Here is a 57,671-nt window from a genome sequence, read left to right as displayed (position 1 = left end):
CAGCGGCCTGCTGCACGCGGCTAAAGAAGAAAACATCGCACTGGTGGTGAACCACGTTGGCGGTATGTTCGGCCTGTTCTTTACCGATGCGCCATCAGTCACCAGCTATCAGGACGTGATGCAGTGCGATGTAGAGCGCTTTAAGCGTTTCTTCCATCTGATGCTGGAGGAAGGGGTTTATCTGGCACCTTCGGCCTTCGAGGCCGGCTTTATGTCCATTGCTCACAGCAAAGAAGACATTCAGCGCACTATCGATGCCGCACGTCGCTGCTTCGCCAAGCTGTAAGTTTTGACTATCCAATAAAAACGGGCGCTAAGCGCCCGTTTTTATTTTCAAACTTTGCCGTCAGAGCAAGGTGCCGTAAATCGTCAGCAGTGCCACCACCACCACGATAATCATTGTCACCTTACGTGCCAGAGTTACCGCCGCTCGCGGGGTCTGTACCGGATCCATATGGGGGTCACGCGCCAGTGAGAACTGTGCCAGCCGCGTCAGCACCTGATACTGCGAAGAATGGAGATCGCCCAGCGATGCAAACCATGCCGGCAGTGCTCTCTCACCATGTCCAAACAGGGCGTAAGCCACGCCGGCCAGGCGCACCGGGATCCAGTCCAGCCAGCTCAACAGATGATCGATGCCCGACTGCGAACGCTCCAGCGGGGTATTATGGCGCGCCAACCAGGTTTGGTAAGCACGCAGGAAGGAGTAGCCCGCCAGCGCAATCGGCCCGTAAGGCCCGCAAACCACGAACCAGAACAGCGGAGCCAGATAATAACGGAAGTTAATCCACAGCAGCGCATTTTGCAGTTCACGCAGGCGTAGCTCTTCGCTGCAATCCACCGGCAAACCGTGGATCAGTGCCAACTCCTCCGCCATCTGGTCGCTGGCATGAACATCCCCCTGCCGCGCCGCTTTCAAATATGCGCGATAGTGTTTACGCTTGATGCCTGCACCCACGCACAGCAAATCTATAACAATCCACAGCAACAGCGTCACTACGCCGAAAAACAGCCCTTGAGACAGCCACAGAATGCCCCCGACCACCACCATCCAGGCCAGGGTCATCAGCAACGTCTGCGCCAGCGAGAACCGGTGCAACCGATGAAACACCACCTCCAGGCGATGGTCCAACTGCCAATGCTCACCCAGCTTGAACAAACGTTCCCACGCCAGAACCAGTAACAGCGTAAACAGCGTCATTAGCGACTCCTCTCCCTTTCCATTGTTCCAAGCATAGCGTCATCGGGCTTGCCGGGTTGTTCCAGAGATGCCAGATTACCCCCCGATCAAATATCTACCCTGGATCGGATTAATGCCAGATTAGCGACGCAACCATCGCGCTGCGGTGGTACAGATTGTTAACAAACCTCATTTCGTTACAGAATGTGTAGAGAGCGAAAAAGAAACAACCAGAAAAATCAATTTATTGATTTTTGGCTGATCACCACAAAGACAAAGCAGGAAAAACCACGTTTTTTCCTGCTTTGTCAGCAATCGAAACCATCGCGCTGCGGTGGTACTTATCATGGCAACAGAGTAGCATGTTCCCCCTACGTTCTTACCGTCCATTTCGGAGTTTTCTATGCCGACACGCCGCTACAGTGCCGACAGTCGCCGCACCGAGCTTCTTGAACGAATTGAAAGCGATATCCCCTATGCCGTTGCCCAGGCGCTGCGTGAAGACCTGGGTGGTGAAGTCGATGCCGAACGCGATATTACCGCGCAATTATTACCGGCCGACACCCATGCCGAAGCCACTATTATTACCCGCGAGCCCGGCATCTTTTGTGGCCAACGCTGGCTGAATGAAGTCTTCATTCAACTGGGTAACCAGGTGAAAGTGGAATGGCAGGTAGCGGACGGCGATAGCCTGCTCCCAGACCAGCCGCTCTGCAAACTGACCGGCCCGGCGCGGGTCTTGTTGACCGGTGAGCGCACCGCACTGAATTTTGTCCAGACGCTTTCCGGCGTAGCGACCGAAGTCAGCCGCTATGTGGCGCTGTTGCAGGGCACGCAAACCCGCCTGCTGGACACCCGCAAGACCCTGCCAGGGCTGCGCACCGCGCTGAAATATGCCGTGCTGTGCGGCGGCGGCAGTAACCATCGTCTGGGGCTTTCCGATGCCTTCCTTATCAAGGAAAACCACATCATTGCCTCCGGTTCAATTAAAAAGGCGGTCGAGAAGGCATTCTGGCTGCATGCCGACGTGCCGGTCGAAGTGGAAGTCGAATCGCTGGACGAACTGCAGCAGGCGCTGGATGCCGGTGCCGACATCGTCATGCTGGATAATTTCAGCGTCGAGATGATGCGTGCTGCCGTGGCGCAAACTCAGGGGCGTGCCCAACTGGAAGTTTCAGGTAACGTGACCAGTAAAACCCTGCGTACCTTCGCCGAAACCGGCGTGGACTACATCTCTGTTGGCGCCCTGACCAAACACGTGACCGCGCTCGATCTGTCAATGCGTTTTAAATAAACTCCGTCATCCCTACCTCCCTGTCCATCGGGGAGGTATTTTCCCGTCAGAATTGCGAAGCTCGCCTCATCCTTTTTCCCTCTGGTGCAATGCTGATTAATTGCTGTGGAACTGCAACGCAAAACAGCCATAACCCGCTCGAAGCCCACGCCCTGTACGCTTACCTTTGCTTCCACATTCACACGGAGGCAACAACAAATGGAAACACAGCGCGGTTTTACCCTGATTGAACTGATGGTGGTGATCGCCATTATCGCCATTCTGAGCGCCATAGGCATTCCCGCCTACCAGCGCTATATCCAAAAAGCAGCGATGACCGACATGCTGCAAACCATGACGCCGTATAAGCTGGCCGTTGAGCTATGCGTGCTCGACAGCGGTGCGCCCACTGGCTGTAATGCCGGTAGCAAAGGTATCCCTGCCGGTGACGCCTCACGTTACGTCAGCGCGGTTCAGGTCAACCAGGGGGTAATCTCTCTGACCGGTACGCAAACGCTGCAAGGGCTAACGGTCACTCTGACCCCGACCCAAAACGCCAGCGGACTGACACGCTGGACACGTCAGTGCACCAGCAGCAACGCCAATCTGCAGGAAACCTGCCAGGAAGTTTTCCGTTTTGACACCACCGCCACGGCGCCAACGCCATGAGTGCGGCAATCAGCGACGAAATCCATGCATTGTGCCGGCGTTACCAGGCGCTGGCGCTCAGCGAAGATGAGTACTGCCTGAATGTGGCTCTGACAGCGGAGGCACCACAGGCGCTGCTGTCGGCGCTGCGTTTCGCCACCGGCAAGCGTATTCATCTGGAACAGTGGCCGGCTGCCCGACTGGAAATGGAACTGGACCAACGGCAAATACAAGGCGATCGACTCCCGCCAGCAGTGCCGGAGGCACAGCCTGACGCGGCCTCGTTAAACGACGACAGTGACGCCCCCGTTGTGCAGTTTATCAATCAGACGCTGCGCATCGCCATTCAACGGCGTGCCTCGGATATTCATTTCGAGCCTTACCAACAGACGCTGCGTATCCGGCTACGTATCGACGGGGTACTGCAGGCGATAGCCTCACCGCCGTTCACGCTCGCCGCTCGTCTCACCGCCCGACTGAAGATCATGGGGCAGTTGGACATTGCCGAACGTCGCCTGCCGCAGGATGGCCAGCTCAGCGTGCTATTGGATAACGCCAGTTACTCAATGCGCATCGCCACTCTGCCCACACTACACGGCGAAAAAGTAGTGCTGCGGATCCTGCAAACCGAACGCCAGGAGCTGCCGCTGGATCGGCTGGGAATGGATCCGGCGGCATTAGCGGAGTTTGCCGCGGCATTGTCTTGTCCACAGGGTATGATCCTTGTCACCGGCCCGACCGGTAGCGGTAAAACCGTCACCCTGTACAGCGGCCTGCGTCAGTTGAATGATGCGCAAAGTAATTTATGCAGCGTCGAGGATCCGATCGAGATCCCGTTGTTCGGCGTTAATCAGACGCAAATTAATGCCAAAACCGATCTGGATTTTTCCCGCGTTTTACGCGCCTTGCTGCGACAAGATCCAGACGTGATCATGATCGGTGAAATCCGCGACAGGGAAACGGCAGAGATAGCGGTTAAAGCCGCGCAAACCGGCCATCTGGTGTTGTCCACATTACACACCAACTCCACCAGCGAAACCCTGACGCGCCTGACCCATATGGGTATTCCCGGCTATCTGATTGCCGCTGGCCTGAAGCTGGTGATCGCCCAGCGGCTGGTGCGCAAACTTTGCAGCCACTGCCGCTATCAGCAAAGCCAGCCGGTTCGGTTCCCCGCCGCAATTTGGGCCATACCCTTGTTGCCCTGGCAAGCCGACGGCTGCGAGCACTGCTTTGGCGGCTACTACGGCCGCATTGGGGTGTATGAATTGCTCACTATCACCCCAGAGGTGCAGACCGGTCTGTTACAGGGCGCAGCTCCTGGCCAACTGGCCGACATTGCCCAACAGCAAGGGCAGACAACGTTGCTGCAAGCCGGGTTAACACTCGTTTCGCAAGGTATCACCTCGCTGGAAGAGGTGTATCGCATTGTCGGTATCATTGCCGGTGAGAAAGTTCCGTGAAGGCGCAGCGCCTTTTCCTCTGGCAGGCGGTTGACCCACAGGGCCAACTGTGCGAGGGCGAACTGATGAGCAGCGAAAAAAATTTGGTCAGCCACTGGCTGATTGAACAAGGGCTGCAGCCCTGCCAGATTAACCGCGGGAAACGTATTGCTCCCAGTCAGTGGCACGGAGAACCCTTAATCCAGTTCACCCGTCAACTTGCCACCTTGCTACAGGCGGGGTTGCCGCTGGTCAGCGGGTTGCAATTGCTGGCGACGGAACACCCGTCTGCCGCCTGGCGCTGCCTGCTGCGAGACATCAGCGAACAGGTGCGACAAGGCCAACCCTTTTCCGAGGTCATCGCCGGGCAACATGCCATCTTTCCTCTGATATACCGCCAGTTGATCGCCATTGGGGAACTGACCGGTCACCTGGATGAGTGCTGTCGACAACTGGCCCAACAACAGGAAGCACAGCAAAAATTGCAAAAGAAAGTGGTTAAGGCGCTGCGTTATCCCTTGTTTATCTGCGCAGTTGCGCTGTTGGTGAGCATTCTGATGTTGGTCATGGTGCTGCCGGAATTTGCCGGCGTCTACCAGTCTTTCGATGCCCCACTGCCGTGGTTTACCCAGGGACTGCTGAACTTTTCCACCCAGTTGAGCCACGGCGGCCCCTGGCTGGCGGCGATACTGGGCTGCACGCTATTTGCCTATTTTCGCCAATTGCACCCGCAACCACACTGGCGCAGACGCGAACAGGCCGTATTGCTGCGCCTGCCGTTGATAGCTCAACTGATCAAAGGCGGTTGCCTGAGCCAAATATTCCGCATTCTGGCCATGACCCAACAGGCCGGGCTCACGCTGGTGGAAGGATTGAACGCCGCAGCGCTGTCGGTGGACAATCTGTTTTACCGTCAGGCGATGGAAAAGGTGCAGCAACAGATAGCGCAGGGCCAGACTTTCCACAGCGCGTTGGGGGAGCAGGCGCTTTTCCCCGCGCTTTGTCAGCAGTTAGTCCGGGTGGGCGAAGAATCAGGTTCGTTAGATACGCTGTTGGGCAAACTGGCGCTGTGGCATGAACAGCAAACTTTTGAGTTGGCCGATACGCTGGCGCAAACGCTGGAACCGATCTTGATGCTGGTGGTAGGCGGGATTGTCGGCACGCTGGTGATCGCCATGTATTTGCCGATATTCCAGTTGGGGAATGTTTTGGGTTAACGCTGGAGAACCCTGGGCACAGCATCATTAAGCTGCACCCGAGGTTTGGTCAGGCTGAAGCGAACCGGATTAGTTACTGCCGAATACGCGGTTTTCCTGCTCTGCTACACGGATGAAGGTGGTGCGTTTGGTCAGTTCTTTCAAACGCTCTGCACCAACATAAGTACAGGCGGAGCGCAGGCCACCCAGGATGTCACGGACGGTAAACTCAACCTCACCACGCAATGGCAGTTTGACGGTTTTGCCTTCGGCCGCACGGTACTGAGCAACACCGCCGACGTGGCGTTTCATCGCTGACTCGGAACTCATGCCGTAAAACAGCATGAATTTCTCACCGTTCTCTTCCACTACGGTACCTTCGCACTCATCATGACCCGCCAGCATGCCGCCCAGCATGACGAAGTCCGCGCCGCCACCAAAAGCTTTCGCTACGTCGCCCGGTACCGAACAGCCACCGTCGCTGACAATCTGGCCGCCCAGGCCGTGTGCCGCATCGGCGCACTCGATCACCGCAGACAGCTGCGGGTAACCCACGCCGGTTTTCACTCGGGTGGTGCAGACTGACCCTGGGCCAATCCCCACTTTGACGATATCGGCACCGGACAGGATCAACTCTTCTACCATTTCACCAGTGACTACGTTACCGGCACAGATTACGTGGTTCGGACAGGCTTCACGCGCTTTCTGCAAGAAGGCGACAAAATGCTCTGAGTAACCGTTGGCGACGTCGATGCAGATAAACTTCAGCCCCGGCGACAAGGCCAGAATTTGCTGCATCTTCACAAAGTCAGCTTCTGAAGTGCCGGTTGAGACCATAACGTGGCGCAGCACCGATGCCGGTACGCGCTGCACAAATGCGGCCCATTGTTCAAGGGTATAGTGTTTGTGTACAGCGGTGAGTACGTCGAAGGAAGCCAGGGCCTCTGCCATGCTGAATGTACCGACCGAGTCCATGTTAGCGGCGATAATAGGGACGCCGGACCAGCTCAAGCCGGAATGTTTGAAGGTAAACTGACGCTCCAGTTCAACTTCTGAGCGGCTTTTCAGCGTGGAGCGCTTAGGGCGAATCAGCACATCTTTAAAGCCTAACTTCAAATCTTCTTCAATACGCATGACTAATGATTTCCTGGTTTATGGCGACGGATCGCAAGAACGCAATGGCTTGAAAAGCGACGGGGTATAACCCTAAATAATTCGAGTTGCAGGAAGGCGGCAAGAGTGAGAGTCCCGATGAGCTTACTCACGTAAGTGATTCGGGTGAACACTCGCAGTCAACACACCTGCAGCTTGAAGAATGACGGGTATAGATTAATGCCAGTTCCAGTGACGCTATCATACGCGCTAAAAATCGCCGGACAAGACTGCGAATTCTCCTTTATTTACGCTACAATCCGACAAATTTACCTGCGAATGTGCAGTGTGACCGCCCGCTCATTTTCTCTTTCCGACTGCGTTTTTTATCACCGGACAGCGCAAGCTGCCAGACAAGCGCTGCCTGCTGACTTGCACTTCTGCGCGATCGCTTTATGATTCGTCTATTATTTTTTTATGAACATCAGGTGCATTCCCTACCATGGCCTACATTGTTGCGTTAACAGGGGGTATCGGCAGTGGTAAGTCGACCGTAGCAGACGCCTTTGCCCACCATGGCGTGACTGTGGTCGATGCAGACGTTATCGCCCGGCAAGTTGTCGAGCCTGGCACCCCAGCGTTGGCGGCTATCGCCAAACGTTTTGGTAATGAAATGTTGCAGCCTGGTGGCACGTTAAACCGCGCCGCACTCCGTCAGCGTATCTTCAGTAACGCTGATGAAAAGAGCTGGCTGAACCAACTGCTGCACCCGCTGATTCATCAGGAAACCCAACGCCAACTGGCGCAAGTGACCAGTCCTTATGCACTTTGGGTGGTTCCCTTGTTGGTTGAAAACAATCTGCAGGCACGCGCCGATCGCGTCCTGGTGGTCGACGTTGACAGTGAAACCCAGTTGGCCAGAACCATCGCCCGCGACGGTATCAGCCGTCAGCAGGCACAGAACATACTGTCCGCGCAGGTCACGCGCGAGCAGCGCCTGGCCGCTGCAGATGACATAATTGATAATAGCGGCACCGCTCAGGGGATAGAGCCATTGGTTGCCGCACTGCATCGCCGTTACCTTGAGCTGGCGGCATCAGCGACCCGACAGGATTAAACTGAATGAGTGATGTTTCCCCAAGCGTTCTTTTTGAACACCCGTTGAATGAAAAAATGCGCACCTGGTTGCGTATGGAGTTTTTACTGCAACAACTGCACGGCCAGCGGGCATTGAGTGAAACAGCCATTGCCCTGACCTTCTTCCGTACCGTCGCCGATCTGCTCGACGTGCTGGAACGCGGCGAAGTGCGAACTGAGTTACTGAAAGAGCTGGAACGGCAACAGCAAAAGCTGTTGGCCTGGGCCGATGTGCCAGGTGTCGATATGTCGCTGGTGGATCAGTTGCGTAGCCAGTTGAAACAGTGCGGGGCAGCATTGATGTCTGCTCCGCGTCTTGGCCAGTCGCTGCGTGAAGATCGGCTGATCAGCCTGGTGCGTCAACGCCTGAGCATCCCCGGTGGGTGTTGCAGTTTTGACTTGCCGACGCTGCACATGTGGATGCATGCCCCCCAGCAAGAACGTGATGATGACGTAGCCAAATGGCAGCAAACGCTGGAGCCATTGAACCAGGCGCTGACCATGGTGCTGGATCTGATCCGTCAGTCTGGGCAGTTTCGCAATCAGATCAGTTTGAACGGTTTCTTCCAGGATAACGCGGAAGGCGCCGATCTATTGCGCTTGCGCATCAATCTGGCACACCAACTTTATCCGCAGATTTCCGGCCATAAGACGCGCTATGCGATCCGCTTCCTGCCGCTGGACAGTGAGTTTGGCGTGGTACCGGAACGATTAACCTTTGAGTTGGCCTGTTGCTAAGCCAATGACATAAAAACCTTTCACGTGTTGGAAGGAAGTAAGGAACAGATATGACGACCGTAGTGAAATGCCCAACCTGTGGCAAAGGTGTAGTTTGGGGTGAAGTGAGCCCGTTCCGTCCGTTTTGCAGTAAACGCTGCCAGTTAATCGATTTGGGCGAGTGGGCCGATGAAGAGAAGCGCATTCCCAGCAACAGCGATCTGTCGGAAAGCGAAGAATGGAGTGAAAGACAAATCGGTCCGGAACCGATTTGAACGCTGCTCGCAGCGGCCCCGTAAGGGTGAGAATCATGGACGAGTCGAATAAGACGATCACTGATCTCCTCTGTAGCCCGGCTTACGCCGGGCCTTTTGCCTGACTACTGTGCAGCGTTCGCCTGTGCCACCAACAATTTGATAATACTGACATTGGCCTCTGGGAATTCCTCCTCCCGCAAATCAACCTGTTTCACCCAGCGCATAGGCTGGCCTTCACGGCCAAAGGGTTCACCCGCCCACCCCTCCACCAGATAAAAATTTAGCGTCACGATACGATCGCTAAAACGGTGCTCAAGCACTTCCAGTAACTCTGCACGCTCGGTTTCAATACCTGTTTCTTCCTGCAACTCACGGTGAAGTGCCTGCTCCGGCGTCTCCCCCGGCTCAATCTTGCCGCCTGGAAACTCCCAGAAACCGGCCATATGCGAATCGGCGGCGCGTCGGGTAATAAAGATTTCCTGCTGGGCGTTTCGAATGATGCCAACGGCGATGTTCAGATGTTTCATCGCATCCTCCTGATTGATTCATCGGGGCACGGGCTTCACCCCAAAAAACAGGGGCTCAGCACGCTGAACCCCTGGGTTTTATTGATTAAACATTGCCAGTCTTAGTTCTGCAGACGGCCGTGGCACTGTTTGTATTTTTTACCGGAACCGCATGGGCAAGGATCATTACGCCCTACTTTACGTTCTGCCGTTGCCGGCGCATTCGGATCTTCGGTAACCAGCGCATTTTCTTCATAATGGCTCAGTTGTTGCTGCTTGGCCAGGCGCTCGGCCTCTTCACGACGCTGCAGCTCCAGCGCTTCAACCTCTTCCGGCATCCGCACCTGTACCTTGCTCAGTACGCTGATCACTTCATGTTTCAGCGATTCCAGCATGGTGGCAAACATGTTGAAGGACTCGCGCTTGTACTCCTGCTTAGGATCTTTCTGCGCATAACCACGCAGATGGATGCCCTGACGCAGGTAGTCCATCGCCGCCAGATGCTCTTTCCACAGGGAATCCAGTGTCTGCAGCATCACTCCCTTCTCGAAGTTGCGCATCATCTCGACGCCAACCACTTCTTCTTTACGCTGGTACTCTTCTTTAGCCTTTTCCAGAATACGCTCACGGAGAGTTTCTTCGTGCAGCTCAGGCTCTTTGTCCAACCATTCAGCGATTGGCATATCCAGATCGAAGTCGTTTTTCAGGCGCTCCGTCAGCCCCTGAACATCCCACTCTTCTTCCAGCGATTCTGGCTGAATGTAGCCGTCGATAGTGGTCTTGAACACGTCTTCACGGATGCTGGTGATGGTTTCGCTAACGTCAGACACGTCCAACAGTTCGTTACGCTGGCTGTAGATAGCGCGGCGCTGATCGTTGGCTACGTCATCGTATTCCAGCAATTGTTTACGAATGTCAAAGTTGCGACTTTCCACTTTACGCTGTGCGTTGGCAATCGCCTTGGTGACCCATGGGTGCTCAATGGCCTCACCTTCTTTCATACCCAGTTTACGCATCATGCTGGAAACGCGATCCGAGGCGAAAATACGCATCAGAGCATCTTCCATCGACAGGTAGAAGCGGGATGAACCGGCGTCCCCCTGACGACCAGAACGGCCACGCAACTGGTTATCGATACGGCGTGATTCATGGCGCTCGGTACCAATGATGTGCAGACCACCTGCAGCCAGTACCGCATCATGGCGGATTTTCCAGGCTGCTTTAATTTCAGCAATTTGCTCTTCAGTCGGATCCTCCAACTGTTCAATCTCGACCTGCCAACTGCCGCCCAGCACGATATCGGTACCACGACCCGCCATGTTGGTGGCGATAGTGACCGCACGGCTTTGGCCGGCCTGAGCTACGATGTCCGCTTCCATGGCGTGGAATTTGGCGTTCAGAACCTTGTGTTCGATACCGGCTTTGGTCAGCTCGCGAGAAACCACTTCGGATTTTTCAATCGAGATAGTCCCCACCAACACCGGTTGCCCGTTGACGGTACGTTCACGGATATCTTCAATGATGGCACCAATCTTCTCCAGCTCGGTCATGTAGACCAGATCCGGCATGTCCTTACGGATCATCGGACGGTTAGTCGGCACCACTATGGTATCGAGCTTGTAGATAGAGCTGAATTCAAAGGCTTCGGTGTCGGCGGTACCGGTCATCCCCGCCAGCTTCTCGTACAGACGGAAGTAGTTCTGGAAGGTGATGGAGGCCAGCGTCTGGTTCTCGTTCTGGATTTCCACGCCTTCTTTGGCTTCCACCGCCTGATGCAGACCATCAGACCAGCGACGGCCCTGCATGGTACGGCCGGTGTGTTCGTCAACGATAATGACTTCACCGTCTTTTACGATGTAGTCAACGTCACGGGTAAACAGCACGTGGGCACGCAGAGCAGCGGTCACATGGTGCATCAGCATGATGTTGGTCGGGGAGTACAGTGACTCACCGTCATCCATGATGCCAGCTTCCATCAGCATTTCTTCGATCAGGATCAGACCGCGTTCGGTCAGGTGCACCTGGCGCGCTTTCTCGTCAACCGAGAAGTGGCCTTCGCCCTGGAAGGAATCGGAATCTTCTTTTTCCTGACGGATCAGTTTAGGGATCAGCTTGTTGACCTTGATATACATCTCGGAGCTGTCTTCAGCCGGACCGGAGATAATCAACGGGGTACGCGCTTCATCGATCAGGATAGAGTCAACCTCATCCACCAACGCATAGTGCAGCTTGCGCTGAACTCGCTCTTCCGGACTGAACGCCATGTTGTCGCGCAGGTAGTCGAAGCCGTATTCGTTGTTGGTGCCGTAGGTAATGTCGGCGGCATAAGCTTCGCGCTTGGCCGGTGCCGGCATACCTGGCAGGTTGATACCGATGCTCAGGCCGAGGAACTCGAACAGTGGGCGGTTATTTTCGGCGTCACGCTGTGCCAGATAGTCGTTCACTGTCACCACGTGCACGCCACGGCCGCTCAGGGCGTTCAGATAGGCCGGCAGGGTTGCGGTCAGGGTTTTACCTTCACCGGTACGCATCTCTGCGATACAGCGATCGTTCAGTACCATACCACCCAACAGCTGCACGTCGAAGTGACGCATGCCAAACACGCGCTTGCTCGACTCGCGCACTACGGCGAAGGCTTCCGGCAGCAGGTTTTCCAGCACTTCACCCTTTTCCAGGCGCGCGCGGAACTCGTTGGTCTTGGCTTTCAGTTCGTCATCGGACAGTTTTTCCATGTCCGGTTCCATCTGATTGATCTGCTCAACCGCTTTACGCATGCGACGCAGTGTACGATCGTTACGGCTACCAAAAACTTTGGTCAATAATTTCACTAACATGATGTTTGATATCTCTGTCATGACAGCCAACACAGGCCGTCAATTTGCTGTTATTTTTAGGTTTTTTTGTCGCCCGACGGGCAAGAAATCAGCTTAAGGCTACGGGTCCGGCGCGAATGCCCTGCACCTGTGCCAGCCACAGCCCCGTCTGATGCTGCGCAAAGGCAGGCAGCACGGCATGGTGGGTATTACGAATGATGGTCGGCGGCTTCGACTCATGCGTCAGCAGCGCGTTGAGAGTAGAAAGCAGCGCCAGTTGCGCTACCTGTAATGGGGGTTCGGTCGCTTCCGCTTCTCTTTCCAGCGCTCGCGCGAAAACCGCCTGCGGTGCAAGAGCAAAAGAAAGGTGACGAATGACGGTGCGAAGCGCATGCTGGTGCCAATAATCGACATTGAAAGTCGGCCGGCGATGCGCTTCCTGCAGTAATGCCAGGCTATTAAAGGCACCGCTGACGGAATTTTGCCGGTTCAGGCTGGATGAAGTGCTCGGCAGAGCGGCTTGATCAGTGCTGCCGGACAGATTTGTAGGTACGCCAAGCGTGGCCGCGACCATCCCTAACAGGAGATGGGGCCAGAAATAACGTCTGCCAAATTGTCGCCAACGATTTAGAATACCGATCACGAGTTTATTATCCGCCGGAGCCCATTATGCGCGATAGCCGTCCACAATTATTAGATTCCCTGTTTGACGACGCTAACACAGAAGACAAAGGCCCGCTGCATAACGTCCAGCAACGCGCAGTGGCGCTGCTAAAGCTTAACCGTGCAGTGAAAGGCGTGTTACCGGCTCAACTGCATCCCTGGTGCCGCGTCGCAAATTTCCGACAGGGTATTTTAGTGCTAGAAACGGCAAATGCCAGCTGGATGATGCGTCTACGCTACGAACAACCGGCTTTATTATCTGCACTACGAGCGCAAATTCTACCATCATTGTCGTCGATCGACATCAGGATTAATCCGGCCTTGATGGCAAAAGGGAGCAACCTTGTGCAGAACGCCGCAAAAACCGCAGGAAACACGCAGGCGAAGGTACCTATGCGTCATCTGAGTCAGGAAAGTGCTGAGGAATTAAGGGGATTGGCAACGCGTTGCCCAGAAAAACTGCGCAAAATATTGGAACGACTGGCGTCGCTGGCCGGAGAAGGTGCCAACGCTACCAGTCGTGATAAGTAATCAGCAGTATCTACCCTTCATACTTCAAGCTGCATCTTTGTTGGCTGCGTTTTCTCACCCGAATCACTGACTTGAGTCAGCTCATCGGGTTTCGCTCACTTGCCGCCACGATGCAACTCCAATTACTGTGGGTATAGGCTTATGCCAATACGGTGGACGGGGCTTTGAATGCCAAAGGCATTTCGGCTTCGTCCTGGAAGGTGACAAATTCCCACGCTTCCTGTTTCGCCAGAACCGCTTGCAGCAGTTTGTTGTTCAGCGCATGGCCAGACTTGTACGCGGTGAACGCGCCAATGATGTTATGGCCGCACATGAACAGGTCGCCGATGGCGTCCAGCATTTTGTGGCGTACGAATTCGTCTTCAAAGCGCAGGCCGTCTTCGTTCAGAACGCGGTAATCATCCACCACGATAGCGCAGTCAAAGCTGCCACCCAGCGCCAGGCCACGTGACTGTAAATACTCGATGTCACGCATAAAACCGAAGGTACGCGCACGGCTGATTTGACGCACGAACGAGTCGGCAGAGAAATCAAGGCGGTAGCGTTGCGTACTGGCATCGATAGCCGGGTGATTGAAGTCGATGGTGAAGTCCAGGCGGAACCCGTTATGCGGGGACAGCTCGGCCCACTTGTCGCCATCTTCAACACGCACGGTGTCTTTCAGACGCAGGAATTTCTTCGCAGAGTTCAGTTCTTCAATGCCGGCATCCAGCAACAGGAAGACGAACGGGCTGGCACTGCCATCCATGATAGGAATTTCGGCGGCGTCAACTTCGATAACGATGTTGTCGATACCCAAGCCAGCCAGCGCGGCATTAAGATGCTCAACGGTAGAAATACGCACGTCATGCTCGTTCACCAGGCAGGTGCAGAGCATGGTATCACGCACGGATTTTGCATCAGCCGGAAAATCAACCGGGGGATTCAAGTCAGTGCGACGATAGATGACCCCGGTATTAGCCGCCGCGGGGCGCATTGTCAGCGTGACTTTCTTGCCGGTATGCAAACCGACACCAGTCGCCTGAACAATACGTTTTAATGTCCGTTGTTTGATCATCGTTTTATCTCGCAATGTTATCAATCCTACCGACCAAGTATACAGCATGGCCGGCGGGACATTTTAGCACAAAGAGCGGAGATTCCAAATTCTCAGGATATTCTTAGTCTGCCTGCTTGCGCAGGAAGGCAGGAATATCGAGATAGTCGGGCTCTTTATTAGGCTGCGCAGTCGGATCGTTAACTACCTTGGCGGCAGGTTTCACTTCCTGCGGCAACGGCGACATGCCGTGCTGCTGGTAGCGATGATCCATCACTGGCTGGCTGGCCTGTTTGTTGGTCACCAGAGTGATTTCCGGACGTTTGTCCATGCCGATACCGGTCGCAACCACGGTCACGCGCAGTTCGTCGTTCATTTCCGGATCCAGCGAGGTACCGATAACTACGGTCGCATTGTCGGAAGCGAAAGCACGAATGGTGTTACCCACGGTTTCGAACTCATCCAAACGCAGGTCGAAACCAGCGGTGATGTTGACCAGAACGCCGCGAGCGCCGGACAGGTCGATGTCTTCCAGCAGTGGGCTGGAGATCGCCATTTCCGCTGCTTCTTCGGCACGGTCTTCACCACAGGCAACGCCAGAACCCATCATCGCGTAGCCCATTTCGGACATTACGGTGCGCACGTCGGCGAAGTCGACGTTCATCAGGCCCGGACGAGTGATCAGTTCGGCAATACCCTGCACCGCGCCTTTGAGCACGTCGTTAGCCGCGCCGAACGCGTCCAGCAGAGAAATACCGCGCCCCAGAACTTTCAACAGCTTGTCGTTCGGGATAGTGATCAGTGAGTCCACATGTTTGGACAACTCTGCAATACCCTGCTCAGCGAACGCCATGCGTTTCTTGCCTTCAAAATTGAAAGGCTTGGTAACCACGGCCACTGTCAGAATACCCAGATCTTTAGCAACTTCTGCGACGACTGGCGCTGCACCGGTACCGGTACCGCCGCCCATGCCGGCTGCAATGAAGACCATGTCTGCACCATCGAGTGCGGCACGCAAGGCTTCACGGTCTTCTTCCGCTGAATTGCGACCCACTTCAGGGTTCGCGCCCGCACCCAGACCTTTGGTAATACCGCTACCGATCTGGATGGTTTGGCCAACTGCCGTTTTACGAAGCGCCTGAGCGTCTGTATTAACGGCGAAGAATTCAACACCTTCGATGCGCTCGCGCACCATGTGCTCAACGGCGTTGCCACCGCCACCGCCGACGCCGATGACTTTAATCACCGCGTCATTGGTTAGTTCCATTGGTTCAAACATAGTTTCTCTCCGTTTTGTGCCTGTCGCTGCGAGATCATAAAAAGATTACTCAGCATGATCTCTTTGTTGAAACATTAAAACTCTTTTCTCAGCCAGCTATTGATACGTTTAAACCAATTGCCCACCGAGGCGCGTTTTTCTACTTCTGCCTCACCGCTCAGGTGAGACTCTTTTCCATAGTGCAGCAGACCTACCGCCGTAGAGTAGTAAGGCTCCTGCGCATAATCCGTCAGACCCGTGATGTTCAAGGGTTGGCCGATGCGTACCTGGGTATGGAACACCCGTTGCGCACAAGCTGCCAGGCCATCAATCTGAGCGGCGCCACCGGTCAGCACAATACCCGCTGCCAGATGATGCTTCACCCCTTGCTGACGCAGTTGCTCCTGCAATTGCAAAATCTCATCGTTAACCAGATTCAACAGTTCGGTGTAGCGTGGCTCAATAACTTCAGCCAGTGTCTGTCTTTGCAGACTACGAGGAGGACGCCCCCCAACGCTTGGCACCTCTACACTTTCATCCTTGCTAACAATCGACCCAAGCGCACAGCCGTGTCGAACCTTGATCGCTTCCGCATCTGTCGGCGGTGTGCCGAAGGCGTAGGCGATATCGCTGGTGACCACGTTCCCGGCGTAAGGGATCACTTTGGTGTGGCGCAACGCACCGCCGGTGTACACCGCCATATCCATGGTGCCGCCGCCGATATCCACCACACAAACGCCGAGTTCGCGCTCATCTTCGGTCAGTACCGCATAGCTGGCGGCCAGACCGGCGAAAATAAGTTGGTCTACTTTCAGACCGCAACGTTCTACTGCCTTGACGATGTTCTTTGCCATATCGTTATGACAGGTGATCAGGTGCACCTTGGCTTGCATACGCACGCCGGACAACCCAACCGGGTTTTTGATGCCTTCCTGATAATCGATAGCGTATTCCTGAGGGATGACGTGCAGGATGCGGTGTTCATCACGTACGCGTACCGATTTGGCGGTATGCACTACGTTCTCCACGTCGTCCTGCGTCACTTCCTCTTCGGAAATAGGAACCATCCCTATTTCGTTCTGGCAGCTGATGTGTTTACCCGATAATGCGAGGTAAACCGAAGAAATCTGACAATCAGCCATCAGTTCAGCCTGATCGATAGCGCGCTGTACGCACTTCACTACCGACTCCAGGTCGTTAACGCCACCCTTATCCATACCGCGAGACGGGCAACTGCCCACCCCGATAATGTTGACCATGCCATCGGGCAGAACTTCCCCTACCAATGCGGAGACTTTTGCAGTACCGATCTCCAGTCCAACTACCAGTTTTCTGTCCGTCGACTTGATCATTGTTGTTTTGCCTGTGCCTGATTCTGTTGCTGATTACTGTTTTGCTGATCGCCTGCTGCCTGCGGGTCGATTAACACTGGGGCCCAACCTACCGATGCACCGGCCTCATAGCGTAAGTCGACATAGCTGACTCGCTTGCTTTCTGCCTGCCCCTGCTGCTGCAATACCGGATAAAGCTCGATAAAGCGCTGCAGGCGTCCGGTGCGATCGTCGCGTCCCAGCTCCAGCCGAACATCATTATCCAAAGCCAGCTGCCAGGAGTGGCGAGCACTCATGGCTGCCATTTTCAGCGTATATTTGCTGGCCGCTAACATGCTGCTCATGGTCCGATATCCGTCCAGAACATCCTGTTCGCTCCCTTCCGGGCCATAAAGCAACGGCAACTTCTGTTTGCCAATTCGTTCTGCCGGCACGCTGAAGGATTTGCCTTCGGCGTCCACCATGTGCAAATCATTCCAGCGCGCTACCGGAACATATTCCACCAGGTGGATTTTCAGCTCGTCCGGCCACTGTTTGCGTACGCTGGCCTGCTTGATCCACGGTAGGCGTTCAATCTGTTGCTGGATGATATCGACATCCTGCGTCATGAAAGTACCCGGCGATCCCAGCGCCAGGATCGCCTGGCGAATATCGTCGTTGGTGGTGTAATGGCGTTCACCGGTCACCACCAGTCGCGACAGCGGCAGGCGGCTGGCGTCTTTCATCCAGCCAATCACCGCCCAGCCACTCCACAGGACCGTTCCCAACACCATCAGCAGGAAAACCATTCCCGCCAACTGGGTTCCATTGCTGCGGCGCGGGTTGTTATCCACCTCGCGTTCACGCGCATTCAGGGCAGCTTGCGACATATCAGTCGGCCAACTCCAAAATTCTCGCTACCAGCTGCGAGAAGCTTAAACCAGACTGGCGCGCTGCCATCGGCACCAGGCTATGACTGGTCATGCCCGGCGAGGTATTCACCTCAAGCAGATAGAAGCTGCCATCGCTATCCTGCATTACATCCACGCGGCCCCACCCGCTGCAGTCCAGCCCACAGTAGGCACGTAAGGCCAATGCGGCCATTTCGGCCTCTTGTTCCGCGCTCAGGCCACTTGGACAGAAATACTGGGTATCGTCCGAAATGTACTTGGCTTGGTAGTCGTAAAATACGCCTGCCGGCTGAATGCGGATCGAAGGCAGCACCTGGTCGCCCAGCATGGCTACCGTGTATTCCGGGCCGCTCAGCCACTTCTCCACCAGCACGTCGTCGTCATGGCGGAAACCTTCTTCCAACGCCGCTTCAAGCGCATCGCGCTCAGTGACTTTGCTCATGCCGACGCTAGAACCTTCACGGCTCGGCTTGACGATTAACGGCAGGCCCAGAGCTACCACGCGGGCAATCAGCGCCGCTTTCTCTGCACCGGCATACTGCTTGCGGTTCAGCGCTACATAAGGTGCCACCGGCAAACCCATCGACTGCCACACCATTTTGGTACGCCATTTGTCCATGGTCAGCGCCGAAGCCATCACGCCGCTACCGGTATAAGGCAGCTCGAGGAACTCCAGCATCCCTTGCAGGGTGCCGTCTTCGCCACCGCGACCGTGCAATGCGATAAAGACTTTGGTAAACCCGTGTTCTTTCAGTTGGGTCACCGGGAAATCACGGATATCAATGCCGTGGGCATCGATGCCAGCTTCACGCAACCCGGCCAGCACGGCGGCGCCGGATTGCAATGACACTTCACGTTCAGCAGAGGTGCCACCCAGCAGTACGGCAACTTTATCGGCCATGGTGTTCCTCCTCTTTTTTCTGTGGCTGCAGCTTTAGTTCAGCCAGTTTGCGGGCAACTTTACCCACGTTACCGGCACCTTGCACCAGCACCAAATCGTCGGCCTGCAGCAACTGCGCCAGGGTTTCCGGCACGGTATCCGCATCGGAAACCAAAATCGGATCCAGCTTGCCGCGGCTGCGGATGGTGCGGCACAGCGAGCGGCTGTCCGCCCCTGGGATCGCCGTTTCACCTGCGGAATACACGTCCAACATCAGCAGCACGTCCACCTGCGACAGCACGTTGGCGAAGTCGTCATACAGATCGCGCGTACGGGTGTAACGGTGCGGCTGAAAAATCATCACCAGACGCTTGTCCGGCCAACCGGCGCGCGCCGCTTTCAGCGTTGCGTCAACCTCGGTCGGATGGTGACCATAGTCGTCGACCAACATCGCGCTGCCACTTTTGCCGTTTACCGGCTCCAACGGAAATTCGCCGAGGGAATCAAAGCGGCGACCTGTACCTTGGAAGCCGGCCAGCGCACGCAGGATATCTGCGTCGTCGATGCCTTCCTCTGTTGCCACTGCCACTGCCGCCGCGGCGTTCAACGCGTTGTGACGGCCCGGTGCGTTCAGGGTTACCGTCATTAACGGTTTGTCCTGACGGCTCAGCGTAAAGTGGCCCTGCGGCCCAACCTGGCGGTAGCTCTCGATGCGTACGTCGGCATCGTCACTGAAACCGTAGGTGGTAATATGGCGGCCCACCCGTGGCAGCAGTTCGCGCACCACCGGGTCATCAACACACATCACTGCACGGCCATAGAACGGCAGGTTGTGCAAAAAGTTGATAAACGTCTGCTTCAGATTTTCAAAGTCGCCTTGGTAGGTTTCCATATGGTCGGCTTCGATATTGGTGACAATCGCCACCATCGGCTGCAAATGCAGGAACGATGCATCGCTCTCATCCGCTTCCGCAATCAGGTAACGGCTGGAACCCAAACGCGCATGGGTACCCGCTGCCTTCACCAGTCCGCCGTTGACAAAGGTCGGGTCCAGACCGGCTTCGGCATAAATGCTCGACACCATCGCCGTGGTGGTGGTTTTGCCGTGCGTACCGGCAACGGCGATACCGTGGCGGAAGCGCATCAGTTCGGCCAGCATCTCTGCGCGACGGATCACCGGGATACGCGCCTCCCGGGCGGCGACAAGCTCCGGGTTGTCGGCGGAAATGGCGGTAGAAACCACCACTACGCTGGCATCCAGCACGTTTTCCGGGCGGTGATGGAAGTAAATCGTCGCCCCGAGCGCGCTCAACTGTTGGGTTACCGGATTCGGTGCCAGATCGGAACCGCTGATTTGATAACCTTCGTTAGCCAACACTTCGGCGATACCACCCATGCCGGCGCCACCGATGCCGACAAAGTGAATGTGCCGGACGCGTCGCATCTCAGGCACGATAGTACGTAGTTTCGCCAGTTGTTGTGTATTCATCACTCTCTCTAATCCGGGTCCGGCATACCGGGCCCCTGTATGACATTCTTTAATTCAGGCCCAGCGTACCGAACCCCTGCAAATTATTTGGCGACCCGCACCAGCTCCGCCGCCACACGCTCGGTAGCATCCGGGATGGCTACAGCGCGCGCCTTTTCAGCCATTGCCAACAGCGTTGGACGATCCCAACTGGCCAGCAGTTCAGCCACCACATCGGCGTTAAACTGCGGCTGTTCGATAATCTTCGCCGCACCGGCTTCCTCCAGCGGACGAGCATTCCAATATTGCTGACGGTCTTTGTGCTGGAATGGCACAAAGATCGCTGGCAGACCTGCTGCTGCGATCTCACTGACGGTCAGAGCACCAGAGCGGCACACCACCACATCAGCCCAGGCGTAGGCGGCAGCCATGTCATCAATAAACTCGGCCACCTTGTGCTGTGTCTGCCCTACCCTCTCGTAGTCGCGCAGCACATTTTCCAGCGCACCTTTACCTACCTGATGCCAGAGCGTTATTTTATCGCCCAATCTCGCCGCGACTTCAGGAACTGTCTGATTCAGTACCCGCGCCCCCTGACTTCCGCCAATCACCAACACACGGAGAGGCCCTTCACGCCCGATCAAACGTTCTGCCGGTAGCGGTAACGCCAGTACATCGGTACGAACCGGATTACCCACCACCGCCGCGTTCGGGAACGCGCCAGGGAATGCCTGCAAAACGGTTTTGGCAATACGCGCCAGCCAACGGTTGGTCAGCCCGGCAATACCGTTTTGTTCGTGCAAAACCACCGGGATACCGCACAACCATGCCGCCAAACCGCCAGGGCCGGAAACATAACCGCCCATGCCCAGCACCACGTCCGGCTGATAGTTGCGCATTATCGCCTTCGCCTGGCGTACCGCGTGCCAGATACGCAACGGGGCGCTCAACTGGGCCTTCAGCCCTTTGCCGCGCAGGCCGGAAATACGGATGAAATCAATCTCGATCCCGTGCTTTGGCACCAGATCGGCTTCCATTCGGTCTGCGGTTCCAAGCCAGCGCACCTGCCAGCCCTGCGCCATCAGATGATGTGCGACCGCCAGTCCCGGGAACACGTGTCCACCGGTACCGCCTGCCATCACCATTAAACGCTTAGGTTTCCCGCTCATCCCTTACCTCTTCACAAACGCCTGGGCTTTAGCCAGACGCGTTTCATAATCAATACGCAATAACAACACGATCGCCGTCGACATAATCAGCAGGCTCGAGCCGCCGTAGCTTATCAATGGAAGCGTCAGACCTTTGGTCGGCAACATACCTGCCGCGGCACCGACGTTAACCAGCGCCTGGAAGCTAAACCACACACCAATTGAGCAGGCCAAAAAGCCGGAAAAACGTTGATCCAGCTCCAGCGCACGGCGGCCAATCGACATGGCACGAAAAGCGACGCAGAATACCATTAACAATGCAAAAACCACACCGATATAGCCCAGTTCTTCTCCTAAAATCGAGAAGATAAAGTCGGTGTGCGCTTCCGGTAAATACTCGAGTTTCTGTACCGAGTTCCCCAACCCCTGTCCCCAGAACTCACCGCGGCCAAAGGCCATCAGCGACTGGGTCAACTGGTAGCCGCTGCCGAACGGATCGGCCCATGGATTCCAGAACGAGGTCACGCGGCGCATACGGTAAGGTTCGGCAATGATCAACAGCACCACCGCGAAAGCACCGGAGCCGATAATCGCCAGGAACTGCCACATTTTGGCACCGGCCAGGAACAGCATCGCCAGCGTAGTAATGAACAGCACGACCACGGTACCGAGGTCAGGCTGGGCCAGCAGCAATACCGCCAGCACCACCATTACACCCATTGGCTTGCAGAACCCCCAAAAGTTGGAGCGCACTTCTTCAACCTTGCGCACCAGATAACTTGCCAGGTAGCAGAACAGCGACAGCTTGGACAGCTCTGCCGGCTGAATACGCAACGGGCCCAGCGCGATCCAGCGCGATGCGCCATTTACCGAGCTGCCGACCACCAATACGATCAACAACATCACAATCGACATCAGCAGCATGACGTTGCTGTAGCGCTGCCAGACTTCCATCGGAATGCGCAGCGTCACCATCGACAGGCCGAACGCCAGGCCGAGGTAAAGCGCATCACGTTTGGCGAACAGGAAAGGATCGTCCGCCAGGCGCTGACCGATCGGCATCGATGCCGAGGTCACCATCACAAAACCGATAATGGCCAACCCAAAGGTCAGCCACAGTAAGGTGCGATCGTACAGCACCATATTGACCGAGTCGTTATCGCGCGATCCCGCGACCCAGTTTTTAAACAGTTCGGTCAGCCCGAAGTTCGGCAAGCGTAGTCTCATCCGCCGAGCTCCTGTGCCAGGCGGGCGAACTCGTCGCCGCGCACTTCAAAATTACGGAACTGATCCAGACTGGCGCATGCCGGTGACAGCAACACCATATCGCCGGACTGCACCCGACCGGCTATCACCTGCATCGCCTGTTCCATGGTCTCTGTCAGGGTTGCGGCCTCCGGTCGCAACTGCGCCAGCTGTTCGCCATCACGGCCAAAACAGTAAAGGCGGACGTTATCGCCCTGCAGATACTGCGCCAGCGGGGAAAAGTCGGCAGACTTGCCGTCGCCGCCCAGCAGCAAATGCAGCGTGCCGTTAACCTGCAAACCATTCAACGCCGCTTCGGTGCTGCCAACGTTGGTGGCTTTGGAATCGTTAATCCAGCGTACGCCGTTATGTTCCCACGCCAGTTGGAAGCGATGCGCCAGGCCGGTAAAAGTGGTGAGCGCTTTCAGGCTGGAGGCGCGCGGGATATTCACCGCATCGGCCAATGCCAACGCCGCCAGCGCATTGGTGTAGTTGTGACGGCCGGTCAGCTTCATCTCGCGGGTATTGAGGATTTTCTCGCCACGAACGCGCAGCCAGGTTTCACCCAGTTGGCGGTTCAAATGGTAGTCGCCCACATCAGCACCGAAGCTGATGCAGCGCTCATCGGCACCGCGAACCGGCATGGTCAGCGCATCATCCGCATTGACTACGCAGACTTCAGCATTTTCATAAACACGCAGTTTGGCTGCACGATACTGCTGCAGGCCAAACGGATAGCGGTCCATGTGATCTTCGGTGACGTTCAAAATGGTCGCCGCGGCCGCATGCAGGCTGAAGGTGGTTTCCAGTTGGAAACTTGATAGCTCCAGCACGTACAGTTGGCACTCCTGACGTAACAAACTCAGCGCAGGCAGGCCGATATTGCCGCCCACGCCCACCGCCCAACCGGCTGCTTTCGCCATCTCCCCCACCAGGGTAGTGACGGTGCTTTTGCCATTAGAGCCGGTGATGGCTACGATCGGTGCCTGTGCTTCGCGGCAGAACAGCTCGACGTCGCCGACAATTTCCACGCCGGCATCCGCTGCGGCGCTTAATGCCGGGGTGGCCAGCGCCATACCCGGGCTGGCAACGATCAAATCAGCCGCCAACAGCCAGTCCTGATTCAAATCGCCCAGATGGCGCTCAACGCTTTCAGGCAGCTTGTCCAGCCCTGACGGTGAGATGCGGGTATCCATAACGCGTGGCGTCACGCCGCGCGCCATAAAGAAATCAACACAGGACAGGCCGGTAAGGCCCAGCCCGATGATGACCACTTTTTTACCCTGATAATCCGCCATAATTACCGCACCTTCAGCGTCGCCAGGCCAATCAGCACCAGCATCAGCGAAATAATCCAGAAGCGCACGATCACGCGCGGCTCTGGCCAGCCCTTCAATTCATAGTGGTGGTGAATCGGTGCCATGCGGAAAATACGTTGTCCGCGCAGCTTGAACGACCCCACCTGCAAAATGACCGACAGCGTTTCAACCACGAACACGCCGCCCATAATCAACAGTAAAAACTCTTGGCGCAGCAGCACCGCGATAGTGCCCAGCGCGCCGCCCAGTGCCAGTGAGCCAACATCGCCCATAAAGACCTGGGCCGGGTAGGTGTTGAACCACAGGAAGCCCAGACCGGCACCCACAATGGCGGTACAGACAATCACCAGTTCACCGGCGTGACGCAGATAAGGAATGTGCAGGTAGTTGGCGAAGTTCATGTTACCGGTCGCCCAGGCCACCAGCGCAAAGCCCGCCGCCACGAACACCGTCGGCATAATCGCCAGGCCATCCAGCCCGTCGGTCAGGTTGACCGCGTTGCTGGTGCCGACAATCACAAAGTACGCCAACAGCACGTATAACAGGCCCAGCTGCGGCATGATGTCCTTAAAGAACGGCACAACCAGCTCGGTGGCTGGCGTGTCTTTTCCTACGGCATACATGGCGAAAGCAACCACCAGCGCAATCACCGACTGCCAGAAATATTTCCAGCGGGCAATCAGCCCCTTGGTGTCTTTGCGAACCACCTTGCGGTAGTCATCAACGAAACCGACGATGCCGTAGCCCACCAGGACAAACAGTACGCACCACACGTAAGGGTTGGACGGATAGGCCCACATCAGCACCGAAACGGTGATGGAGGTCAGGATCATGATGCCGCCCATGGTCGGCGTGCCGCGCTTGCTGAAATGCGACTCTGGACCGTCGTTACGCACCACCTGGCCGAAGGACATCTCCTGCAGGCGTTTAATCACCCGCGGCCCCATCCACAAGGAGAGGAACAGCGCGGTCAGCAGGCTGACAATGGCTCGGAACGTCAGGTAGGAAAAGACGTTGAAGCCGGAATAATATTTGACCAAATGTTCGGCCAGCCAAACTAACATGGTGCTTTCTCCTGTAACGCGCGTACTACCTGCTCCATTGCGGCACTACGTGAACCCTTAATTAACACGGTAATTACCGCATGTTCCGACAGTAATTCCGCCACGCGCGCGATCACTGCTGCCTTATCCTGAAAATGTTCGCCATTACTCGAAGCTTCAATCAGCACCTGGCTTAACGGGCCGACGCCCAATACCTTGTCGACCCCGGCCAACCGGGCGGCTTCACCCACCTGACGGTGACACTCTTCGGCTTCTGCCCCCAACTCAGCCATGTCGCCCACCACCATCACGCGGTAGCCAGGCATTTCCGCCAGTACCTGTGCGGCGGCGGTCATTGAACCGACGTTGGCGTTATAGCTGTCATCCAGCAGCAGTTGATGGTCAGAAAGCGCAATCGGGAACAAACGCCCCGGCACCGCCTGCAATTGCTTGAGACCCTGACGCACGGCCTCCAGCGATGCCCCGGCCGACATGGCCAGCGCCGCAGCGGCCAACGCATTGGCTACGTTATGACGACCCGGCAACGGCAGTGCAATCTCCGCAGTGCCGAACGGACTGTGCAGCCTAAACTGCGTGCCCTTACCATTCACCTGCACATCGCTGGCAAAGAAATCAACGCCTTCCGCCGCCTGCGGCGAGAAGCGCCAGACTATTTTGCCGTCCAGCATGCTCTGCCAGTGCGGCCAGTCGTTGTTGTCGGCGTTGAGGATCGCCACGCCGTCAGCCGGTAAACCGGAAAAAATTTCGCCTTTCGCCTGAGCGACACCGGCCAAAGAGCCAAAGCCTTCCAGGTGGGCGGCCGCCAGGTTATTCACCAGGGCGGTTTGCGGACGGGTTAATGCGGTGGTGTAAGCAATCTCGCCAATATGGTTGGCGCCCAGCTCAATCACGGCAAAGTCATGCTGCGGCTGTAAACGCAACAACGTCAGCGGCACGCCGATATCGTTGTTGAAGTTGCCGGCGGTATACAGCACTTCACCGCATTCACGCAGAATGGCCGCGGCCATTTCCTTCACCGAGGTTTTGCCCGATGAACCGGTTAACGCCACTACGCGAGTTGGAACCTGCTGGCGAACCCAGGCAGCAAACTGTCCCAGCGCCAAACGGGTGTCTTTCACCACCAGTTGCGGAACCTCCACCAATAAGCGCTTACTTACCAGCAGTGCCCCGGCGCCAGCAGCTATCGCATCAACAGCAAAATCGTGAGCGTCGAAACGCTCGCCTTTCAATGCCACAAACAGGCAACCTGCGGTTACCTGACGGGTATCTGTCGTCACCTCAACGATTTGGCAATCGGCGCCGAGCAACTCAGCGTCCAATACATCGGCCAGTGTCCGCAGAGAGACAGGGATCATGCTACTACCCCCAGCAGACGCGCGACGGTGGTGCGATCGGAGTAATCCAGACGGCGATTCCCCACCAGTTGGTAGTCCTCGTGGCCTTTACCTGCCACCAGTACCACGTCTTGTTCTTTAGCTTGCATGATGGCGCTGGTTACCGCTTCCGCACGACCGTGGATCACCAGAGCGCGTCCGGCGTCCAGCAGGCCAGTAAGGATATCGGCGATAATCGCCTGCGGTTCCTCGGTACGAGGGTTATCGTCGGTCACGACCACGCGATCGGCGAACTGTTCAGCGATACCGCCCATCAACGGACGTTTGCCTTTATCACGATCGCCGCCGCAGCCAAACACGCACCACAACTGCCCCACGCAGTGCAGACGCGCGGCTTCCAATGCTTTTTCCAGCGCGTCCGGGGTGTGGGCGTAATCGACCACTACCGTCGGTTTACCCGGCGCGTTGAACACTTCCATGCGGCCACAGACCGGCTGCAGCTGATTGCCGGTGGCAACCAATTTAGCCAGCGGATAACCCAACGACAGCAGCGTCGCCAGTGCCAGCAGCAGATTGCTGACGTTGAACGCCCCCATCAGACGGCTTTCAATCTCGCCGTCGCCCCAACTTGAGCTGAAGTGGATAGTGGCGCCGTTATCGTGATAGTTGACCGCGGTAGTCTTCAGCCAGCGACCATGGCAGCCTGGTTGCAGGTTATCCTGCATGGTGACGGCCACCGCATCCGGCAATTTGCTTAACCAGCGCTGACCGACTTCGTCATCGGCATTGATAATCGCCTGGCCCACTTCGTGACCGGCGAACAGCGACCACTTGGCCGCTTCGTAATTGGCCATGTCACCGTGGTAATCAAGATGGTCGCGGCTCAGATTGGTAAACACGGCAGCGGCAAACGGCAACGCCGCCACACGGTGTTGCACCAGGCCGTGGGAAGAGACTTCCATCGCGGCAAGGGTCGCGCCCTGATCAACCAGTTCGTTTAGCACGTGCTGAATATCTACCGCAGAACCGGTGGTATTCTCGGTTGGGCATACCTGACCCAGCAGACCGTTGCCCACGGTGCCCATCACTGCGCTGGTTTCACCGAGCAGTTGGCCCCATTGTGCCAGCAATTGAGTGGTGGTGGTCTTGCCGTTGGTTCCGGTGACGCCGACCAGACGCAGACGCTCTGACGGCTCCTGGTAAAAACGACCGGCCAGCGCGGAAAGACGCTGATTGAGCTGGCTCAGATAAATCACCGGCACGCCGTGCATTTCAGTAATAGCGCCGTCTTCAGCCTGACCTTCAGCTTCGGCAATCACAGCGGCAACGCCCTGCGCGATAGCCTGCGGAATATAGCGACGTCCATCTGCCTGATGGCCAACAACGGCGACAAACAGATCCCCGGCAGCCGCAATACGGCTGTCTAATGTCATTTCCCGCAGCGCGCACCCGGGTGCCGTTGGCACCCACGGAGCGAGTAAGTCGCGCAAATTACGATCGGCCACCTGAACCCTCTTTTCTGTTAATTACAAAATCGCTTTTCTCACCGGTAGGTAACGCGTCCGGTTCGACGTTCATGGTGCGCAACACGCCGCCCATGATGGCGCCAAATACCGGTGCGGAGATCGCACCACCGTAGTATTTCCCACCCTGCGGGTCATTGATGACCACCACCAGAGCAAAACGGGGATTACTTGCCGGCGCAACGCCGGCGGTATAAGCGATGTATCTATTGACGTATTTGCCGTCCGGCCCCACCTTTTTGGCAGTACCGGTTTTGATGGCAATTCGGTAGCCCTTGATCGCGGCTTTCACCCCACCGCCGCCCGGTAGGGCAACGCTTTCCATCATGTGCACCACGGTGCGCACCAGAGGTTCAGGGAACACGCGCTCACCGGCAACCGGTGGGTCAACCTTGGTAATCGACAGCGGACGATAAACGCCCAGGCTGCCGATCGTGGCGTAGACTCGCGCTAACTGTAACGGGGTTACCATTAGCCCATAGCCGAAAGAGAAGGTGGCCCTCTCTATGTCAGACCACCGTTGTTTTTTTGGGTATATGCCACTGCTTTCTCCGACCAACCCCAAATTGGTCGCTTTTCCCAATCCAAAACGAGAGTAAGTATCTACTAACGCTGAGGACGGCATCGATAACGCCAGTCGTGAAACACCGACGTTACTCGACTTCTGCAAGACCCCGGTCAGGGAGAGTTCCGCATAACGCGCAACGTCCCTGATTTCCTTGCCGTTGATACGGTAAGGGACGGTATTGAGCACGCTGTTTTCTTTCACAATGCCGTGCTGTAATGCCGTCATGACCACCATAGGTTTTACGGTGGAGCCGGGTTCAAAAATATCGGTGATAGCACGGTTACGCATGGTTTCTTTCGGCGTACCGGCCATATTGTTCGGGTTGTAAGACGGGCTGTTGGCCATCGCCAACACTTCCCCGGTGTTCACGTCCACCAGTACCGCAGTACCGGATTCAGCCTTGTTGAACGCCACGGCGTTGTTCAGCTCACGATAAACCAGCGCCTGCAGACGTTCGTCGACGCTCAGCACCAGGTTATGCGCCGCCTGGCTGTCGACCGAAGAGATGTCCTCGATCACCCTGCCAAAACGGTCTTTACGTACGGTTCTTTCGCCCGGTTGCCCGGTCAGCCAGCGGTCGAAGCTCTTCTCTACGCCTTCAATCCCCTGACCGTCGATGTTGGTCACGCCGATGATATGCGAGGTCACCTGGCCGGATGGATAGTAACGGCGAGACTCCTGACGCAGGTAAATCCCCGGCAGTTTCAGCTTGTGGATATAGTCGCCAATCGCCGGGTTCACCTGGCGCGCCAGGTAGACAAAGCGCCCTTTTGGGTTGGCGTTAATGCGAGTGGAAAGCTGATCCAGCGGGATATTCAGCGCATCAGACAGCGCCTTCCAGCGGCTGTCCAGCGTTATGCCGCCGCGCTCATTGAGCTCTTTCGGATCGGCCCAAATGGCGTTCACCGGCACACTCACCGCCAGCGGCCGCCCTGAGCGATCGCTGATCATGCCGCGCGAAGTGGGCACTTCCTGCACGCGCAGTGAACGCATGTCGCCTTCTTTCACCAGGCGGTCCGGATTAATCACCTGCAGATAAGCCACACGCAGCATCAACCCAACCAACGCCAGCAAAATACAGCCGCACAGCAACGCAAAACGCCAGCTTACAAAGCTGGCCTGATCTTCCTGGCGTTTCAACTTACCGGGCCGTGCTGCTTTCATGCGTTCCCTTTCTACTCCGTGTAGTGATTTCAGTTAAATCATTCATTGTTTAACGATGATATTTTCCTGCGATGGATCAACATGTTGCATCTGCAGTTTTTCAGTAGCAATGCGCTCTACCCGACTGTGGTCCCCAAGAGCATTCTCTTCCAGAATCAGGTTACGCCACTCAATGTCCAGAGCATCTCGCTCTAAAACCAGCTGCTCGCGCTCGGCGGTGAGCAAACGGGTGCGGTGCGCGGTAGTCACCACAAACACCGCTGACACCAACGAGGCAATCAGTAAAATCAACGGGATCTTGGCGTTACGCAGCAGATCGCCGCCAATCACCCCGACCAGGCCATGACGCTCGTTACCAATCACGCGGACATCCTCTCGGCAATACGCAGCACCGAGCTACGTGCGCGCGGGTTTTCCGCCACTTCAGCATCCCCAGGCATCATCTTGCCCAGCGCTTTCAGCGTGCGACCGCCCATACTGCGCAATTGCGCTTCGGTCAGCGGAATACCGGCCGGCACCTGAGCACCACGGCTGTGGTGGCGCATAAAGCGTTTAACGATACGGTCTTCCAGCGAGTGGAAACTGATCACCGACAGGCGCCCCTGCGGAGCCAGCACTTCCAGCGCGCCGTCCAGCGCACGTTCGATCTCTTCCAACTCACTGTTGATGTAGATGCGGATCGCCTGGAAACTGCGGGTTGCCGGGTGCTTGTGCTTGTCCCGGAACGGGCTGGCGTTGGCGATCAAATCGGCCAGCTGTTTGGTGCGAGTCATCGGGTCGACCTGATTTCTTTCCACGATGGCGCGAGCGATACGCTTGGCAAAACGCTCTTCACCAAAGGTTTTCAGCACCCAGGCAATGTCGTCGGCTTCCGCTTTCATTAGCCACTCGGAGGCGGACTGACCGCTTGAGGAGTCCATACGCATATCCAGCGGCCCATCACGCATGAAGGAGAAACCGCGCTCTGCGTCATCCAACTGCGGCGACGAAACGCCCAGATCGAGTAAAATGCCGTCAATCTGCCCCACAAGTTCGCGTTCCCGCACATAGTGTGACAAATCAGAAAAAGGGCCGTGTACGATGCTAAAACGAGGATCTTCAATAGACTTGGCGGCTGCAATCGCCTGTGGGTCGCGGTCAATTGCCAGCAAACGCCCTTCCGGCCCCAACTGGGACAGAATCAGACGCGAATGGCCACCGCGGCCAAAAGTACCGTCGATATATGTGCCGTTACTGCGAATATTAAGGCCGTTAACTGCCTCATCCAACAGTACGGTGGTGTGTTTATAATTTTCCAACATGCTTATAGCGACAAGTCCTGTAGCCGCTCAGACAACGGTTCCTGAGTCGACTGCTCTGCGTCAATATCATCCTTGACTTGTTGATACCAGGTCTGTTCATCCCACAGTTCAAACTTGTTGAACTGCCCGACCAGCATCACTTCTTTGGTAAGCCCGGCGTGTTGGCGTAGCGTTGTCGCTAACAGCAACCGACCGGCGCTATCCATCTGACACTCACTGGCATGTCCCAACAGCAAACGCTGAACGCGGCGCTCGGCGGGATTCATACTCGACAGACGGGATAACTTTTGCTCAATAATTTCCCATTCGGGCAGTGGGTAAAGCAGTAGGCAGGGCTGATGGAGGTCAATGGTACAAACCATTTGGCCTAGAGATTGCTCGTTCAGCAATTCCCGGTAACGGGTAGGTACGGCAAGCCGCCCTTTGCTGTCGAGATTAACCATCGTTGCTCCACGGAACATGCCTGAGCTACCCCTCCACGACCGTTTTCACCACTTTACCCCACAAATTCCCACATAATGGAGTTTACGGAGGGTATGAAAACCTTGTCAAGCCAGAGCGCCAGCGCTTTGGCAATATTTCTTCGGCCATTTTGGGATCTGGCTCGCGAAAGGAACGCTATTTATTAGATGATTAAAAATTAACACCATGATAAACGGGGAGAAATTTCTAAGCGGAAAGAGCGTGATTAAAAACCTGACAAATTGGCGATTAATTAACTCAATACTTCCTTCTGCAATCGATGTCTCATTTTTTAGCTCGGCAATCACATCCCTGTAACCCGGTGCGACCCGCACCGGACAAGGCTCGGCGCAAACTCGCCCTAAAGCCGAACCAGGGCTTAAGCCATTGAGTTAATAACACTCAACGGTTATTAGGCTACAGGCCGGCCGCTATTTTACTTCAATTAAAGCCTCGGTGATAAGTTCACTGAAAAAATAAATGGCTCGGATATTACGAAGGGAGCTAATTTCGATTTAAATCAATTTATTGAGATTATTCTCAAAACACCTGTTTACAATTATGGTTTCATTTCCTTACATCATTTATTCCCACAATTTTTACTGTGAAAAATCGCCCCCTCGCAAAAAATAATGCAACTCATTGTTTTTAATTGAATAGTTTGAAATCATCCACTTTTAATCCCTTCGCGCCATATTCCTCAGCCAGAGCTCAGCACAAAAACCACGCAACGCCTTTAAATAAAAATATTAAGCTACTTATCCAATTAAAGTCAGAATCGTAAACTACAAGAAGAAGAAAAAATCAAAATTAACAACCAAAAAACAAAAAATAAACAAAACATTAACAAAAAATCATGGAGATTGCATCATGCTTTCGCCTGTTGCTCACTTGCGCAGCGCCGCTGCCGATACTTTTGCACTGGTGGTGTACTGCTTCATCGCCGGCATGGCGATAGAAATGCTGGTGTCCGGTATGAACTTTCAACAATCACTCTCATCCCGTTTGCTGTCGATCCCGGTAAATATCCTGATCGCCTGGCCTTATGGGCGCTATCGCGATCTGTTTCTCCGTGTCGCCAGGCGCTTCCATCGCCAACCCTTTTTACTGCGTAACCTGGCCGATCTGTTGGCCTATGTCAGTTTCCAATCACCGGTCTATGCCGCCATCTTGTGGAGCGTCGGTGCCGATGGGCAACAAATCATCACGGCGGTGATCAGCAACGCCGTGGTATCAATGGGAATGGGCGTGGTGTATGGCTATTTTCTCGAATACTGCAGAAAGTTGTTCAGGGTGACGGGCTACGTGTGAAGCAGGAGCGCAACGGGGCGCTCCTGTTTGGGTTTACTTCCGGCTAAGGCTGCCGCGGCGGAACAAATTACGGCGGATACGCGTCAGACCCGGTTTGGGTTTACGCGGCTCATCCAGGCTGGCCAGTACCAGTTCAAGTACCCGCTCAGCCACGTCACGGTGGCGCTGAGCGACCGCCAGAACCGGACACTCGAGGAAGTCCAGCAGCTCGTGATCGCCGAAGGTGGCGATCGCCAGGTCGGTCGGCAAACGGCCACGTTGCTTCAGCGTCACATCCATCACACCTTGCAGTAAAGAGAATGAGGTAGTGAACAACGCCTGGGGCATCGGATGGGTTTTCAGCCATTCGGCAAACAGCACGCCGGCCGCCTCACGCTCATAGCTGTTGGCATACAGATAGTCGACAGGTCGTTCGTCATCCTGCCAGGCTTCGCGGAAGCCCTGCTCACGCAGGAAGCTGACGGAAAGCTCCGGCAATGCTCCCAGATACAGTACCGACTCCGCCGGGAAGGTGCGAAGTTCTTGCGCCAGTGCGAAGGAATCCTCTTGGTCGGCCCCTACCACGCTGATGAAATGCTCGCGATCCAGCGCCCGATCCAGTGCGATAATTGGCAGCGGATCATTGGCCCAGCGCTGATAGAACGGATGCTCCGGCGGCAAGGCGGTAGAAACGATTAACGCGTCGACCTGGCGTTGCAGCAGATGCTCAATACAGCGCATTTCGTTATCCGGCTGATCTTCCGAACAGGCAATCAACAGTTGATAACCACGCTGACGGGCCTGACGCTCCAGATAATTGGCGATGCGGGTGTAGCTGGTGTTTTCCAGATCCGGTATCACCAGACCGATTGAACGAGTTCGCCCTGCGCGCAGCCCTGCCGCGACGGCATTCGGGTGATAGTTGTGCTCCCTGACCACGGCCATCACTTTTTCGACGGTTTTATCGCTGACACGATACTGCTTCGCCTTGCCGTTGATGACATAACTGGCCGTGGTGCGCGAAACGCCTGCGAGACGGGCGATTTCATCCAGTTTCACGTTAACCCCTTAATGACGCTGAAAATAGAAGTGAAAATCATGCTCGGATTAACCATCGCATCCTGTGCGGTTATTCAATCCAGCCTCTGCGATCTAACCGCAGAAAACACTACCTAGCAACCGCTTTTGCCGAAAGGTGCCAGCAAACGGGCAAAAAACCCCGAAAAACAAAGGGCGCAGCCTAGCCGCGCCCTGAAACTGTTGACAAAATTCATTGCGATTAACAGTTCTGATCTGAGTACAAATAAAAGCAAAGGATTATATCTTCTGATTTTCCCCAAACACCCGAAAACCGCGTTTTTCGGGTGTTTGTCATCAATCTAAGGGTGCAGCCTAGCCGCGCCCTTAGATTATGCCAATATCACGCCTCAGCGCATGATTTTATCGCCGCGCGACACGCCGACCACACCGGAACGTGCCACTTCAACAATTTCGGCCACTTCACGCACCGCGCTCAGGAACGCATCCAGCTTGTCGCTGGTGCCCGCCAGCTGAACGGTGTACAGCGTGGCCGTGACGTCAACAATTTGACCGCGGAAAATGTCGGCGCAGCGTTTCACCTCTTCCCTGCCATAACCGCTGGCCTGCAGCTTCACCAGCATGATTTCACGCTCAACGTGAGCACCCTGGACCAGTTCACTAACGCGCAGCACGTCCACCAGCTTGTGCAGCTGTTTTTCGATCTGCTCCAATACCTTCTCATCGCCGACGGTTTGAATCGTCATACGTGACAGAGTGGGGTCGTCGGTCGGTGCTACCGTCAGGCTTTCAATGTTGTAACCGCGCTGAGAGAACAAACCCACCACACGCGATAACGCACCGGATTCATTTTCCAGCAATACAGATAAAATACGGCGCATGATCAGGTCCTCTCCGTTTTGCTTAACCACATTTCGTCCATGCTTCCACCACGAATCTGCATTGGGTAAACATGTTCGGTTTCATCGACGGTCACGTCGACAAATACCAGGCGCTCTTTCTCGGCCAGCGCCTGAGCCAGTTTGCTTTCCAGTTCATCCGGCGTGCGAATGGCGATGCCCACGTGGCCGTAAGCCTCGGCCAGTTTGACGAAGTCCGGCAAGGAATCCATATAAGACTGGGAGTGACGGCCGGAATAAATCATGTCCTGCCACTGCTTCACCATGCCCAGATAGCGGTTATTAAGATTCACTACGATCACCGGCAGGTTGTATTGCAGCGCGGTGGACAGTTCCTGAATGTTCATCTGGATACTGCCGTCGCCGGTGACACAGACCACGGTTTCGTCAGGTAGCGCCAGCTTCACGCCCAGCGCCGCTGGCAGACCAAAGCCCATGGTGCCCAATCCGCCGGAGTTGATCCAGCGGCGTGGTTTGTCGAACGGGTAATAGAGTGCAGCGAACATCTGGTGCTGACCGACATCGGAGGTGACATAAGCGCCCCCCTTGGTCAACCGATGCAGGGTTTCGATCACTGCCTGCGGCTTAATGGTGCCGCTGTTTTTGTCGTAGCCCAGGCAATCACGCGCACGCCACTGTTCGATAGACTGCCACCAGTCGCGCAACGCATCGTGGTCCTGCGCTTTATCTTCCTGCGCCAGCAGCTCCAACATCTGGGTCAACACCTGTTTGGCGTCACCGACAATCGGAATATCGGCGTCTACCGTCTTGGAAATTGAGGTAGGGTCGATGTCGATGTGCAACACGGTAGCGTTCGGGCAGTATTTGGCCAGGTTGTTGGTGGTGCGATCGTCAAAACGCACGCCGACGGCAAAGATCACGTCAGAATTATGCATGGTTTTGTTGGCTTCATAAGTCCCATGCATGCCGAGCATTCCTACGCTCTGCCGATGCGTGCCGGGGAAGGCGCCTAACCCCATCAGGGTACAGGTGACCGGCAGATTCAGCTTCTCCGCCAGTTCCAGCAGCTCAGCGTCACAGGCCGAGTTGATCGCCCCGCCACCGACGTACATAACAGGCTTTTTAGCCGTCAGAATGGTGTGCAGTGCTCGCTTGATCTGCCCGCGGTGCCCTTGCACCGTCGGGTTATAGGAACGCATGCTCACTTCCTGCGGATAGGCGTAAGGCATTCTCACTGCCGGGCCCACGATGTCTTTCGGCAAGTCGATCACCACCGGTCCAGGGCGGCCGGTTGAGGCCAGATAAAAAGCCTTTTTCAGTATGCCGGGAATATCTTCGGTACGTTTGACCAAGAAGCTGTGTTTCACCACCGGGCGAGAAATCCCGACCATGTCGCACTCCTGGAAGGCATCATAGCCAATCAGCGAGCTGGGAACCTGACCGGAAAGCACCACCATCGGAATGGAGTCCATATAGGCGGTTGCAATACCGGTGATCGCATTGGTCGCTCCAGGGCCAGAAGTCACCAGCACTACCCCCACCTCACCGGTCGCACGCGCATAGCCATCGGCCATATGCACCGCACCTTGCTCATGGCGCACCAATATGTGGTCGATCCCTCCGACCGTATGCAGGGCGTCGTAGATATCGAGTACCGCCCCGCCCGGATAACCGAATACATGCTTAACGCCTTGATCGATCAACGATCGGACGACCATCTCGGCTCCTGACAACATCTCCATGGGTTTGCCTCCAGGCTAACTTATTCTTATCTGGCACCGGAACGTGGCACCTGTTGTGGGGCAATACCCCAAAATTTTTATGGATTGACTATAACCCATTAACATAACGTCAGAAGATAAGGCAGGCAAACGGCAAAATGGCACAACAACAGAAAGGTTACTAGCAACGGGCTGGGGATCGGGGATTTACAAAAACAATGCACTAGCCGCCGGCAAATCGGGCTAGGCATTGTTTCAGTCAGGTGGAGAATTACAGAACTATATCAGGCAAGAATGATGTTGATTTTTTAACCGGATTATCTGCCCCGGCAAAAGAATTAAGTCTTATCCTGGTACATCGAGTCAATCTCACTCTGGTAGCGCTGCAAAATCACCTTACGACGCAGCTTTAGCGTTGGCGTCAGCTCACCCAACTCCATCGAAAAGGCCGCCGGCAGCAGGGTAAACTTCTTCACCTGTTCGAACCGTGCCAACTCTTTTTGCATCTCACGCAGACGGCTTTCGAACATTTCCAGAATATGGCTGTGGCGCAGCAATTCAAGCCGATCCTGGTATTTCAGGTTGATGGATTTGGCATATTCTTCCAGCGATTCAAAACTGGGCACAATCAAAGCGGAGACAAATTTGCGGGCATCCGCGATAATCGCCACCTGTTCGATAAAGCGATCCTGCGCCAGCGTGCCTTCAAGCATCTGCGGCGCAATATACTTGCCGCCGGAGGTTTTCATCAGATCCTTAAGACGCTCGGTGATAAACAGATTTCCCCCTTCATCTATGGCACCGGCGTCACCGGTCTTCAACCAGCCATCTGCAGTAAAGGAGGCGGCGGTTTCCAGCGGCTTATTGAAATAACCGCGCATCACCACCAGGCCACGCACCTGAATTTCATTTTCCTCGCCAATACGCACCTCAACCCCTGGCAGCGGTTTACCAATCGAGCCAAAGCGGAAATTGCTCTCTTCCCAGCAGGAAACGGTGGCGCAGGTCTCGGTCATGCCATAGCCATATTTGATGTTAATGCCCATCGCCTGGAAAAACAGAATGACGTTGTCGTCCAGTTTGGCACCGGCGGCCGGCAAAAAGCGCACCCGCCCACCGAGGATCCCGCGCAGTTTGCTCAGTACCAGTTTGTCGGCCCAGCGGTAGGAAAGATCAAACAGCTTGCCCAGTGGTTTACCGGCGCGTTCCTGTAAAAACTTGCGTTCACCACAGACAATCGCCCAATGGAACAGAGCCCGACGCAACCAGGGGGCTCGCGCAACTTTCTCGTGCACCGCACTGAAGATTTTTTCATAGAAACGCGGTACCGCGCACATCAGCGTCGGACGTACCGCCGTCATGGCTTCACGCACCCAATCGGTATTCGGCAAAAACACGTTTTGCGCGCCGGAATGCATAATGAAGAAGCTCCAGGCACGTTCGAAAACATGCGACATCGGCAGGAAACTGAGAGAGACATCTTCTTCATTTACCGTCAGCCGCTCATCGTGCAGATAAAGCTGTGCCGCTAGGTTACGGTAATCCAGCATTACCCCTTTGGGTTCGCCGGTGGTACCGGAGGTATAGATCAGCGTAAACAGATCCTGCAGGCAGCAATCGGCAATGCGTTGCTGTAACTGCGATTCAAACGCCGCCAGATCTGCTTCGCGCTCAAAAGTACTCAGGTGTTGAGCAATCTCACAACCGCGCAGATCGGCGGCGTCATCAAATACAATAATGTGGAGCAGTTGCGGGCAGACACCGCGCAACGCGATGGCGGCGTCCACTTGAGCCTGCTCGCCAACGAACAGAATGCGGATATCGGCGTCATTAATGATAAAAGCCGCCTGAGCCGGCGTATTGGTGGCATACAGCGGTACGCTGACCCCACGTAACCGCAGCACGGCCAAATCCGCCAACGACCAAGCCATGCAGTTATTGGCAAAGATCGCGATACGTTCCTGCACGTCGGTCCCCAAAGCCAGCAGCGCACTGGCGATACGGTTGATATGCGTATCGACCTGTCGCCAGGTCAGTTGGCTCTCGCCGCTGGGAGACCATTGGCGAAAAGCTGTGCGGTCGGCACGCTGGGAAATTTGGTGCTGTATACGGTGAGTTAAATGGTATTGCAGCAGATTATTGATCATAGCGCCCTGAGCCTGAAATGAATCAAACAGTTAGCGTTGAGCAGGACATCTGGCTCTGCATCTCAGCTTACACGTGCTTACTTTTTTTCGCGCAGTCTACCTACTCCGCGGCGGCGGGAAAAGAGATTTCAGCGTAGAAGTGTGAGCTAAAAATCAGGTTATTTTCACCGCATCCTCCAGTTGGACAGAGGGGCGATGAAAAGGTTTTATTTAGCTCACAAAATGGGTGCTCGACAGGCAGCGAGGTAAACAGATAAAAAAACCAGATGGAATAAATATCTCAGCAGATAATTTTATAATGATATTTTTTAATGAAACTATCGAAATCTTTCGGAAGCGGTTAATTTAGCACAGGTAAGCCAAGATTTATCTTAGAAAAAAACCAAGACAATTCTTAAAAAACGTACGGAAAAATTATTCCCCCAATGGAAAAAATACCACCTCGGGGGTAATAATAGGCTGATTTATTCAGTCAAATCAGACTGGCCAAGCATCACTTTCATCCATTGATGTCCCTTATCCCGTTCAACCGACTCATGCCAGGACAGATAACAGGTCACCTTGTTTTCATTCCAGGGTAAAGGAATAAAACGCAGCTGCAAGGATTCAGCCTGCTGTCGAGCAAGCCAGGCTGGAACAATGGCGATCATGTCAGTACTGGATACTATATTCAGTACGCTGTATAAATCAGTACATTGTTGAGCCACGACTTGTTGCATGGCTTCTTCTATATAGTAGGGTTTACTGAAAGAATAAAAACTCTCGAGTGAAACCACCGCATGTTGCTCCGCCAGGATTTGTTCCGGCGTGATGGACTTTTCTATCCTCGGATGTTTCCTAGAAAGCACCAGCACCAACTCGTCATCAAAAAGCACCATACTTTTAAACTCTGAAGACTCAAAGCTGGCATAGCCAACAACGAACTCAACCTCCTGGTAGCGCAATTGGTTATCGATGTTATTGGTTATATATGACTTTATTTTTAAATGGGTATGAGGCGCAATTTCCCTCATGTGATTGATTATGGTAGCCCCCAAACGCAAATCAAGCGGACTGCAAATGGCGATGGAGAAGACTCGCTCACTGGTAAAGGGTTCAAACTCCGCGCCGGGCAACTCATTTTGCACCAGCTGCAACGCCTGACGAACCGGCCCAAACAGTTGCTTAGCCCGCACTGTGGGCTGGATCCCACGCCCACAGCGGACGAACAACTCGTCATTAAACATCAGCTTTAAACGTGCAACGGCGTTGCTCACTGCCGGCTGCGACATCCCCAAAAAGCTCGCCGCCCGGGTAATGTTCTGCATCTGCATAACGGCATCAAACACGGTGAGCAAATTCAGATCGACACTGCGCAAATGCAGTTCGCTGGTTTCTTTATCGATAACAACTTCTGAATTACATTCCGACATATCCCACTCCACTAAGTCCTGTGTAGATAATTCCCCGCGTGTAATAAAATGACAAGACATCGCCAGATAAATTTCGCACGGTAGAATTAGTTATCTCTTGCTCCATTCATTTAAAACCGAGCTCAAGAATCATCCTATATAAAAACATGGTTAATATTTTTTATAATACATATCAAGTTTATTTTTTCTACCTGCGAGTGATTTCGCACATCATAAAAATAAATCCTGTGCAATAGCCCATCACCACACTATCACTTAGCACGTAATCATTTATATTTAATCGTTAGGCAAAAAACAACCTGCATAATCACACCCTATTTATTAGCACCCCATAGTTTTCCAACAACCGGTCAGCATTATTAATGATTCATAAAATACATAACTTACAACAACACATTGACGCCGAGAATACGAAACCAACACTTTTAGTTTTTGGCTAGCACGCCTTCAGCAGATTTGCATCTTTAATTTTAACCAAATCAACATCAGAAGCAATTGCGGCGTTATATATTCATTTAATTTATGCTAACAGGCTCGCAAATCCTTCCTTACTTTTTATCTGACAATGCCATTTTTTACCGAACTATCCTCTGTTCATAATCCCCGTTAATCTGAAGGTAAAGGAGTACCCTCATTTTCAATCAGGTGTTGACATCACCAAGCCAATAACGTATCAAATTAGGCAACGAAACTATTTTAGAGAGCTGAACCGCCATGAACTCTACTTTCCGTCTACTAGGCCTACTACTCAACGCATCTTGTTTGCGCGGTATGCCGGTGGACGCAGTTCAGAACTGATTCAGCCCACCTCATAACAAACCCGCGCTACTGCGCGGGTTTTTTTTTACCCGCTTAGCGTGAAATAAACACGATAAGGAACCACCCTGATGAGCCAACAAGTCATTATTTTCGATACAACGCTGCGTGATGGTGAACAAGCTCTGCAAGCCAGCCTGAGCGTGAAAGAGAAGATTCAGATCGCGATGGCGCTGGAAAGAATGGGTGTCGACGTCATGGAAGTCGGCTTCCCGGTCTCCTCGCCGGGCGATTTTGAATCTGTGCAAACCATCGCCCGCCAGATTAAAAACAGCCGCGTATGTGGCCTTGCCCGTTGTGTGGATAAAGATATCGACGTCGCAGCCGAAGCGTTGCGCGTAGCCGAAGCCTTCCGTATTCACGTGTTCTTGGCCACCTCAACCCTGCATATTGAATCAAAATTGAAGCGCTCGTTCGACGAAGTGCTGGAGATGGCGATCCGCTCGGTGAAACGCGCCCGTAATTACACCGACGACGTAGAATTCTCTTGTGAAGACGCTGGCCGTACACCAATCGATAACCTGTGCCGCGTGGTAGAAGCCGCCATCAATGCCGGTGCCACCACCATTAACATTCCTGATACCGTGGGTTACACCACGCCGAACCAGTTTGGTGGCATTATCACTACCCTGTATGACCGCGTACCGAATATCGATAAAGCCATTATCTCTGTGCACTGCCACGACGACCTGGGTATGGCGGTCGGCAACTCCATCGCCGCGGTGCAGGCAGGTGCTCGCCAGGTAGAAGGCACCTTGAACGGCATTGGTGAACGCGCAGGCAATACCTCGCTGGAAGAAGTGATCATGGCGATCAAAGTGCGCCAGGACATCATGAACGTGCATACCAACATCAACCATCAGGAAATCTTCCGCACCAGCCAAATCGTCAGCCAGCTGTGCAACATGCCGATCCCGGCCAACAAGGCTATCGTGGGTTCCAATGCCTTCGCCCACTCCTCTGGCATTCATCAGGACGGCGTGCTGAAAAATCGTGAGAACTACGAAATAATGTCGCCACAGACCATCGGTCTGAAAGATGTGCAGTTGAACCTGACCTCTCGTTCCGGCCGCGCTGCGGTGAAACACCGAATGGAAGAGATGGGCTACCAAGAACAAGACTACAACCTGGACAATCTGTACGCCGCCTTCCTGAAACTGGCCGATAAGAAAGGTCAGGTATTCGATTACGATCTGGAAGCTCTGGCTTTCATTAATAAGCAGCAGGAAGAGCCCGAGCATTTCAGCCTGGACTACTTCAGCGTGCAGTCAGGCAGCAGCATCATGGCCACCGCATCGGTGAAACTGATCTGTGGCGAAGAAGAAAAAGCCGAAGCGGCCACTGGCAATGGGCCGGTTGACGCAGTTTATCAGGCCATCAACCGCATTACCGGTTATCCCATCGAACTGGTGAAGTACCAGTTAACCGCCAAAGGCCAGGGCCGTGACGCACTGGGCCAGGTGGATATCGTGGTGTCCTACAACGGCCGCCGCTTCCACGGCGTGGGTCTGGCGACCGACATCGTGGAATCCTCCGCCAAGGCGATGGTGCACGTATTGAACAACATTTGGCGCTCCCAGCAAGTAGAAAAAGCAAAACAGCGCCTGCAGCAAAGCAAACATCAAAATAATCAGGAAACGGTGTGAACATGACGAAGACTTACCACATTGCCGTCTTGCCCGGAGACGGAATCGGCCCGGAAGTAATGGTCCAGGCGCGTAAAGTGTTGAACGCAGTGCGTCAGCGCTTTGATATCCGCATCACCGAAGCAGAGTATGACGTCGGTGGCATCGCCATCGATCGCCATGGCAGCCCGCTGCCCCCGGCCACCCTCGCCGGTTGCGAGCAGGCCGACGCCATCCTGTTCGGCTCGGTCGGTGGCCCGAAGTGGGAACACCTGCCGCCGGCGGAGCAGCCTGAGCGTGGCGCTTTGCTGCCGTTGCGTAAGCACTTCAAATTGTTCAGCAACCTGCGCCCTGCCCGTTTGTATCAGGGGCTGGAAGAGTTCTGTCCACTGCGCGCCGATATCGCCGCCCGCGGTTTCGATATTCTGTGCGTGCGTGAACTGACCGGTGGCATCTACTTTGGCCAGCCGAAAGGCCGCGAAGGCCAGGGCCAGCAGGAACGCGCCTTCGATACCGAGGTGTATCACCGCTTCGAGATCGAGCGTATTGCCCGCATCGCCTTCGAGTCTGCCCGCAAGCGCCGCAACAAAGTGACCTCGATTGATAAAGCCAACGTACTGCAAAGCTCCATTTTGTGGCGCGAAGTGGTTAATCAGGTCGCCCAGGATTACCCGGACGTGTCGCTGTCACATATGTACATCGACAACGCCACCATGCAGTTAATAAAAGATCCGTCCCAGTTCGACGTTCTGCTGTGTTCCAACCTGTTCGGCGACATTCTGTCCGACGAATGCGCGATGATCACCGGCTCGATGGGCATGCTGCCTTCCGCCAGCCTGAACGAACAGGGCTTTGGTCTGTACGAGCCGGCCGGTGGCTCAGCGCCGGATATCGCGGGTAAAGGCATTGCCAACCCGATAGCCCAGATCCTGTCTGCCACCCTGCTGCTGCGTTACAGCCTGGGCGCTACTGAGGCGGCCGACGCCGTTGAGCAAGCCATCAATCAGGCACTGGAACAAGGTTACCGCACCGCCGATCTGGCCGGTGTCGGCCCAGCTATCAGCACCGATGAAATGGGTGACATCATCGCCCGCTTTGTCGCTCAGGGGGCATAACATGTCTAAAACTTTATATCAGAAATTATACGATGCCCACGTGGTCTACTCAGCGCCGGAAGAAACCCCGCTGTTGTATATCGATCGCCACCTGGTACACGAAGTGACTTCACCGCAGGCCTTCGACGGTCTGCGCGCCATGGGCCGAAAAGTGCGTCAGCCGGGCAAGACTTTTGCCACCATGGACCACAACGTCTCTACCCAAACCAAAGACATCAACGCCAGCGGCGAGATGGCACGCATTCAGATGCAGGAACTGATCAAGAACTGCGAAGAGTTTGGCGTATTGCTGTATGACCTGAACCACCCGTACCAAGGCATCGTGCACGTGATCGGTCCGGAACAGGGCATGACGCTGCCGGGTATGACCATCGTCTGCGGCGACTCCCACACCGCGACTCACGGGGCTTTCGGTTCGCTGGCGTTTGGTATCGGCACCTCCGAAGTGGAGCACGTGTTGGCGACCCAAACCCTGAAGCAGGGCCGCGCCAAGACCATGAAAATTGAAGTAACCGGCGACGCGGCCGATGGCATCACCGCCAAAGACATCGTGTTGGCAGTGATCGGCAAAACCGGCAGTGCCGGCGGCACCGGCCACGTAGTGGAATTCTGTGGCAAGGCCATTCAGGCGTTGAGCATGGAAGGGCGTATGACGCTGTGCAATATGGCGATCGAAATGGGTGCCAAAGCCGGGTTGGTTGCGCCGGACGACACCACATTTGATTACCTGAAGGGCCGTCAGTTTGCCCCCACCGGCGACAACTGGGAACAGGCCGTTGCCTCCTGGCGCACGCTGAAATCCGATGACGATGCCAAATTCGATACCGTTGTCACCCTGCGCGCGGAAGACATCGCGCCACAGGTGACCTGGGGCACCAACCCTGGGCAGGTTATCGCCGTCAACCAGACCATCCCCGCCCCTGAGTCGTTCAGCGATCCGGGAGAGCGTGCCTCGGCCGAAAAAGCCCTGGCCTATATGGATCTGAAACCGGGCATCAAACTGACAGAGGTACCGATCGATAAAGTCTTCATCGGTTCCTGCACCAACTCACGCATTGAAGACTTACGTGCAGCGGCGGCCATCGCCAAAGGCCGCAAGGTTGCCAGCGGTGTTCAGGCCATCGTGGTGCCAGGCTCCGGCCCGGTAAAAGCGCAGGCGGAAGCCGAAGGCCTGGATAAAATCTTTATCGATGCCGGTTTTGAATGGCGCCTGCCGGGCTGTTCGATGTGTCTGGCGATGAACAATGACCGCCTGAACCCCGGCGAACGCTGTGCCTCCACCAGCAACCGTAACTTTGAAGGGCGTCAGGGCCGCGGTGGGCGTACTCACCTGGTCAGCCCAGCAATGGCCGCAGCGGCTGCTATTGCCGGTCATTTCGCCGATATCCGTGATATTCACTAAGGAAGGCTACCGTGGCTAAATTTACTCAACATACTGGTTTAGTGGTGCCTTTGGATGCGGCGAACGTCGATACCGATGCCATTATTCCAAAACAGTTTTTGCAGAAGGTGACGCGCACCGGTTTTGGTAAACACCTGTTTAACGACTGGCGTTTTCTGGACGATGCCGGCCAGCAGCCAAACCCGGAGTTTGTACTGAACAAACCACGCTACAAAGGTGCCAGCATTTTGCTGGCCCGTGAAAACTTCGGCTGCGGCTCATCACGCGAGCACGCGCCCTGGGCGCTGACCGACTACGGCTTTAGAGTGGTGATTGCCCCCAGCTTTGCCGATATCTTCTACGGCAACTCACTCAACAACCAGCTGCTGCCGGTTAAGCTGAACGAACAGGATGTGGAAACGCTGTTCCAGCTGGTAGCTGGCAATGAAGGCATTGAATTTGAAGTTGATTTGGAAAACCAGACGGTCAAGGCCGGTGGCAAAAGCTATCCGTTCGAGATCGACAGCTTCCGCCGCCACTGCATGATTAACGGGCTGGACAGTATCGGCCTGACGCTGCAGCACGAAGCGGATATTTCCCGCTACGAGGCGCAGCAGCCCGCGTTTCTGAACTAATCATCTTCTAATACCCTAAATAATTGGAGCTGTGGCAAGGCGGCAAGTTTGTGACAAATCGGTCGGGAACCGATTTGAACAGCGCTTGCGCTGGCCTGAAGGGTGAGCCTCAGGGACGAGGCTCATAATCCCCCGGAGCTTGGCTAACCCAAGTGACGGGGGTGCACTTACGCAGCCAACACGGCGGCAGCTTCAAGTATGACGGGGATTACCAGTACCCCAGCCACTTCCACCATGCCCCGCCAATCAATATCCAAATCAGCAGGTTGACCACGCTCATCACAAAACCGGCTTTCCACCACTCACCCAAGGTCGCATAGCCGGAGCCAAAGACAATCGGTGCCGTGCCGGTACCATAGTGGGTCAGCGACATCATCAGCGAGGAAGAGAATGCCAGAATCAGGCCCAGCAACGCAGGCGGAGCACCGAGTGCAATCCCTGCGGCAAAGAACGCGGCAAACATGGCGGTGACGTGCGCAGTGGTGCTGGCGAAGAAGTAATGCGAATACAGATAGATGAGGGTCAGCAGGATAGTGCCGCCAACCCAACTCATCCCCATATGATCAATCCCACTGCCCACGGTTTGTGACAGCCAGCCGATCAACCCCAACTTGCCGAGGAAGCTGGCCATCATCACCAGCGCGGAGAACCACACCACCGTGTCCCAGGCTCCCTTGTGTTTGAGTACATCTTCCCAGCTCAACACCCCGGTCGCCAGCAGCACCGCCAACCCAATCAGCGCCGCCGTGGTTGGGTTGACCGCCAGCGCCGGGCCGAAGAACATCGCCGGAATACCGGCCCACAGCACCAGCAGCAGAGCAAACACCGCCAGAGTGATTTTCTCCGGCAGCGTTACCGGCCCCAGGGCCTGGAGCTTTTCACGGGCGAAACGCGGCGCGTCCGGGGTGCTTTTCACCTCCGGCGGATAGATTAGGTAAATCACCAATGGCATGACAATCAATGAGCACAATCCCGGCACCAGTGCCGCCACCGCCCACATTGACCAGGACAGCTCGAAGTTGCCATGGGTACCCTTGGCAATCAGGCTGACGATCAATGGGTTCGGCGCGGTAGCAGTGATAAACATCGCCGAAGTGATCGGGTTGATATTGTAATTTACCAGCGACAGATAGCGACCAATCTTGCCGGAGGTATTGAGCTCGGGTTTGGAGCCGAAGCTGTCGGCAATCGACTTCATGATTGGATGGATAATCCCGCCGCCACGCGCGGTGTTACTTGGGGTCACCGGCGCCAGTGTGGTTTCCGCCAGCGTCAATGCATAGGCGATCCCCAGCGTCTTTTTACCGAACAGCGAGATAAAGTAATAACCGATACGCGCCCCCAGCCCGGTTTTGTTCAGGCTGAGTGAGATCATGATCGAAAAACCAATCAGCCAGATCAACTGGTTGGAAAATCCGCTGAGCGCATCATTGAGCGCAGCACCGGGTTTGCCGGGGTTGGTGACGCCGGTTACCGCCACCAGCGCGATCGCCACTACCGAAACAGCACCGATAGGCATGGCTTTACCGATGATGGCGATGATAGTACCGATAAACAGCGCCAGCAGATGCCAGGCATTGGGGTCCACGCCTTCGGGAACGGGGATCACAAACCAGATAAGCAAAGCGGCGACGACGGCACACAGAGAAGGGACGGACTTGAGCGGCGTTAGTTTATCCATAACATACCCACTTTTCTAAACGGATCGGCATCTTGGCTGCAAGATGGGCGGGAACGCGCTCATCGCGTTCCGGGTCCGTTCAGTTTGGGGGACTGGCGTAATGTTCTCAATGACATGCGTCAAGGATGGTGACGTTTAAGCTCACACTTCCCGCACGCGGGCACTCATCCACAGCGCCGCTACCGCCAGCAGAGTCGCCAACCAGTAAACCGCATAGTGCCCTAGGTTCTCCACCAGCGCCCCCTGCAGCACCCCGGCCAGGATCACCCCGGTGGAAATACTGTTGGTAAACAGCGTGGTTGCCGCGCCCGGTCGCCCCGGCATCAGGTCCTGGAAATAGAGCATGCCAATACCGGCGATGATGCCAATAAATATGGCGTTGAACAGCTGTAGCACCATCAGCGCCAGCTTAAATTTAAACACCACCAATCCGGCATAAAACAGGATACCGGCCACCACGGCAAACAGCATCATATTGCGCTTGCCGAACTTTTTTACGTAATAACCCGCCAGCAACATCGCCGGGATCTCCAGCCCGGCGGCCGTGCCCATCAGCAGCCCGGCAAGGTTTTCCGGCAGACCCAGATCGGCGGTGATATACAGCGGCATATCGATGATATACATGGTATTGCAGGTCCACATCAGCATCGAGGCAATAAACAAACGACGTACATCACGGTTGCGCCAGGTGCTGACGGGGGCAATCGGAGCCGAAGCAGTAGCGTTCAACGCCGTACTACTCTGCTCCGCACGTGGCACCGAAGGCAGGGTAAACCACACCAGCAATGCACAAATCGCGAAGGTCGCAGCGGCAATCATGAACATCACGGTAAATCCGTAGTTCAGCGCCAGCGTAAACGACAGCGGCGGGCCAATCACCCAGGCCAGCGACAGCTGCGCACGCATCACCGAGCTGAACATCACCACTTCGCGCGCCGAACTGTCGGCATATTCTCGTGCCAGCGCAAAAATCTGCGGCATCGCGGTATTGGCAATCGCCGACAGCAAGACCCCGGCGGTGATCAGCGTCAGGTAGTCACGGTTAAAGGCAAACAGCAGGCAGTTACCAACCGCCATCAGGCAGCACAGCAAAATCAATTTACGTCGATCGCCGCGCGTATCCGAACGCTTGGCCAACAGGAAACTGACCGCAATGCCGACAATTGCGTTAACGGTATAAAACAGACCAACCCACAGCGGCCGCACCTTAACCTCTGTGGTCAGGAACAGGCTCAGCGTCGGCGCCAAAAGCGCGCCGGCAATGCCGGAAAGAAAGGCAATCAGCAGGAATGCGGCAAAGACTGGATTAAAGCGGCGTGGCAGCCAGCGCTGACGTTTCATCTCTTCGTTCCTGACCCTAAAGCGGAAGACAGAACCTTAGGCTACGGTGACAAAATTGCAAGAACATCCCCGCGGCCGAGAATAAAAAAACCAGTGGGTATGACCCCACTGGCTGGTGAACAACACCATTACTCAGAAACCTTTTCTACCTGAGCCTCACAGGTGCTCACGGTATTGCTTATCCGTCATGGAGTGGATGTCCCACTGGGTCAGATGGGCCAGCATCTCCAGCCGCACCTGTTCAGGCACCAGCTTCAACCAATCGGCCCGCTGGCGACGTACCGCGCTGAAATAGCGCTGATAGAACTGTTTTGACAAGAAAACTTTCATCCGTCGCCCTCCCCCCTTTCATTGAGGAAAATTATCGGCGTAATATAGGGAAAGATAAATTGATGGGTTGATGCCGGAGCGTTCCTCTTTTATGTCCACCTCCAGATTGCAACTGCAGTTCATTCGCCTGTGGCAGCGCTGCCACGGCGAGCCGACCGAAACCACCCTGCAGGAGCTGGCCGAAGTGCTCAGCTGTTCGCGCCGCCATGTGCGTTCGCTACTGGGTGCCATGCAGCACCAGGGCTGGTTAACCTGGCAGGCCGAGTCCGGGCGCGGCAAGCGTTCGCGGCTCACCTTTCACTACACCGGTCTGGCACTGCAACAGCAACGGGCGGAGGAATTGCTGGAGCAAGACCATATCGATCAACTGGTGCAACTGGTCGGCGATAAAAACGTCGTGCGCCAGATGTTGTTGTCCCAACTGGGACGCAGCTTTCGTCAGGGGAAACACATCCTGCGGGTGCTCTACTATCGCCAGTTGTATAACCTGCTGCCCGGTTCGGCGCTGCGGCGCTCGGAAACCCATCTGGCACGGCAGATTTTCAGCGGCCTGACGCGCATAAATGAGGAAAACGGGGAACTGGAGTCTGACCTTTCGCATCATTGGCAGGCTTTAACCCCGCTGCACTGGCGTTTTTATCTGCGCCCGGCGATTCATTTTCACCATGGGCGCGAGCTGGAAATGGAGGATGTCATCAGTTCGCTCAATCGATTGATGCCGCAGCCGTTGTTTTCCCATATTGAACGCGCGACCTCACCGACGCCTTATGTGATCGACGTGCATCTGCACAGTCCCGATTACTGGCTGCCGTGGCTGCTGGGTAGCGTGCCCGCGATGATCCTGCCGCGCGAATGGCAGAGCCTGCCGGATTTCTCACGCCACCCGGTGGGTACCGGGCCATATAGCGTGGTACGCAACCACCGCAGCCAGATGACAATCCACGCCTTTGACGATTACTTTGGCTACCGCGCGCTGATCGATGAGGTGAATATCTGGGTACTGCCGGAAGTGACCGAAGAACTGGTGCATTCCGGCGTCCAGTTGCAGGCCGACGACACGGGTAAAAACGAACTGGAAAGCCGGCTGGAAGAAGGCTGTTATTTCCTGCTGTTCGATCAGCGTTCGCCTCTGGCGGCCGATCCGGCCATTCGCAGTTGGCTATGCGAGTTGATCAACCCTATTGCGCTGCTGAGCAATGCCGGACCGGTTTATCAACGCTATTGGTCACCGGCCTACGGCCTTCTGCCGCGCTGGCATCACAACCGCGCACTGGCGCAACTACCCAAACCTGACGGGCTGGCCGAACTGACGCTGACTTACTACAGCGAGCACTCGGAGTTCCACGCCATTCAGTTGGCGATCGAACCCCTGCTGGCGCAGCAGGGAATCAAGCTGAAGATACAAGTCGTGGATTACGACACCTGGCATAAAGGCGAAGCCAGCAGCGATCTGTGGCTCGGCAGCGCCAACTTCTATCTGCCGCTGGAGTTCTCGCTGTTCGCCACCCTGTATGAACTGCCGTTGATGCAGCACTGTATGAATGAAGATCTCGCTGAGGACGCCGCACTGTGGCGCGCCAATAGCCTGCCGCTGGCCGATTTTTGCCAGCGCCTGGTCAGCCATCATCAGTTACACCCGCTGTTCCACCACTGGTTGCAACTGCATGGCCAGCGCAGCATGCGCGGCGTGCGGATGAATACCCTGGGCTGGTTTGATTTTAAATCTGCCTGGTTTGCGCCGCCGGAAGCAGAAGCGCCTTTCACCGACGCCCGTTAGTCTTTACAATGGCGCCGTCTCAACGGGGTGCAAAAAAACGATTTATTGCTGAGATATACCCAAAATAATTGGAGTTGCAGGTAGGCGGCAACCGAACGAATCCCCAAGAACATATAATTCCTATGTGACTAGGGTGAGAGTGAAGCCAACACCGCTACAACTTCAAGTATGAAGGGGATAAACCCGTCGAACCTGATCCGGTCAATACCGGCGGAGGGATTTGAGCCCAGCGAACCGGCAGCCGCCGCTCGCCCCCTCAGATACCCTTGCCCCCCTAAATTTTCAGGAGTGCAAAGTGGTTAAGAAAAACCTGCCCTTATTACTGTTGTTGTGCGCTGCACCGGTGTTCGCCAAACCGGTGCTGACGGTCTACACCTATGACTCCTTCGCTGCCGACTGGGGCCCTGGCCCAGCGGTAAAAAAAGCCTTTGAAGCCCAGTGCGACTGTGAGCTGAAGTTTGTTGCGCTGGAAGACGGCGTTTCGCTGCTTAACCGCCTGCGCATGGAAGGAAAAAACAGCGCCGCCGACGTGGTGTTGGGGCTGGACAACAATTTGCTGCAGGCCGCGCAACAAACCGGTTTATTCGAGCCGAGCAACGTCGACAGCACCAAGCTGAGCGTCCCCGGTGGCTGGCAGGATAAAACCTTCGTGCCTTATGACTACGGCTATTTTGCCTTCGTTTACAACAAAGAAAAGCTGAAGAACCCACCCAAAAGCCTGCAGGAACTGGTCGACAGTAACCAGAACTGGAAGGTGATTTACGAAGATCCGCGTACCAGCACGCCGGGCCTCGGCCTGCTGTTGTTGATGCAGAAAGTCTATGGCGACAAGGCCACCGAAGCCTGGCAAAAGCTGGCGAAGAAAACCGTTACCGTGACCAAAGGCTGGAGTGAAGCCTACGGTCTGTTCCTGAAAGGCGAAGGCGACCTGGTACTCAGCTACACCACCTCTCCGGCCTACCATCTGATTGAAGAGAAGAAAGACAGCTACGCCGCCGCTAACTTCAGCGAAGGCCACTATCTGCAGGTCGAGGTGGCAAGCAAACTCAAGGCCAGCAAACAGCCGGCATTGGCAGAGCGCTTTATGCAATTTATGGTGACCCCGGCGTTCCAGAACAGCATTCCCACCGGCAACTGGATGTATCCGGTGATCAAAACCCAACTGCCGGCCGGGTTTGAGCAAATGACCGTACCGCAGACTGCGTTGCAATACAGCGCTGAAGAAGTGGCCAAACAACGCGGCAACTGGATCCGGGCATGGCAAACCGCCGTCAGCCACTGATCCCACGCAGGCTATGGCCGGGGCTGCTGGCTTCCGGTCTGATCCTGACCATCGCCGTACTGGCGATGGGTTCGCTGTGGCGACACGCGCCGGAAAGCGACTGGCAGGGTCTGTGGCAGGACAGCTACCTGTGGCATGTGGTGCGTTTCACCTTCTGGCAGGCGTTGCTGTCGGCACTGATCTCGGTGCTGCCCGCTATCCTGCTGGCGCGAGCGCTGTTCCGCCGCCGTTTCCCAGGCCGCCAGTTACTGCTGCGGCTGTGCGCCATGACGCTGGTGCTGCCGGTTCTGGTGGCGGTATTCGGCCTGCTCAGCGTGTATGGCCGACAAGGCTGGCTAGCCGCACTATGCGGTTGGCTCGGCATTAACTACAGTATCTCCCCCTATGGCCTGCAGGGCATTCTGCTGGCGCACATGTTCTTCAACCTGCCGCTAGCGACCCGCCTGCTGTTACAGGCGCTGGAAAACATTCCGGTCGAACAACGCCAACTGGCGGCGCAGCTTGGCATGAACGGGCGACAGCAGTTCCGCTTTGTCGAATGGCCGGCGCTTCGCCGCCAGATCCTGCCGAGCGGCGCGCTGATCTTTATGCTGTGCTTTGCCAGCTTCGCCACCGTGTTGTCGCTGGGCGGCGGGCCGCAGGCCACCACCATCGAACTGGCGATCTATCAGGCGCTCAGCTATGACTACGATCTCAGCCGCGCCGCGCTGCTGGCGCTGATCCAACTGGTCTGCTGCCTGGGGCTGGTGGTGCTCAGCCAGCGGTTAAGCCAGGCACTCCCCGTAGGTAATACTCACGCCCACATCTGGCGTGATCCGGAAGACAGCCTGTGGCGCCGCGTTAGCGATTTTTTGCTGATTGCTGCCGCCCTGCTGCTGCTGTTACCCCCGCTGCTGGCGGTGATTGCCGACGGTGCCAACCAAAGCCTGGTCAGCGTGCTGCAACAACGGGTGCTGTGGCAGGCGTTATTCACCTCGTTACGTATTGCTCTCGGTGCCGGTGCGCTTTGCGTGGTACTGACCATGATGCTGCTGTGGAGCAGCCGTGAGCTGAAGTTGCAACAGCAGCTGAGCTGGGGCCAGCGACTTGAGCTGAGCGGTATGGTGATCCTGGCAATGCCGGGCATCGTGCTGGCGACCGGTTTCTTCCTGCTGTTGAGCGATACCGTCGGGCTGCCGCAGTCGCCGTATGCGCTGGTGATCCTCACCAATGCACTGATGGCGGTGCCCTACGCGCTGAAAGTGCTGGAAAATCCGATGCGTGACCTGGCCGAACGCTACAACCCGCTGTGCCTGTCACTGGATATCCACGGCTGGCAGCGACTGCGGCTGATCGAACTGAAAGCATTGCGCCGCCCACTGGCCCAGGCGCTGGCCTTCGCCTGCGTACTGTCGATTGGCGATTTCGGCGTCGTCGCCCTGTTTGGCAACGAGCACTTCCGCACTCTGCCTTACTACCTGTATCAACAGATCGGTGCCTATCGCAGCAATGATGGCGCGGTCACCGCCCTGTTGTTGCTACTGTTGTGTTTCCTGCTGTTTACCCTGATCGAACGCTTACCGGGCCGCCATGATAGAGCTTGAAAAACTGACCTACCTGTATGAACACCTGCCGATGCGCTTTGACCTGCGCATTGCGCCGGGCGAACGTGTTGCGGTGCTTGGCCCAAGCGGTGCAGGCAAAAGCACGCTGCTCAGCCTGATTGCCGGTTTCCTGCCGGCTGCCAGCGGCAGGTTGCGGCTCGACGGCAGCGATCACACTGCCACGCCACCGGCCAAACGCCCGGTTTCGATGCTGTTTCAGGAAAACAACCTGTTTGCTCACCTGACGGTAGAACAGAATATCGGGCTGGGTCTGGATCCGGGGCTGCGGCTTAATGAGCAGCAAAAGCTGCAGTTGGCACAGATTGCCCGCCAGGTGGGGTTGGAAGAGCATCTGCCGCGTCTGCCGTCTCAGCTCTCTGGTGGCCAGCGCCAGCGTGCCGCACTGGCGCGCTGTCTGATCCGCCAGCGGCCGATCCTGCTGCTCGACGAACCTTTTTCGGCGCTCGACCCGGCATTACGCAATGAGATGCTGCAACTGCTGCAGGAGGTGTGCGACCAACGTAACCTGACGCTGCTGATGGTATCGCACAATCTGGATGACGCCGCGCGTATCGCCCCGCGTACCCTACTGGTGGTCGATGGCCGCATTTTTTACGACGGCCCAACGCAGGCGCTACTGGACGGCAGCGCACCCGAAGCCAGGGTACTGGGCATTTCACACAAACCGTGATCTGCAGCGCGTTTTTTATGCTGCGCAAATAAACCTGTTGTGCGAATTTTGCGCCTGTGGTTTTATAAAATCCTGACTTTTTTACTGATGATAAGGTTCCCTGTGATCGCATCCTCGTTAACTTCGACCCTACTAGTTACCGCGCTACCAGCCGCGGTGATGGTCGTCGTGCGTGTGGTGGTGGTCGTCGGCAATGCGCCGTAGGGTCCGAATCAACGCATCGATTCCCAAACCCCGCCGGCGCAAACCGGGCGGGGTTTTTAGTTTCAGCCCCTGCCCAGAAAAGCGAACCGGCCTTGAGAAAGGATAGGAACATGGCAATTTCGGGCACGCCACAGCAAGACAACAGCTTCACCGGCGCACAGTTGATCGTCCATCTGTTGGAACGTCAGGGTATTACCACCGTTGCCGGCATTCCCGGCGGCGCTGCGCTGCCGCTGTATGACGCACTGAGCCAAAGCCCCCGCATTCATCACGTACTGGCACGCCACGAACAGGGCGCGGGCTTTATGGCACAGGGCATGGCACGCGCCAATGGCAAGGCGGCGGTGTGCATCGCCTCCAGCGGTCCGGGTGCCACCAACCTGATCACCGCCATCGCCGACGCCAAGCTCGATTCCATCCCGCTGGTATGTATCACCGGCCAGGTACCCTCTTCAATGATCGGTACCGACGCCTTCCAGGAAGTTGATACCTACGGCATCTCGATTCCTATCACCAAGCACAACCATTTGGTTCGCGATATCCGTGAACTGCCGCAGGTGATCTGCGACGCGTTCCGTATTGCCGAATCCGGCCGCCCTGGCCCGGTGTGGATCGACGTACCTAAAGACGTGCAAACCGCAGTGATCACTCTGGATGAGTTGCCGCCGATCGCTATTCCCGACGCGGCACCGGCCTTTGAAGGCGCTGCCGTAACCCAGGCCGCTGCGATGATCAACCAGGCCAAACGGCCGGTGCTGTATCTGGGTGGCGGCATCATCTGCGCCAATGCTTACCAACAGGCGATTGAGCTGGCGGAACGCGCCAACCTGCCGACCACCATGACGCTGATGGCGTTAGGTGCGATGCCGGTGCAGCACCCGCTGTCGCTGGGCATGCTGGGGATGCATGCAGCACGCAGCACCAACTTTATTCTGCAAGAGGCCGATCTGCTGATCGTACTGGGCGCCCGCTTTGACGATCGGGCGATTGGCAAAACCGAGCAGTTCTGCCCGAACGCCGCCATCATCCACGTGGATATCGACCGTGCCGAACTGGGCAAGGTAAAACAGGCCAACATTGCCATTCATGCCGACGTTGGCCAGGTATTACAACAGCTGTTACCACAGATTGAGGCACAGCCGCGCAGCGAATGGCTGGACACCGTCAACGGCCTGAAGCGCGAGTTCCCGTTCAACATGCCGGATGCCGAAGATCCGTTGAGTCATTACGGGTTGGTGCTGGCTGCTGCGCGCTGCGTGGACGAAAGCGCCATTATCACCACCGACGTGGGCCAGCATCAGATGTGGGTGGCGCAGGCCTACCCACTGAGCCGTCCGCGTCAGTGGCTGACTTCTGGCGGATTGGGCACCATGGGCTTCGGTCTGCCGGCAGCGATAGGCGCAGCCTTGGCCGAGCCGCAGCGCAAGGTACTGTGCTTCTCCGGTGACGGCAGCCTGATGATGAACATTCAGGAAATGGCCACCGCCGTCGAGCATGATCTGGATGTGAAGATTATCCTGATGAACAACCAGGCGTTGGGGCTGGTGCATCAGCAGCAGACGCTGTTCTACCAGCAGCGCATCTTTGCCGCCGCCTATCCCAAGCGTACCGACTTTATCAAGATTGCCGCCGGTTTCGGGCTGGACACCTGTGATTTGAACGCCGCAGAAGATCCACAAGCCGCGCTGGCCGAGGCGATCCAACGGCCTGGTCCTTGTCTGATCCATGCGCTGATTGATATCAATGAAAAAGTCTTCCCAATGGTGCCGCCGGGTGCCGCCAACATCGACATGATTGGAGAATAAGCCATGTCAGAACAATTCAATAATCCACAGGTGATCCTGGAACTGACGGTACGTAACCATCCCGGCGTGATGTCTCACGTATGCGGTCTGTTTGCCCGCCGCGCCTTCAACGTAGAGGGTATTTTGTGTCTGCCGCTGAAAGACGGCAAACAAAGTCGTATCTGGCTATTGGTGGCGGATGATCAACGGCTGGTGCAGATGATTAGCCAGGTAGAAAAACTCGAAGATGTACTGCAGGTAAAACGCCACAGCGAGGACGTGCGGGTGTTCGAACAGTTGGAAGCATTCTTCCAGTAATGTACAAAGGGGCGTTACGCCCCCTTGTTACTGCCCTGCCAGCACCTTCCAAAGTAAATGCCGGTAAACCGGCATCAGCGGCTGTTGGGACAGGTAATAAAAGGTGCCGATCGCCAGGATCCAGCTCAGCACGCAGGCTATCCGCAGCCGCAGCGGCGACAACAAGTTGCTCAAGCGGTCGGCGCTGCGTTTACCTTCACGCCACCAGCGCCAGCTCAGCCAGGCGGCCAGCCAAATCAGCATCGCCACGGCAAACAACAGCCATTTGAATAAGGCGCTGTTGGCACTGGCAGGAATGTCGATGGCCACGCCGGCCAGAATACCTGGGAAGAAATAGACCGGTGGCCAGGTGATACAGCCGATAATGTTCGGCAATGCGAATTTGTACGGCGGTAAGTCCAGCATCCCGGCCACCATTGGCACCAGCGGACGCGTCGGGCCGATAAAACGACCAATCAGAATGGTCGCCATACTGTGCTGATGGAGCGCATGCTCAGTCTTGTCGAGCATCGCCTTGTTCTTTTTCAGGAACGACCAGCGGTGCAGCGGCCCCTTGAATGCGCGGCCGATAAAGTAGGAGATCCAGTCCCCCAGCAGGCAACCGACGCTCCCCGCCGCCCAGGCATAATAGAAGTCGACCTGACCGCTGCCGATCAGCGCGCCGATGCTGGCCATCATCACCGTACCGGGCAGCAACAGCCCTACCAGCGCCAGTGATTCCAGAAACGCGACGAACATGACGACCATCAGAGTGAAAGCCAAAGACTGGGTAATCAAATGCTGTAAATAGGCTTCCATTAAACCTCTGTTGGTTATCCAAAGCGCGTGGGCGTGGGATTGTCAGGTGCGGCCGGGAACGAGTCAACCGGTGAATTGTATGGTTTTTTGGCAGAACTGTGCGGCAATGGACAATTACTGTATAAAAACCCATACTATACTCATCATACTTTAAGCTGTAGGTACGTTGGCTTTCCCCGTACGCAGCCAACAACGCTGCAGCTTGAAAATAAGGGTATACCCAATGGATTTCACGTTGCAGCTAGGCGGCAAGAAAGAGAATCCCCAGGAGCTTACACCAGTAAGTGACTGGGGTGAACGCACGCAGCCAACAACGCTGCAGCTCGAAAATAAGGGTATACCCAATGGATTTCACGTTGCAGCTAGGTGGCAAGAAAGAGAATCCCCAGGAGCTTA

General features: G+C 55.6%; 51 protein-coding genes (1 of these 51 running past the window's edge). 21 read left to right on the top strand and 30 right to left on the bottom strand.

What is annotated here, in order from left to right:
• Window positions 1-286: the end of a glutamate-1-semialdehyde 2,1-aminomutase gene (gene hemL, locus ACUTSU_RS18425; protein ID WP_174354278.1), read on the top strand. The gene continues 1,004 nt to the left of window position 1, outside the view; the window shows 286 of its 1,290 coding nt (coding positions 1,005-1,290); the start codon falls outside the window, past its left edge; the stop codon is at window positions 284-286.
• A gap of 60 nt (window positions 287-346) precedes the next feature.
• Here hemL and ampE read toward each other — a convergent pair whose 3' ends face one another.
• Entirely contained in the window at window positions 347-1,201 is an 855-nt protein-coding gene (gene ampE / locus ACUTSU_RS18420) for a beta-lactamase regulator AmpE (protein WP_445651395.1), read from the bottom strand.
• A gap of 382 nt (window positions 1,202-1,583) precedes the next feature.
• Here ampE and nadC point away from each other — a divergent pair, with 382 nt between their 5' ends.
• The 4 genes from nadC (at window position 1,584) to hofC (ending at window position 5,760) form a co-directional block, all read left to right on the top strand.
• Window positions 1,584-2,474 carry a carboxylating nicotinate-nucleotide diphosphorylase gene (nadC, locus tag ACUTSU_RS18415; protein WP_445654545.1) on the top strand — a complete coding sequence of 297 codons (891 nt, stop codon included), beginning with the start codon at window positions 1,584-1,586 and terminating at the stop codon, window positions 2,472-2,474.
• 198 nt (window positions 2,475-2,672) lie between these two features.
• The gene (ppdD, locus tag ACUTSU_RS18410; protein ID WP_445651393.1) at window positions 2,673-3,122 is read left to right on the top strand and encodes a prepilin peptidase-dependent pilin; all 450 of its coding nucleotides are present in this window, start codon (window positions 2,673-2,675) and stop codon (window positions 3,120-3,122) included.
• On the top strand, window positions 3,119-4,564 hold the full coding sequence (gene gspE / locus ACUTSU_RS18405) for a type II secretion system protein GspE (protein ID WP_445651392.1): 1,446 nt from the start codon (window positions 3,119-3,121) through the stop codon (window positions 4,562-4,564). The genes ppdD and gspE overlap by 4 nt, the downstream gene beginning before the upstream one ends.
• Window positions 4,561-5,760: a protein transport protein HofC gene (gene hofC / locus ACUTSU_RS18400; protein WP_445651391.1), complete on the top strand. Its 1,200-nt coding sequence runs from the start codon at window positions 4,561-4,563 to the stop codon at window positions 5,758-5,760. Before gspE ends, hofC begins: the two co-directional genes overlap by 4 nt.
• A gap of 69 nt (window positions 5,761-5,829) precedes the next feature.
• Here the strand turns inward: hofC and ACUTSU_RS18395 are convergent, their stop codons facing one another.
• A complete protein-coding gene (locus ACUTSU_RS18395) occupies window positions 5,830-6,873 on the bottom strand; it encodes a GMP reductase (RefSeq protein WP_012005223.1) in 1,044 nt (347 codons plus the stop codon).
• A gap of 460 nt (window positions 6,874-7,333) precedes the next feature.
• Between ACUTSU_RS18395 and coaE the strand changes: the two genes are divergently transcribed.
• From coaE to yacG, 3 genes are read left to right on the top strand one after another with little or no spacing between them, the layout of a single operon-like run.
• Window positions 7,334-7,948, top strand: a complete 615-nt coding sequence (gene coaE, locus ACUTSU_RS18390; RefSeq protein ID WP_445654544.1) for a dephospho-CoA kinase — start codon at window positions 7,334-7,336, stop codon at window positions 7,946-7,948.
• 5 nt (window positions 7,949-7,953) lie between these two features.
• Window positions 7,954-8,706: a cell division protein ZapD gene (zapD, locus tag ACUTSU_RS18385; protein WP_445651389.1), complete on the top strand. Its 753-nt coding sequence runs from the start codon at window positions 7,954-7,956 to the stop codon at window positions 8,704-8,706.
• A 50-nt stretch (window positions 8,707-8,756) separates the two neighbouring features.
• Entirely contained in the window at window positions 8,757-8,960 is a 204-nt protein-coding gene (gene yacG / locus ACUTSU_RS18380; RefSeq protein WP_112348023.1) for a DNA gyrase inhibitor YacG, read from the top strand.
• A 104-nt stretch (window positions 8,961-9,064) separates the two neighbouring features.
• On the opposite strand, the gene mutT is transcribed toward yacG, so the two are convergent.
• The 3 genes from mutT to secM form a co-directional block, all read right to left on the bottom strand.
• Complete coding sequence (mutT, locus tag ACUTSU_RS18375) at window positions 9,065-9,469, bottom strand: 8-oxo-dGTP diphosphatase MutT (protein ID WP_445651388.1); 405 nt, start codon at window positions 9,467-9,469, stop codon at window positions 9,065-9,067.
• A 101-nt stretch (window positions 9,470-9,570) separates the two neighbouring features.
• Entirely contained in the window at window positions 9,571-12,282 is a 2,712-nt protein-coding gene (gene secA, locus ACUTSU_RS18370) for a preprotein translocase subunit SecA (RefSeq protein ID WP_445651387.1), read from the bottom strand.
• A gap of 88 nt (window positions 12,283-12,370) precedes the next feature.
• Window positions 12,371-12,904 (bottom strand): secA translation cis-regulator SecM, encoded by a 534-nt coding sequence (gene secM / locus ACUTSU_RS18365; protein ID WP_445654543.1) that lies wholly within the window; start codon window positions 12,902-12,904, stop codon window positions 12,371-12,373.
• 26 nt (window positions 12,905-12,930) lie between these two features.
• Here secM and ACUTSU_RS18360 point away from each other — a divergent pair, with 26 nt between their 5' ends.
• Window positions 12,931-13,455, top strand: coding sequence for a DUF721 domain-containing protein (locus ACUTSU_RS18360; protein WP_445654542.1), 525 nt, complete (start codon window positions 12,931-12,933; stop codon window positions 13,453-13,455).
• 139 nt (window positions 13,456-13,594) lie between these two features.
• Here the strand turns inward: ACUTSU_RS18360 and lpxC are convergent, their stop codons facing one another.
• From lpxC to mraZ, 16 genes are all read right to left on the bottom strand, one after another.
• On the bottom strand, window positions 13,595-14,512 hold the full coding sequence (gene lpxC, locus ACUTSU_RS18355) for a UDP-3-O-acyl-N-acetylglucosamine deacetylase (RefSeq protein ID WP_017891607.1): 918 nt from the start codon (window positions 14,510-14,512) through the stop codon (window positions 13,595-13,597).
• A gap of 103 nt (window positions 14,513-14,615) precedes the next feature.
• Entirely contained in the window at window positions 14,616-15,770 is a 1,155-nt protein-coding gene (gene ftsZ / locus ACUTSU_RS18350; RefSeq protein ID WP_004950150.1) for a cell division protein FtsZ, read from the bottom strand.
• A 74-nt stretch (window positions 15,771-15,844) separates the two neighbouring features.
• Window positions 15,845-17,101 (bottom strand): cell division protein FtsA, encoded by a 1,257-nt coding sequence (gene ftsA, locus ACUTSU_RS18345; RefSeq protein WP_445651384.1) that lies wholly within the window; start codon window positions 17,099-17,101, stop codon window positions 15,845-15,847.
• Window positions 17,098-17,949, bottom strand: coding sequence for a cell division protein FtsQ (gene ftsQ / locus ACUTSU_RS18340; protein ID WP_099063078.1), 852 nt, complete (start codon window positions 17,947-17,949; stop codon window positions 17,098-17,100). Before ftsQ ends, ftsA begins: the two co-directional genes overlap by 4 nt.
• Window position 17,950: 1 nt before the next feature.
• Window positions 17,951-18,871: a D-alanine--D-alanine ligase gene (locus tag ACUTSU_RS18335; RefSeq protein ID WP_445651383.1), complete on the bottom strand. Its 921-nt coding sequence runs from the start codon at window positions 18,869-18,871 to the stop codon at window positions 17,951-17,953.
• The gene (murC, locus tag ACUTSU_RS18330) at window positions 18,861-20,339 is read right to left on the bottom strand and encodes a UDP-N-acetylmuramate--L-alanine ligase (protein ID WP_445651382.1); all 1,479 of its coding nucleotides are present in this window, start codon (window positions 20,337-20,339) and stop codon (window positions 18,861-18,863) included. The genes ACUTSU_RS18335 and murC overlap by 11 nt, the downstream gene beginning before the upstream one ends.
• Before the next feature lie 83 nt (window positions 20,340-20,422).
• Window positions 20,423-21,487: an undecaprenyldiphospho-muramoylpentapeptide beta-N-acetylglucosaminyltransferase gene (murG, locus tag ACUTSU_RS18325; protein ID WP_445651381.1), complete on the bottom strand. Its 1,065-nt coding sequence runs from the start codon at window positions 21,485-21,487 to the stop codon at window positions 20,423-20,425.
• A gap of 3 nt (window positions 21,488-21,490) precedes the next feature.
• The gene (gene ftsW, locus ACUTSU_RS18320; protein ID WP_037426050.1) at window positions 21,491-22,693 is read right to left on the bottom strand and encodes a cell division protein FtsW; all 1,203 of its coding nucleotides are present in this window, start codon (window positions 22,691-22,693) and stop codon (window positions 21,491-21,493) included.
• On the bottom strand, window positions 22,690-24,009 hold the full coding sequence (gene murD, locus ACUTSU_RS18315) for a UDP-N-acetylmuramoyl-L-alanine--D-glutamate ligase (RefSeq protein ID WP_445654541.1): 1,320 nt from the start codon (window positions 24,007-24,009) through the stop codon (window positions 22,690-22,692). Before murD ends, ftsW begins: the two co-directional genes overlap by 4 nt.
• Before the next feature lie 2 nt (window positions 24,010-24,011).
• Window positions 24,012-25,094, bottom strand: coding sequence for a phospho-N-acetylmuramoyl-pentapeptide-transferase (mraY, locus tag ACUTSU_RS18310; RefSeq protein WP_012005208.1), 1,083 nt, complete (start codon window positions 25,092-25,094; stop codon window positions 24,012-24,014).
• Window positions 25,088-26,449: a UDP-N-acetylmuramoyl-tripeptide--D-alanyl-D-alanine ligase gene (gene murF / locus ACUTSU_RS18305; RefSeq protein WP_445651379.1), complete on the bottom strand. Its 1,362-nt coding sequence runs from the start codon at window positions 26,447-26,449 to the stop codon at window positions 25,088-25,090. Before murF ends, mraY begins: the two co-directional genes overlap by 7 nt.
• A complete protein-coding gene (gene murE / locus ACUTSU_RS18300) occupies window positions 26,446-27,933 on the bottom strand; it encodes a UDP-N-acetylmuramoyl-L-alanyl-D-glutamate--2,6-diaminopimelate ligase (RefSeq protein WP_445654540.1) in 1,488 nt (495 codons plus the stop codon). Before murE ends, murF begins: the two co-directional genes overlap by 4 nt.
• Entirely contained in the window at window positions 27,920-29,683 is a 1,764-nt protein-coding gene (locus ACUTSU_RS18295) for a peptidoglycan glycosyltransferase FtsI (protein ID WP_445651377.1), read from the bottom strand. Before ACUTSU_RS18295 ends, murE begins: the two co-directional genes overlap by 14 nt.
• Before the next feature lie 42 nt (window positions 29,684-29,725).
• Window positions 29,726-30,046: a cell division protein FtsL gene (gene ftsL, locus ACUTSU_RS18290; RefSeq protein ID WP_012005204.1), complete on the bottom strand. Its 321-nt coding sequence runs from the start codon at window positions 30,044-30,046 to the stop codon at window positions 29,726-29,728.
• Window positions 30,043-30,984, bottom strand: coding sequence for a 16S rRNA (cytosine(1402)-N(4))-methyltransferase RsmH (rsmH, locus tag ACUTSU_RS18285; protein ID WP_445651376.1), 942 nt, complete (start codon window positions 30,982-30,984; stop codon window positions 30,043-30,045). The genes ftsL and rsmH overlap by 4 nt, the downstream gene beginning before the upstream one ends.
• Window positions 30,985-30,986: 2 nt before the next feature.
• Window positions 30,987-31,445: a division/cell wall cluster transcriptional repressor MraZ gene (gene mraZ, locus ACUTSU_RS18280; protein ID WP_135315101.1), complete on the bottom strand. Its 459-nt coding sequence runs from the start codon at window positions 31,443-31,445 to the stop codon at window positions 30,987-30,989.
• An 871-nt stretch (window positions 31,446-32,316) separates the two neighbouring features.
• Between mraZ and ACUTSU_RS18275 the strand changes: the two genes are divergently transcribed.
• Entirely contained in the window at window positions 32,317-32,757 is a 441-nt protein-coding gene (locus ACUTSU_RS18275; protein ID WP_445654539.1) for an L-alanine exporter AlaE, read from the top strand.
• Window positions 32,758-32,790: 33 nt separating this feature from the next.
• Here the strand turns inward: ACUTSU_RS18275 and cra are convergent, their stop codons facing one another.
• From cra to leuO, 5 genes are all read right to left on the bottom strand, one after another.
• The gene (gene cra / locus ACUTSU_RS18270) at window positions 32,791-33,795 is read right to left on the bottom strand and encodes a catabolite repressor/activator (RefSeq protein WP_012005200.1); all 1,005 of its coding nucleotides are present in this window, start codon (window positions 33,793-33,795) and stop codon (window positions 32,791-32,793) included.
• A 368-nt stretch (window positions 33,796-34,163) separates the two neighbouring features.
• A complete protein-coding gene (gene ilvN / locus ACUTSU_RS18265) occupies window positions 34,164-34,655 on the bottom strand; it encodes an acetolactate synthase small subunit (protein ID WP_004932806.1) in 492 nt (163 codons plus the stop codon).
• Window positions 34,656-34,657: 2 nt separating this feature from the next.
• Complete coding sequence (ilvI, locus tag ACUTSU_RS18260) at window positions 34,658-36,376, bottom strand: acetolactate synthase 3 large subunit (RefSeq protein WP_445651374.1); 1,719 nt, start codon at window positions 36,374-36,376, stop codon at window positions 34,658-34,660.
• A gap of 317 nt (window positions 36,377-36,693) precedes the next feature.
• Window positions 36,694-38,502: an AMP-dependent synthetase/ligase gene (locus tag ACUTSU_RS18255; RefSeq protein WP_445654538.1), complete on the bottom strand. Its 1,809-nt coding sequence runs from the start codon at window positions 38,500-38,502 to the stop codon at window positions 36,694-36,696.
• 464 nt (window positions 38,503-38,966) lie between these two features.
• The gene (gene leuO, locus ACUTSU_RS18250; protein ID WP_445654537.1) at window positions 38,967-39,914 is read right to left on the bottom strand and encodes a transcriptional regulator LeuO; all 948 of its coding nucleotides are present in this window, start codon (window positions 39,912-39,914) and stop codon (window positions 38,967-38,969) included.
• Between the two features lie 887 nt (window positions 39,915-40,801).
• Between leuO and leuA the strand changes: the two genes are divergently transcribed.
• From leuA to leuD, 4 genes are read left to right on the top strand one after another with little or no spacing between them, the layout of a single operon-like run.
• Window positions 40,802-42,376 (top strand): 2-isopropylmalate synthase, encoded by a 1,575-nt coding sequence (gene leuA / locus ACUTSU_RS18245; RefSeq protein ID WP_445651371.1) that lies wholly within the window; start codon window positions 40,802-40,804, stop codon window positions 42,374-42,376.
• 2 nt (window positions 42,377-42,378) lie between these two features.
• Window positions 42,379-43,470, top strand: coding sequence for a 3-isopropylmalate dehydrogenase (gene leuB, locus ACUTSU_RS18240; RefSeq protein ID WP_445651370.1), 1,092 nt, complete (start codon window positions 42,379-42,381; stop codon window positions 43,468-43,470).
• A 1-nt stretch (window position 43,471) separates the two neighbouring features.
• A complete protein-coding gene (gene leuC, locus ACUTSU_RS18235) occupies window positions 43,472-44,872 on the top strand; it encodes a 3-isopropylmalate dehydratase large subunit (protein WP_445651369.1) in 1,401 nt (466 codons plus the stop codon).
• Between the two features lie 11 nt (window positions 44,873-44,883).
• On the top strand, window positions 44,884-45,486 hold the full coding sequence (gene leuD, locus ACUTSU_RS18230) for a 3-isopropylmalate dehydratase small subunit (protein ID WP_445651368.1): 603 nt from the start codon (window positions 44,884-44,886) through the stop codon (window positions 45,484-45,486).
• A gap of 208 nt (window positions 45,487-45,694) precedes the next feature.
• Here leuD and ACUTSU_RS18225 read toward each other — a convergent pair whose 3' ends face one another.
• From ACUTSU_RS18225 to sgrT, 3 genes are all read right to left on the bottom strand, one after another.
• A complete protein-coding gene (locus ACUTSU_RS18225; RefSeq protein WP_445651367.1) occupies window positions 45,695-47,167 on the bottom strand; it encodes a DASS family sodium-coupled anion symporter in 1,473 nt (490 codons plus the stop codon).
• 141 nt (window positions 47,168-47,308) lie between these two features.
• Window positions 47,309-48,508 (bottom strand): sugar efflux transporter, encoded by a 1,200-nt coding sequence (locus ACUTSU_RS18220; RefSeq protein ID WP_445654536.1) that lies wholly within the window; start codon window positions 48,506-48,508, stop codon window positions 47,309-47,311.
• A 156-nt stretch (window positions 48,509-48,664) separates the two neighbouring features.
• Window positions 48,665-48,838: a glucose uptake inhibitor SgrT gene (gene sgrT / locus ACUTSU_RS18215; protein ID WP_445651365.1), complete on the bottom strand. Its 174-nt coding sequence runs from the start codon at window positions 48,836-48,838 to the stop codon at window positions 48,665-48,667.
• Window positions 48,839-48,929: 91 nt separating this feature from the next.
• On the opposite strand from sgrT, the gene sgrR reads away from it, so the two are divergent.
• The 7 genes from sgrR (at window position 48,930) to ilvN (ACUTSU_RS18180) (ending at window position 56,477) form a co-directional block, all read left to right on the top strand.
• On the top strand, window positions 48,930-50,615 hold the full coding sequence (gene sgrR / locus ACUTSU_RS18210) for an HTH-type transcriptional regulator SgrR (protein ID WP_445651364.1): 1,686 nt from the start codon (window positions 48,930-48,932) through the stop codon (window positions 50,613-50,615).
• A 295-nt stretch (window positions 50,616-50,910) separates the two neighbouring features.
• Window positions 50,911-51,897 (top strand): thiamine ABC transporter substrate binding subunit, encoded by a 987-nt coding sequence (thiB, locus tag ACUTSU_RS18205; RefSeq protein WP_445654535.1) that lies wholly within the window; start codon window positions 50,911-50,913, stop codon window positions 51,895-51,897.
• Window positions 51,873-53,480, top strand: a complete 1,608-nt coding sequence (gene thiP / locus ACUTSU_RS18200) for a thiamine/thiamine pyrophosphate ABC transporter permease ThiP (protein WP_445654534.1) — start codon at window positions 51,873-51,875, stop codon at window positions 53,478-53,480. The genes thiB and thiP overlap by 25 nt, the downstream gene beginning before the upstream one ends.
• Window positions 53,467-54,171 (top strand): thiamine ABC transporter ATP-binding protein ThiQ, encoded by a 705-nt coding sequence (gene thiQ, locus ACUTSU_RS18195; RefSeq protein ID WP_445651361.1) that lies wholly within the window; start codon window positions 53,467-53,469, stop codon window positions 54,169-54,171. The genes thiP and thiQ overlap by 14 nt, the downstream gene beginning before the upstream one ends.
• A gap of 87 nt (window positions 54,172-54,258) precedes the next feature.
• The gene (ivbL, locus tag ACUTSU_RS18190; protein ID WP_208295193.1) at window positions 54,259-54,375 is read left to right on the top strand and encodes an ilvB operon leader peptide IvbL; all 117 of its coding nucleotides are present in this window, start codon (window positions 54,259-54,261) and stop codon (window positions 54,373-54,375) included.
• A 110-nt stretch (window positions 54,376-54,485) separates the two neighbouring features.
• Window positions 54,486-56,180: an acetolactate synthase large subunit gene (gene ilvB / locus ACUTSU_RS18185; RefSeq protein ID WP_445654533.1), complete on the top strand. Its 1,695-nt coding sequence runs from the start codon at window positions 54,486-54,488 to the stop codon at window positions 56,178-56,180.
• A 3-nt stretch (window positions 56,181-56,183) separates the two neighbouring features.
• Window positions 56,184-56,477 carry an acetolactate synthase small subunit gene (gene ilvN, locus ACUTSU_RS18180; protein WP_174354249.1) on the top strand — a complete coding sequence of 98 codons (294 nt, stop codon included), beginning with the start codon at window positions 56,184-56,186 and terminating at the stop codon, window positions 56,475-56,477.
• A gap of 27 nt (window positions 56,478-56,504) precedes the next feature.
• On the opposite strand, the gene ACUTSU_RS18175 is transcribed toward ilvN (ACUTSU_RS18180), so the two are convergent.
• Window positions 56,505-57,275 carry a DedA family protein gene (locus ACUTSU_RS18175; protein ID WP_445651359.1) on the bottom strand — a complete coding sequence of 257 codons (771 nt, stop codon included), beginning with the start codon at window positions 57,273-57,275 and terminating at the stop codon, window positions 56,505-56,507.
• Window positions 57,276-57,671: the final 396 nt, after the last annotated feature.

It is taken from the genome of Serratia sp. NA_13 (assembly GCF_052691735.1).
Note: the sequence above shows the minus strand (reverse complement) of the source record. Positions and strands in the feature narration are given on the sequence as shown.

What these genes read in the sequence shown, in the direction of transcription:
- murG (WP_445651381.1), bottom strand. Translation starts at nt 21,487, where the DNA reads ATGAGCGGGAAACCTAAGCGTTTAATGGTGATGGCAGGCGGTACCGGT.
- mutT (WP_445651388.1), bottom strand. Translation starts at nt 9,469, where the DNA reads ATGAAACATCTGAACATCGCCGTTGGCATCATTCGAAACGCCCAGCAG.
- ACUTSU_RS18335 (WP_445651383.1), bottom strand. Translation starts at nt 18,871, where the DNA reads ATGGCCGATAAAGTTGCCGTACTGCTGGGTGGCACCTCTGCTGAACGT.
- ilvN (WP_004932806.1), bottom strand. Translation starts at nt 34,655, where the DNA reads ATGCGCCGTATTTTATCTGTATTGCTGGAAAATGAATCCGGTGCGTTA.
- ftsW (WP_037426050.1), bottom strand. Translation starts at nt 22,693, where the DNA reads ATGAGACTACGCTTGCCGAACTTCGGGCTGACCGAACTGTTTAAAAAC.
- ampE (WP_445651395.1), bottom strand. Translation starts at nt 1,201, where the DNA reads ATGACGCTGTTTACGCTGTTACTGGTTCTGGCGTGGGAACGTTTGTTC.
- murC (WP_445651382.1), bottom strand. Translation starts at nt 20,339, where the DNA reads ATGAATACACAACAACTGGCGAAACTACGTACTATCGTGCCTGAGATG.
- ilvB (WP_445654533.1), top strand. Translation starts at nt 54,486, where the DNA reads ATGGCAATTTCGGGCACGCCACAGCAAGACAACAGCTTCACCGGCGCA.
- ACUTSU_RS18360 (WP_445654542.1), top strand. Translation starts at nt 12,931, where the DNA reads ATGCGCGATAGCCGTCCACAATTATTAGATTCCCTGTTTGACGACGCT.
- mraZ (WP_135315101.1), bottom strand. Translation starts at nt 31,445, where the DNA reads ATGTTCCGTGGAGCAACGATGGTTAATCTCGACAGCAAAGGGCGGCTT.
- coaE (WP_445654544.1), top strand. Translation starts at nt 7,334, where the DNA reads ATGGCCTACATTGTTGCGTTAACAGGGGGTATCGGCAGTGGTAAGTCG.
- ftsQ (WP_099063078.1), bottom strand. Translation starts at nt 17,949, where the DNA reads ATGTCGCAAGCTGCCCTGAATGCGCGTGAACGCGAGGTGGATAACAAC.
- nadC (WP_445654545.1), top strand. Translation starts at nt 1,584, where the DNA reads ATGCCGACACGCCGCTACAGTGCCGACAGTCGCCGCACCGAGCTTCTT.
- sgrT (WP_445651365.1), bottom strand. Translation starts at nt 48,838, where the DNA reads ATGAAAGTTTTCTTGTCAAAACAGTTCTATCAGCGCTATTTCAGCGCG.
- gspE (WP_445651392.1), top strand. Translation starts at nt 3,119, where the DNA reads ATGAGTGCGGCAATCAGCGACGAAATCCATGCATTGTGCCGGCGTTAC.
- ftsZ (WP_004950150.1), bottom strand. Translation starts at nt 15,770, where the DNA reads ATGTTTGAACCAATGGAACTAACCAATGACGCGGTGATTAAAGTCATC.
- ACUTSU_RS18220 (WP_445654536.1), bottom strand. Translation starts at nt 48,508, where the DNA reads ATGAAACGTCAGCGCTGGCTGCCACGCCGCTTTAATCCAGTCTTTGCC.
- murD (WP_445654541.1), bottom strand. Translation starts at nt 24,009, where the DNA reads ATGGCGGATTATCAGGGTAAAAAAGTGGTCATCATCGGGCTGGGCCTT.
- lpxC (WP_017891607.1), bottom strand. Translation starts at nt 14,512, where the DNA reads ATGATCAAACAACGGACATTAAAACGTATTGTTCAGGCGACTGGTGTC.
- leuA (WP_445651371.1), top strand. Translation starts at nt 40,802, where the DNA reads ATGAGCCAACAAGTCATTATTTTCGATACAACGCTGCGTGATGGTGAA.
- leuO (WP_445654537.1), bottom strand. Translation starts at nt 39,914, where the DNA reads ATGTCGGAATGTAATTCAGAAGTTGTTATCGATAAAGAAACCAGCGAA.
- ACUTSU_RS18395 (WP_012005223.1), bottom strand. Translation starts at nt 6,873, where the DNA reads ATGCGTATTGAAGAAGATTTGAAGTTAGGCTTTAAAGATGTGCTGATT.
- ilvN (WP_174354249.1), top strand. Translation starts at nt 56,184, where the DNA reads ATGTCAGAACAATTCAATAATCCACAGGTGATCCTGGAACTGACGGTA.
- thiQ (WP_445651361.1), top strand. Translation starts at nt 53,467, where the DNA reads ATGATAGAGCTTGAAAAACTGACCTACCTGTATGAACACCTGCCGATG.
- ftsA (WP_445651384.1), bottom strand. Translation starts at nt 17,101, where the DNA reads ATGATCAAGTCGACGGACAGAAAACTGGTAGTTGGACTGGAGATCGGT.
- sgrR (WP_445651364.1), top strand. Translation starts at nt 48,930, where the DNA reads ATGTCCACCTCCAGATTGCAACTGCAGTTCATTCGCCTGTGGCAGCGC.
- leuC (WP_445651369.1), top strand. Translation starts at nt 43,472, where the DNA reads ATGTCTAAAACTTTATATCAGAAATTATACGATGCCCACGTGGTCTAC.
- ACUTSU_RS18295 (WP_445651377.1), bottom strand. Translation starts at nt 29,683, where the DNA reads ATGAAAGCAGCACGGCCCGGTAAGTTGAAACGCCAGGAAGATCAGGCC.
- zapD (WP_445651389.1), top strand. Translation starts at nt 7,954, where the DNA reads ATGAGTGATGTTTCCCCAAGCGTTCTTTTTGAACACCCGTTGAATGAA.
- mraY (WP_012005208.1), bottom strand. Translation starts at nt 25,094, where the DNA reads ATGTTAGTTTGGCTGGCCGAACATTTGGTCAAATATTATTCCGGCTTC.
- secA (WP_445651387.1), bottom strand. Translation starts at nt 12,282, where the DNA reads ATGTTAGTGAAATTATTGACCAAAGTTTTTGGTAGCCGTAACGATCGT.
- thiP (WP_445654534.1), top strand. Translation starts at nt 51,873, where the DNA reads ATGGCAAACCGCCGTCAGCCACTGATCCCACGCAGGCTATGGCCGGGG.
- ppdD (WP_445651393.1), top strand. Translation starts at nt 2,673, where the DNA reads ATGGAAACACAGCGCGGTTTTACCCTGATTGAACTGATGGTGGTGATC.
- yacG (WP_112348023.1), top strand. Translation starts at nt 8,757, where the DNA reads ATGACGACCGTAGTGAAATGCCCAACCTGTGGCAAAGGTGTAGTTTGG.
- ilvI (WP_445651374.1), bottom strand. Translation starts at nt 36,376, where the DNA reads ATGGAGATGTTGTCAGGAGCCGAGATGGTCGTCCGATCGTTGATCGAT.
- ACUTSU_RS18275 (WP_445654539.1), top strand. Translation starts at nt 32,317, where the DNA reads ATGCTTTCGCCTGTTGCTCACTTGCGCAGCGCCGCTGCCGATACTTTT.
- murF (WP_445651379.1), bottom strand. Translation starts at nt 26,449, where the DNA reads ATGATCCCTGTCTCTCTGCGGACACTGGCCGATGTATTGGACGCTGAG.
- ACUTSU_RS18225 (WP_445651367.1), bottom strand. Translation starts at nt 47,167, where the DNA reads ATGGATAAACTAACGCCGCTCAAGTCCGTCCCTTCTCTGTGTGCCGTC.
- ACUTSU_RS18255 (WP_445654538.1), bottom strand. Translation starts at nt 38,502, where the DNA reads ATGATCAATAATCTGCTGCAATACCATTTAACTCACCGTATACAGCAC.
- ACUTSU_RS18175 (WP_445651359.1), bottom strand. Translation starts at nt 57,275, where the DNA reads ATGGAAGCCTATTTACAGCATTTGATTACCCAGTCTTTGGCTTTCACT.
- rsmH (WP_445651376.1), bottom strand. Translation starts at nt 30,984, where the DNA reads ATGTTGGAAAATTATAAACACACCACCGTACTGTTGGATGAGGCAGTT.
- leuB (WP_445651370.1), top strand. Translation starts at nt 42,379, where the DNA reads ATGACGAAGACTTACCACATTGCCGTCTTGCCCGGAGACGGAATCGGC.
- ivbL (WP_208295193.1), top strand. Translation starts at nt 54,259, where the DNA reads ATGATAAGGTTCCCTGTGATCGCATCCTCGTTAACTTCGACCCTACTA.